Raw genomic sequence first — 46,800 nt, 5'->3', positions numbered from 1 at the left:
GACAACCTCAGACAACCTCAGACAACCTCAGACAACCTCAGACAACCTCAGACAACCTCAGACAACCTCAGACAACCTCAGACAACCATATGAAAGGCTTTTAAAAAAAATTTCCTCATCGAAAATTTTTACAAGGTATTTTTTTAGATTATACTCTGTTTTCCACCTAAAATGTTGACTTTATCACCTGATAATCAAAGAAAAATGTTTGATCACCTTGCATGCTGTGTCAACCTTTCCCCAAAGGACAAAGCCCACACCGGTCTTTAAATAATGCCAATCAATAAACAATGGTTTGTAAACAATCTGGCTTCTTATCTAACAGATTTAACTTGGCTTTCCCCTTCAAATGCCTCTTTGTAATGCGTCCCTATTTAGAGTTACTCTACAAAAAGCACTGCTTTAGGAATACTCACAGACGAAAAACACCCTATGCATAAAATTTTAACCGCATCTCAAACAATGGTATTTTACAACACAACGGAACAAACTATTGTCTTACAGATTTTCTCGTATCACTCTCATCCTGTTTCAAGAAGTTTCCTGATAAGCACAAAATGCCATCTCAGAGAGTTCAATGCCTCACCATACGTTACAACGCATCACCAACCTGCTGCTTCTAGCCAACAGTACACCCATTTTGAAAGCAAAGAGGAGCCTTTTTTCCTACATGCTTTGCCAAAAAAGGGAGTGCTTCATTTTGCCTTTTCTCGCTTTAAATAAACATATCTGTTGACCTCTTCCCACCACCCTCAAAGGACAAAGGTTTTAGCCCCACATCGGTTTGTAAACAATCCAACTCCTCTGAAGGAGCTCCATATCTGCTCATTATTTATATGATTCACTTGCATAATACTTAACCAAGCAAATCCTCCCCAGAACAGTTACTAATGTATTAAATACTTTAAGCTATCTTACTGATATCACCAGCTTCAATAATAGTGTTTTAATGACGGTACTTTAAGCTATAATAGGATAAAATTATCTAGGGGCTTTTTGTCATCGCACAGCAGCGGTTTAAACCCAGCACTTGAAATAATGGATCACGATACCACAAGAGAGAGGCATTTGGGATAAAATCTTTATTCCTCAGCAAAAAACGCCATGAATAAAGAAAGTTTTTTGTTCTCCCCCCTACCTTCAATAATCACTGTCTTGATCCTCTAAAGAACAATAGGCAAACTTACCTTTAGACATCCAACAAAGGCAGCACAAAAAATAAAAGAATAAAGAGAGTTGAGTTTTTTTTCTAAAGCGCCTCAAAACTTTCTGCACAATATATTCTATAAGACTTTTTTCATAACAAACATTTTGCAAGCATTTTTATCTTTCTCTCACACAGCTTTCATTCTCAGGCTTTGACAGCATAAACCACCGCCACATTGACAGGGCGTGTTTCATCTCCCCCTGTTTTTTGCAACAAGACCTTATGTTCATGCTCTCCCGCAGGACCTGTCAACAAATTTTTATTGTAAATTTGAGCCAGATTTCTATAATATTCACCGTGATTCATATCCCAAACTACCTTTTCAACCTTTGGATAACTATGCTGGTGGTTACCTGTTGAATCTGTTTTTCCTTCATGGGTATGAGATTTAAAAGACTCTTCTTGTCGACTTCCCAAGCGACGTCCTTTATCAATTTCTTTTCCACTATCGAGCCCCCGTAAAAACATTCCACGCAAATCGGGAACATTGAATGTTGTTCTCCCATCTCCTTTTCCCCATGTTTCTCCCAAAACAGCAAAAAGATTGGCATAGCTCCTTCGCGAATATTCTTTACCATCACAGAGTAACCATCCAGAGGGTATTTTTTCTGTAGCAAAAGTCCCAATAAATCCAGAAGAAAAAGTTTCAGGCAAAGGAGGAAAGGGAGGGATTTCAGGAAGTTTTATAGTAGGATTGGTTAAAAACCAGCCATCAGCATTTTTTCCGGCAATATCACGCGTATAGACGACTTCATAAAGCCCCCCCTTTTGAATTTCTCCGCCCTTTAAAGGCATAATACCCTCTGGCGTTGCCATATAAGTTGGTCGTGGTAGCAATTGATTTAAAGAAATATTTGTTATTCCTCTGTTGACGCCTTGTGCTTTAAAGCGCACAACAATGCCATCCATATAAGTCTCAAAAAAAGACTTTGTTGCCAAACGAAGTGACGTTCTCTCGTTTTCCACATCGACAGTAAACTGTGTTTCAATCCCGCCCCCATTATCCAACAAATATTCTTTGATGCGTTGCATCATAGCGCGAGCACTATCATTGACTGTGCTTGGCGGTTGCCCTTCTGCCCAGTTTATACTTTCATCGGCATAAGCATTTTCTGATGCAACAATTGACCAATCATAAATCGAACTCATAGAAGATACTCTTTTTTCAAAAAGGGAAAACGAGCAAAAAATGAAGAAAAGAAAGCCGCAACTTTATTTTTAGATGCCGGTATTTTTTCCATTTTCACTTTTTCCATTTTCAAACCTATTTTGTCATAATCAACATGCAATAACTTTGTTTTTGCATTGACATAAACAGCTTCAGGCTTCACACGCAACACATCTTGCGCCATAACGCCCTGATAACGTTGTGGATTTCCTTTATAATTAAAGGTATAAAGTGGATATCCCTTTTTCTGCCCCACAGGGATAATATTTTCTTTTGCTCTCACGTCACAAAGCCCTAAAATTCCTCCGACCAATCCAAGCACTTGCTGCGCATCACGCAACGGATCTTTTGTCACAGAAGGTATTGTTGTAGATTTTCCTGAAGTTGTGCCGTAATTTCCAGCGGCCTGTGTTCCTACCTGTAACAAGCGTTCTAAGCGATTCCAATCTTGATTATCTTTTTCTGACCATTTTTGGCGCTCCGCATCTAAGACATTTTGACGATTCATATCTTGAATCATTCCTCCTTTCAAAGCATTGCTTTGCGCATTACTCTGTCCTTGATAATAGCTATTTGCTGCATTAACCTGATCCTGCTGAGAGCGATCAATCATCTGGTTCGCGTTCATCATATTATTAATATCTTGATTATATTGCTGTACCGCAGCATTTGTTGCCAAAGCGCCTAACTCATCGGCCAGCACACCAGTATGAGCGCCAGAACCATAACGTCCTGCCCCAGACATAGATTGATTAATCGCATCAGAAGTTTTATTCAAAGCATTTTGCAATGCAGTATTAAATTTACTATTGCTTCCAATCCAGCTTCCCTTAGCCATACCGGAAAGATTTGTAGCGCTGTTGGTTGGTGCATTCAACCATTGCGTTACCGTTGGATTATTATAGAGCCCAGCTGCTTGTTGTAAACCAGTTAGCGCATTTTTTGTCATATCGCTAAGACCGGCAACTCTCTCTCCCTGATAAACGTTTCCGCCAATTCCTTTATTATAAAGTCCAAGCGCGTTAGCACTGGCTTGTTTAAGAATATCAGCCGCCCAAGCGGGTGGTGCATTTGTTTGTGTTGTTGTCTGTACTTGAGGTGTTTTTTTTCTACTCATGAACCCAGAACCTTTCTATATTGAATAAGATTACGAGAATATCCGTGATGAGCGAGCTTTTTCGCCCATCCAGTTCTTCCAAACATGTGCATTTCGTCCGCATTGATTGTTCGCGCCCATTTTTCGACTTCATCAATCAACTTGACCAATTTCAGCCCTCCCTCTCCCGCAAGATCTGAGAGAACGACGCATTTTTTTCCCGTATGGGTTATTTCAACTTTGGTAATTGCAAAAGCACTAAATTGGATTTTATTTTTTAAGACCAGCCACAATTGTGCTTGTCCTGTAGCGATTTCTTCAGCAATTTTTTCCAGACAAACATCATCCGGAAAGCGCTGCGCATATTTTTTCAATGCAGCATTGAGTGCCTCTTGATAGGGAGCTATTTTTTCCCATGGCCACTGCTCTGTCAGATGAGCAGAATATAAATCTTGACTCTCAAGCATCATAATTTGGGCTCTTTTAGCTTTGTCATTTCCCTCATTTGAGCAATACGCGTCCCCACACGTACTTCACGCGTTCGTGCTTACCGCACAACTTTCAAAAAGAAGAAGAGAGACACCACAACAAAAAAGAATTCCCCATCATCCCTTGTAACAAGAAATAGGGAATACGCCATTCCTACTTTATAGAAACCATGGTGCAGCCTATTTTTCCTTTATTGCAGAAAAGCATGAAACATAACGCACCACATTGCTCTTCATACTATAAAGACACAGCTTATCGCATTGTGCCTTTGTTTATAAAGGCTTGGGAAGCCTATGGGGCATTTGTTCTTTAATAATAGAGGCTTTGAACCTATCGCATGGTATTACAAAAGGTATGCCTATCGCATGCCGGCAGACGTCAATTCCACATCAAATCCGGTGACATGAGTCCAATTCACCCCTTCAGGAATACGCAATTTAAAGCGATAAAACCGTGCCCTTGCGCGACAATGAATTTGTCCAGTATTATAAGAGGGTTGTTTTTCTGGCAACCAAACAGTTTTCTCTTCAAGAGATTGTCGAAAGCGCATTCCCACAGATAAATAAAACTTTCCACTATTGACTTGAGGCATAATATTTTTCACGCGTGTTATCATGCCATTTGTCTGTCCCATTTCTTGTGATATCACCACACAAGCCATAGGACACCCAGAAAACGACCCCAGTCTGCCCTGTTGATCAAATGCCCCCAGCATAGGTGATTCATTTCTCCACACTTTACTATCAAGAGAAAAGGACAAATCGTCAATATTCTTAGTCACAAAATCAAGACCTTCTAGGGTTGTTCCGGCTAAGAAAATAGGCAATATCATTTTGATATCGACGAGAGCTTTTGTCCATTTTTGCAATCCCCAATCATAAATGAGCAAGATCCGTTTATGAATGTTCTCATCAGAATCAACCATCCAATAAACACGATTATACACCCCATCGATAGCAGCAGACAGGGTGTACAGATTATCCTTCCTTGATTTTGCTGTCATCGTTCGATCCACTTTTTCGAACCCAATAGGGATAATCTGTCCCTCATTTGTTATTTGATAAAAACCGCCCTCATCGGCAAAGAATGCTAAATCGCCCCGACAAACGATTGATTCAGCATTTTTAGCGCCTCGTTTATCGTGGATTTTTTGGAAACTAAAAATAATCTTTGATCCAGGGATAAAAGAACCGGCATAGATTGCAGAACGCATAAAGATAATTGGATTTGTTGTCTCGGTTGCCCCTTGGACGAATCCGCCATCAGGAAAATCTTGATAATCACAACTTTTTTTCCCCACGGTCCAAAATTCAGCATCATTCAATCCAGACCAATGAACCCGTCTTGGATTTTCGGTTAATTTCATCAAACAAACGAAATCTCCCCAGATTCGAACAATCCCCGCTTGTGGCGGATTACCTCCTAAATTTCTAAATGTTTTATCATGGTTAATATCGATCACTTGTGGTCTATCATTGGCATTAACAGCAATGATCAAATCACCAAACAAAGCAAAAGACCACGGAGCATCGATATTAGCAAGATAAGATTTTCCTTTTTGGCTAATATCCCTCCACTTCATTGTTGTATTATCAAGCAAGTAGATTTTTTCTCTTGTCCCAGCAATAATAGAAACCCCATTTTTTGTTTTAACCGCAAGAGCGCCTAAAATTGGCTCCGGACAAGGCTCTGATAAAGGTTCAAAACTTGGCATAGGAATATAGGAGCCATCAGCTGGAAGCACATTAACAAGTTCATCAGTAAAAATTCCATTGATATCCGCCACATCGGGTCGATAATCAGCGATTGGGAAAAAAGCCATCAAGACCCCCATAAAATCTTTGAAGAGCCCAGTGCCATTCAAGACACCAAGGCTTATTAATAATAAAAAAAACTACAAAAGCCCTTAGAACAAAACTCTAAAGGCATAAAATTTAAGAAAATAAACAACCTTAGGTTGTTTAATGCATCAAAAAAACGATACCATCAATAATAGCCACCCCAACGCCATCCACCAGCGCCTAACCAAAATCAACTGCCCGCAATCACCCACAATGACGGGGGAAAAAGCCATTAAGACCCCCATAAAATCTCTAAAGAGCCCAGTGCCATTCAAAACACCAAGGCTTATTGATAATAACTAACCATAAAAGCCCTTAGAACAAAACTCTAAAGGCATAAAATGCAAGAAAATAAACAACCTCAAGTTGTTTAATTCATCGAGCAAAATGTGACCATAAAGAATGGTGGAGCCCAACGCCAAACACCAGCGCTTCACCATCAACACCCAACGCGCATCCAACCATAAAGGACAAACTAACCTTCAACACCCGCCATAAACGATTTCGAAAAAAGCCTTTTAAAAACGCATTGGACGAATTTTTGAAGAACCTTTTCGACGCGATGTTTCAATACGCAAAGCTTGAAGCTGTTCTTGAAAATCTCTGAAAGAAACGGCGGCATATTCAGGATCTTTAAGGATATTTTTATACAATTCATATTTTGCCCGCGCTTTAATAAGATCAAAAGCATGAAGCAACCAAGGATTATCATCTTCTCTCAGCTGTTCATCCGCAATATGAATAGGAGCATACGAGAGCTTTACGGTTTCCACATGTTCTGGTGTTGGAAAGAGACCTATTTTTTGATCAAGGTACGTATAAAAGAATGGCGTTCCCAGTACAGGATGCGCGCCATATTGTTGATGCAACACTTCCAAGGGCTTAAAGAACAATTTTGTTGGTGTTTCATCGTTTGTTGCTAAAAAGACGCTCTCTAAAACCTTTTCTGATTTAATACAAATTCCCTCTTCTTGCCCATACCATGTTTTACCACTTTGTGTTTTAAACGTCCTTTCTCTTTTTTCATTAAAGAAAAAGGGTTCGCGTTCACACAAACGCAAAGCCGTAAAAATTGAATCTTGAATTTGCAGGGAATATTCCGCTGTTGTATCGTCAATTTCATCTTGAATAAGCGCGACCATATAAGCAAAAGTTTTAGAATGGTCTGAATGTGTAAGGTTTAGATTTTGGGGATCAGTGGATAAAGTGGTCATAAGCCTGTCCTTGTTTCTGGAAGCATTTTAAATTTTTCCCCCAACAGATCCCTCTTGTTGGGGGAAGAGAGCAAACATTCGCTTTAAGCGGGCGCTCCATAAGTTGGGATGACGATAGTGCCAAAATCCTGAGCCCCTTGCGTACTTCCTGGCAAGGTAAAGCAAGTTTTTTTCATACCGATAATGGTTTTTGCCGCGACCCCGAATTCTCTTTCATAGTCGAAGAGTTCTTCCACCAATTTATAGCGTGTTGCTCCTCGATCTTTACCAAAAGCAATCACAGCACTCTGCGCACCAAGTAGAACAGCCCGCCGCACATTTGGTACAGCTTTATTTGCCATCCCAGATTCAACCCCTTCGGTAATATGTTCAGCTTCGCGTAAAACCACACCATTATACATGCCCAAAGACCCATCATAGAGCGGATTTTTGATACGACTTCCACTATAGATTGCCTTAGTAATGTCGAGCCATTGCCCTGCATCTGTATTGGTTCGCAATTGCGTCACTTGGGTTGGATGGAGATAAAGCACATAGACATTTTCACCATCAATCCGCACAGGTCTAATTTTAGGATTTGCCAATTTAGCCCGTTCGACAGCTTTATCAATGAGCTTAAGATCAAAAACATCGCCTTCTTTTAAGTCCTCATCCTTTGCTTTATCGTTAGGACGTACCACGCGTTTATTGGTTGGTGCCGTTGGCGCATTAAACCCATAATGGACAGGTTTAAGAGTAATCGTACGTCCCTCAAAGTTAATAGCTTTTGCGGTATAACCACACACTTGAATGAAGAACATCATACTCAGACGATCTGCATACCAATCAACCAAACCATTTTTTGCCTCGGTGCGCAAATCATGGAGAATTCGTTGCTGATCAATTGTTCCCTCATTTTTGACACGCACAGCATGAACGAGTTCATTAATTGCCAAGCGATCATTGAGAAACTGTAAAGCTTCTTCATTGCCTTCCAATGTCTGCCCTTCACTCACCCCATCGCCTAGCAACTGCACACGCAAATTAAAGCTAATGGCATCCCCACTTGCTTTCGTGGTTTCATCCTTTAATTGTACGATACTGTTTGAATCATTTCCAATCAACGGTGCAATTGGAATTGCTTTTGAGACTTCTTGGTTTAATAATTTAGACCATGTGCGCACTGCCATTGGGTCATTAAGTCCGATATAAGTTACGGTCATTTTATCCTCTAAAAGTTTTCTTGACATAAAAAAACCCGGCAAAGCGCCGGGCGCTCAAAACACCACATTTCATTTCAGATGGTGAATAGGTTGTTCGTGAGTTTTATCTAATTTCTGTTAGCGTCTTCCTCCTCCTTATAAGAGCTCTCCTCACCGCATCCGTTCTTTGAAACATCTTCTCTCCCCACTCCCCCCGCCCCCGTTCCCTCAAAAAACACCTGCCACCTTCACGCACCAAAAGCCGCTCCACGTTCCCGCAAAAGACCCTGCCACATTTTTGTTTTTAAAATTCTCTTCCCCCCATTAAACGATTAAAAGAAGCTTTATTTTTAGGATCAGCAACCCAAGCGCTAAATTCTGCTTCTGACATTTTATCAAGCATATCCAAAGAAATCGGCCCATTTGGCGTTAAACCGTTATAAGCAGCAAGAGTACGCGCAGAATTGTGTCTTTCCTGTAAATTTTCATCCATGTTATTGGGAACATTTGTGTAGCCAATTTTTTGTGCAATCGTGTAAATCACTTCAGCGGGGTTTTGATTTTTTTGCGCACAATCGCGCAAGATCTGCTTCAACTCATCACCAATTATCGCATCAATATTTTGGGGATCTGCCATCTCAGGATAGAGCGAAGCACAAGCAGCCAACTGTTTAGCCCGCGTTTCATAAATAAAATCGGCCGCTTGATCAAAATCATGATGTTTTTGTTTAACACTGGCAACAGACTGTTGATAGAATGCGTGCAACTGTTCTGCTTCACAAACAGTCGGCTTATCTTGGGGTTTTTCATGTAAAAGCCCTTGTTTTTGGAGTGTTTTTCCCAACCATTGCATATAGCCCATGAAGTCTTTTTGTGGATCTGGTGGAACATCTTCTCCCCCTTGAACCTCTTTTCCAGCCTTTTGCGAAGAGGACTGTTGTTGATGCACTTGCCCTTGGAAATTATCTTCAAGAGTTTTTTCTTCTCTTGCAATTTCACCATCTTCTCCCTCTTGTGTTGAGACCAGAAAATCTTGTTTCAATTGGTTTTGTTCTGCCGGCGTTAAGTGTTCTTGATCCATGACATTAGCCTTTTCTTTTTTTAAACAATAAAATCAAATTTTTCAGATAAAACAGCCTGTGAGCATTTATTCCCTCAATGCTCTCCCATCACTTGGGCTCCACCATTCCCCCAAAGCTCTCCACCCCATATAACGGAAAGACTCCCCCTCTCCACCTTGCTTTTCCCAACAATCCAGCCCTATAAAACAGTTCTTTTGAGAAAAGGGAGCCCATGCACTATGGAAATCGATAAGCCCATTTTGCGCCCACCATGCCCCACCAAGTTCACCCCATATAACGGCAAGACTCCCTCTCTCCACCTTGCTTTTTCCCCAACAATCCTGCCCTATAAAACAGTTCCTTTAAGAAAAGGGAGCCCATGCACAACTATGGAAATCGATAAGCCCATTTTGCGCCCACCATTCCCCACCATGTTCACCCCACATAACGGCAAGACTCCCTCTCCACCCTGTTTTCCCCAACAGGAATAGTCCCATAAAACAGCTCTTCGAAGATAAAGGAAGACGACATTATGCTATGGAAATTGTATCGATAAGCAATTTCTGGTAGATGGAATTTATCAGAAGTCGCGCATGACAAAGCGTCCTATTGTTGAGCCTTTACTGTCTGCAACATCTGCATTATCTGCTCTGTTCCCACATTACCCCCCATCTGTGCTGAGGCATTTTGCTCTTCTTGAAAAGAGTTTTGCGCCTTTATCGCGATTTTATGAATGAGTGAAGCCGGTAAAGGCGAATAGCGTAAAAGATCGAGCATAATCTCTGGCGTTGCAAAATTTTGCATCAAAGGAAGCAATTGCATGATTAATGCAAAAGTACGCTCTTTTTCATTAAGACTTGTTGGCGCATCATCCACGACAATATCATATTCCAAACTAGTCACCATTTCGCGTGTCAGTGGAACATATTGAGCATTTTCATCCCCGGCAATACGGACCAACCGCCCATCGGAGAGATAATTTTGAATAAGATAGAGAATAATTTTTCCCTGTCGTTGCCGATATCGACGCAACCCATCAAAAAAGGAAGCCAAAAGATTAAGTGACGATTGTCGCCGTTGTTGTTCAAGAATGCCAGGCTGATTGACAGCTCGCGTCCCAATAAATTCAGAAGACAATCCCGTCACCTGTTCGAGAGCGCTCTTTGCTTCATTAAACAATTGAAAAAATCCTTGCGGAAATTGCGCCACGGGTTTAGGCTGGATTCTTCCCCCAGAGACAGCCCCACTTTTCAACCAAGTAATGCTATCGGCTCTAGCCCAACTCTCGACGGCTTGTCGATCATCATCAAAAGCATCGCGTTCTGCCATAATGCCGCCTTTTGATTGGCTATTGAGCAAATGCATTACTTGACTAAAATATTTGTTTGCCCACCGTTGCGGATCTTTTGTAGGGCGCACAATTCCGTAAAATTGCCGACTTAACTTATCAAAAGTACCGGTAATACACTCCCATCCCAATTGATTGGGTGGAACCAAGGGCTTATCAGGCGCTTCAAGCAGCTTTCTACCTAAAAATACCCGTTTGACAATTTTTCTGTTCAACCTTGTTGCTTGAACATGAGGAAAGGTTTTGCTTAAATTTTGGAAATCCTGCTCTGAATAATCGACAAACCTTCCACTTTGAGGCTCGAGAACTTTATAAACCACCTCGCGTTCAAACCAGCGACATTCTGCCAATGTCACCATTTTAGGACGTTGATAGCCGCTCCCCTCTTCTCCTTGATACCCCCTCTCGGACTGATAACTTTGTGTCATCCCATCGCTGGTTGAATGTAAAAAACTCTGATGTTTAACCCAATCCGCATTAAGGTCACTCCAATGAACATTTGGAAACATTTCCTGCGCTACGGCAAGAGGTTTTTCATCGATATACCATAAGCGTTGAGCATCAATGAGATTAGACTTAACAGCACTTGCATCCCACACCATTTTCATAGGATCCAACCGCGCAATGATTGGTTTTCCTTGGGGATCTTGTTCATAATCAAGGCGTGTATCTGTCCAGCCCATACCGCAAATAATTGCATCTTGAAAGGCATCGGAATCTTCGTATTCGCCGTCGGCTTCATCGCGAAACCATTCGGCTGCTCCTGTTAGAATCTGATTAGCAAAGGCTGCACCTTCTTGTCGTGGAATAAATTGGACTTGTCTTTTATTATTGCGCTCAGCACCGATCACAGCATTAATTAAAGGTGCAATACGGTTAAAAGTCATCACCGGTCTGTTTTGTTCGTGCAAGACGGCAAGGTCTTGCTCATTCCATTGCCGCCCATTATAAAAATCGTAATCTTCTTGGGCATTTTTTCGCCATTTTTCGACATGGGTAATATCATCCTGATACCATCCCACGAGTTTTTTAAAGAGAGCTTGATTTTCAAGCGTTTCGGTTTGATCAAAAGAAGAAAAAGAAGAATTTGTAGACATATTCATTAAAAAGCCATCCATGAAGTTTGAGAATGGTGAGAAGAGCGATAAGTTTTTTTTCGCACTCTAGCATTTGGTTGTTCATAAGCCACACACATCAGTCCAAAGGCATCGGCCCCATGGCTAGCCCAATCATGTTCAGCCCCTAGACCAATATTGCGCTGTTCATCACGCTTTTCATGATACCAGGCGAGCGCTTTTCTCCCCGCAGATGTTGTTTCACGATTAAACCATAGTGCAGGAAACAACCGCCTTACGGCTTCGATACGCATTTTAACAGCGCCTGTTCCTTGATTAGGAATTATTTTGGTTTGAAAACCAGCTTGTTGAAGAGCACTTTCAAAACTCACATTATAGACACGATCTTTTGTTGCGCCATCATGAGGCAAGACCATAAGAGCCTTATCATATCCCTTTTGAAAGACCCACCCCACATGCTCTGAGAGAGGTTGTCCTTGGGCTTCATAATAATCGAGCACTCGGATTTCCCTTCCAACAAACTGCGCCACCCACAATGCGGTAGCATCGGCCTTTGCGCCTGTTCCCCCGATATCCCAAAAGATTCTCACCTGCATCAAAGGGTCCCGTGGAACAGTGGTAATCCGCCCTTCCATCTCGGCTTCGAGCAGACATTTTTGATAATAAGCCCCTTGGACAGCTTGGAGATATTCGCCTTCCCAAATATGGTTATACTGCTCTGGTCTTTGCTGCAAATCGTCCATTCGATCACGATTGAGTTTTTCAGGAAATTGCGGATTATCGCGCCAATTGATTTCCACCCCTTTGATATGAGGATTATCGACATTTCGGAAACGTTTTTCCACGGCTGCATTTTCATGGCATGGGTTCCATGTCACCCATAATTCTGCATTCCAATCTTTTCCTTCTTCGCGCAAAGTTGGAATAAGTGTTTGCCAAGCAGTTTCTGTCACGGGCTCGGCTTCATCGACCCAACAAAGGAAAACGCGTCCCATTGATTTAATACTTGCGATATTGCGATCAAGCCCAGCAAACACATAGACGATCCGTCCATCTTTTGATTTAATATATTTATCGCCGATTTCATAATAGTCTTGTAAAAAAGGATAAGCTTCGATAGCGCGTTTAATTTCCTCCAAAGAACTTTCATTGAGAGAATTTTGAAATTGCCGTGCACAAAGAATAATCCCGCGTTCTCCAGCCATTCCATGGCGATATCCCACCACGGCCGACATCAAAGCAAAAGAACGTGTTTTTCCAGAACCGCGTCCTCCCCAAGCGGCTCGCACATCGGCATTTCCAGTAAAAACAGGAATAAGCTTTGGAATAAGAGCTACTTGAGCCGTTTTCTGCTCAATTTTTTGAGAAATTTTCTGAACCGTTGTCATTATAAATTTTCATACTTTAGCAATAATTGCGCTGCACCCTTTTGCTTATCCCAAGTTTCATTATCCCAGAGCAATTGAATGAAAAGAGCAATTGAACGAAAAACGCCCTTCTCAAAAGCAGCGCTTTATCTTTTCTTCATCACACATATTCAATAAATTTCACTTTTTTGCATGAGATCCCCTTGACCCCACCTATGCGCCCCAAGCCCTCAAGGCACAAAAGCCCCACCCCCTCAAACACCGCGCCTGTCATCCCCCAACCACAAGCAAGGTATCCCCCAACCACAAGCAAGGTATCCCCCAACCAAATCATAGCCTCAGCACATGGCTCTCAGGCATATCCAAAGCCCAACATCCTCCAAGATCATGCCTCTCAAGCATCACCAATCCTCACACTTTATCCCCCAAGATACCCCCCCAAAACACATGCATCAGGCAAGCATAACACTTCTCTCAAGTTTCATGCCCCTCACCCATCAAAACACTGTTCCATATCCACCACACAAATACCCTGCACCAAATTCCCTCCAGCACACGGGCCCTTACGGCATCATTCACCAAAGCCCCTTCCCAATATCACGAGCGCCCACAAACACGATAGCCTCCGCTTCAATCCCCTCAAGATAGGCAATCACCAAAGCATCCCCCTTCCAAGACATCACCCCACATCATCCACCTCAACCTAACATTTTTCAATATCACAAACCTCAGTTATCGAGGTATCACACTTCTCCGGTTCAGTATTTTTGGGCTTCACTGGTACAATCTCAATACGCGAAACTGCTTTAACATCTCCCCCATTTCAATAACGAGAAAAGACCAAACCTTCACCAGAAATACAAAACAGCAAATATCATCAAGCACTCCCCAACATCTTTCAGGTATCGCGCCCCTCACACATCGCCATAAAAGCATCTTGCCCTCGCCGCTTCACACAGACCACCCCAGACACCATGCCCCCCAAAAACACCATATGCACCGAAGTCTCCTCCAGTCCACGTCCTCATGCATCCCCCCAACCAAAGCCCAACAACTTCACAGCTCACATGCCTAAAGCACTCAGCCCCTCACTGCAATTTCAATCATAAGCTTTCAGACAAACACCTAGCATTCCCGTTCAAAGACAATATCCCTTAAACATCATATGCCCAACCCAATATTTTCTCGTAGCTTCAAGCCTCAGTAACCAAAGCATCAGGCTTCTCCGGTTCAGTATTTTTGGGCTTCACTGGCACAATCTCAATACGCGAAACTGTTTTAACATCTCCCCCATTTCAATAACGAGAAAAGACCAAACCTTCACCAGAGGTCCAAAACAACAAATATCATCAAGCACTCCCCAACATCTTTCAGGTATCGCGCCCCTCACGCATCGCCATAAAAGCATCTTGCCCGCCCTTCACACAGACCACCCCAGACACCATGTACCCCCCAAAAAACACCATATGCACCGAAGTCTCCTCCAGTCCACGTCCTCATGCATCCCCCACCAAAGCCCAACAACTTCACAGCTCACACGCCTAAAGCACTCAGCCCCTCACTGCAATTTCAATCATAAGCTTTCAGACAAACACCTAGCATTCCCGTTCAAAGACAATATCCCTTAAACATCATATGCCCAACCCAATATTTTCTCGTAGCTTCAAGCCTCAGTAACCAAAGCATCAGGCTTCTCCGGTTCAGTATTTTTGGGCTTCACTGGCACAATCTCAATACGCGAAACTGTTTTAACATCTCCCCCTGCTTCTCCCGTAACCTGAAGAGGCAAGACTTTTGCCAGCAGCGAAAAAAAAGGAACAGGATTATTCAACGCATGATATTGAAGATAAGACACCAGCCCATCCTCACCATAGTGATATCCAGCCTGCTCAGCGGCTGTCAAAAGAGCTTCATTAAATCGCTTTGTTGTTTTATTCAAAGTTGTTTTTTTCCGCCCTTTTCGACGTAAGGGAAGACAATGTTCATCTACCATCATCATGTTCCTTCCAACTAAAGAAAAACCAATACTTCAAACACAAAAAATGACATGAAAATCAGCAACAAAATTTAACAAGCCATCAACAATAAAAAATGAGACCACACCCTAAAAGACAAGAACCCACATAAAGCCCAAACCCTCCGCATAATTTTACAGATACACGTTTTTACGCTTTTCCATCTTTACAGAAAAAAACCAAATGAAACGCCCACATCACCACCCCACGCAGCTCTGTAAACACGGATTTGTCAACAACTCAGCTTCTCACTCTAACGGATTCCCCTGCTGATTATTTCATATGGCTATCTCACACTTCAAAGAATGGTGTTTCATCAAACACGCCAGATAAACTCTGATCTAAAATTCGACTTCAAAAAGCAAATTTTCCTCTGCTAAATAAAGCTTCCACCCCGCACCGGTTTTAAACTATAATCCAACCTCTTACCCAATAAATTCCCCTACTAACATCAGATTACCGCCCCCAAACATCCCTATTTTACAGTATAACCGTACAGCAAACATTTTAATTGTTCTTGCCAATCTTCCGAAACTACTTTACTGATAGGCTTGTGTTTTTGATCGTCCACGCAACGGTCAAATAGGGAGTTGAAAACCCGAACGCTCGGTACATAAATTTATCCCGCTTTGCGGATATCCCGGAATTCCGGGAGTTTTTGCTATGTCCAAGTGCTTTTCAGCACTAAAAGCAAAAAGCTGATCCGAGTGTCAGTATTTTCAACCTCCCGGAATACTCATGCGAGGGCGCTCGCAACCGGAGGGGAGCTTGAAGTGCAAACTAAAAATTCACATTTCAATGATATTTCAATAGGCAAAAGAATCCGTCACAGACGCATTTCAATGGGGCTTTCTCAAAAGGAATTAGGAAGCCATTTAGGTGTCAGTTTCCAACAAATCCAGAAATACGAAAAAGGTTTAAATCGTGTAAGCGCGGGGTGTTTGCTCGAAATTGCCAAAAAACTAGAGGTTCCTATGAACTTTTTTTATGCGGACCTTTTAACAGCAGATATTCCCACAAAGGAAAATCTCTCACACCACGATCAAGACACATATAGCGAAAAAGAACACGCCCTTTTAAAAAACTTTAGAGAACTCGAAGCGAAAAAACAAAAAGCAATTTTGTGGTTAATTTCTGATTAGACAAAAGCACACCCATCAACATCCCTCGCCAATATATCCGACATCCTTAAAATATAAGCTTCAGATCACGACACCTCAAAGAAGGCAATTTTATCAGGCAAGACAGATAAGCGCTGCCCTAAAATATTCCCTCACACACTTTTCTCCAGTCAACGCGATTTATACCCCTCTTCATCCCAGCTTTCCCCGCTCCATTCACAAATGCGTCCCCTAGTTCTCCGACCACATTCCATGTCAAGACAAAAGCATACAACGCATAAATTCTTCACTTCACTTTTACAGATTCACGTTTTTACGCTTTTACATCTTTACAGAAAGCAACCAAATGAAACTTTTCCCCCAGCATCTTACACTGCGTTGTCAAGAATCCAACATCTTGTAGCAGTTTCCTCTTACCAAGCACTTAGACAGATCAGCACACCATACCCCTCAAACAACGGATTCAACAAGCAAGCCTTTTCTGAATATTCTTACACCCATCCCTCTCCAACACAAAGAGCGAAAGCTCCTACAAATACCGATCAATTCCGCTTCGAAGCAAAGACCCCACCCAAAAGACAAAGCTTCACACACACACACCAAAAAGCTTCTCCCACAGCGCCAATTTTCACATGCTCCATCCTAGCTTTCCACTTCATTTGCAGACTCGTTCCCCAGTCCTTTCCCCCCATTCCATGCCAAGACAAAAGCATACAACGCATAAATTCTTCACTTCACTTTTACGGATTCACGTTTTTACGCTCTTCTATCTTTACAAAAGGCAGCCAAACAAAATTTCCAAACTAACCCACCACTCAATAAACAAGAGTCTGTTAACAATCCCACTTTTTATCGAGCACATTGCATTTGGGCAACCACCTCTCACCACCCCTCAAAGAATACTGTTTCACCAGACACGGATAGATAACCCCTACCCTCCAATATCCAGACACTCTCACAAAAAGCACCGTATAAATTGATATGCTTGAAGGTCCCTCGACGGCATATCCTTGCCTCTAATGCCTCCATCTCACCCTACCTCAAATGACAATATTTTACAGCATAAGGCATAAGAATATAATGAGATAATTTTTAAGATACAAAAAAATGCTCTCATTTTCCAAATCTTTTAATTGTTCTTGCCAATCCCTTGAAATTACTTTATCACTCAAAAGGTGCCTTGATCGTCTACGCAGCGATCAATAGGGAGTTGAAGCCCGAAAACTCAAACGTTAATTTACCCCACTTTGTGGGTATCCCGGAGTTCCGGGAGTTTTTGCTATGTCCAAGTGCTTGTCAGCACTAAAAGCAAAAAGCTGATTTGAGTTCAGTGCTTTCAACCTCCCGGAATACTCATGCGAGGGCGCTCGCAACTGGAGGGGAGCTTGAAGTGCAAACTAAAAATCCAGATTTCGCACTTTTTTAAAAAGTACCCAATCTTATAGTCTTTGAAATTATTTTGATTTTTCTTGCCAATCTTCTGAAATTGCCTTATGAATTGATCTGTGTTTTTGATCGTCCACGCAACGGTCAAATAGGGATTTGAAAGCCCGAACGCTCAGTACATAAATTTATCCCGCTTTGCGGGTATCCCGGAATTCCGGGAGCTTTTGCTATGTCCAAGTGCTTGTCAGCACTAAAAGCAAAAGGCTGGCTGAGCTCAGTGCTTTCAAACTCCCGGAATACTCATGCGAGGGCGCTCGCAACCGGAGGGGAGCTTGAAGTGCAAACTAAAAATTCACATTTTAATGACATTTCAATAGGTAAAAGAATCCGTCACAGACGCATTTCAATGGGACTTTCTCAAAAGGAATTAGGAAGCTATTTAGGTGTCAGTTTTCAACAAATCCAGAAATATGAAAAAGGTTTAAATCGTGTAAGCGCGGGGTGTTTACTAGAAATTGCTAAAAAACTAGAGGTTCCTATGAACTTTTTTTATGCGGACCTTTTAACAGCAGATATTCCCACAAAAGAACATGCCTTACACCACGATCAAGATACCACCAGCGAAAAAGAACACGCCCTTTTAAAAAACTTTAGAGAGCTCGAAGCGAAAAAACAAAAAGCAATTTTGTGGTTAATTTCTGATTAGGCAAAAGCGCATCAATCGACATCCGTTGCCAATATCCCCCTCTGCCTAAAGCCTTGCCTGCCTGATATCACCACATCTCAAAAAACGGTTTACGGCACCGGTTTACGACATCATAGGATCAAACTTCAAAATAGGATAACAAACACCAAAACCTTGGAAAAACATCCCCACCCCTCTCACAGAATCTTATCAAAAGATCTCATCTGATTTAAACGCACAATTCCGATTGTATCATTATGATACCTTTTTACATTTACCTTGTCAAGTTTTTATATTTTTCTTTTGATATTTTTGTGTTTTTCTTTAAGGGGAGCCACATCCCTCAAAACACCTTTCCTGCAAAATGCCCCTCATACAAAACACAATGTCTAAAACAACAAGAGCTAAAATAGGATTTTTCCTAAATAGGCATCCCTCTAAATAGGCATCCCTCTAAATAGGCATCCCTCTAAATAGGCATTCCTCTAAATAGGCATTCCTCTAAATAGGCATCCCTCTAAATGGGCTTCCCCTCTAAATAGGATTTCCCCTCTAAATAGGCTTTCATTGTATTGCTCATTCACCCACTTATTAAAAAAAACACCTCTCAATGCTTCTCACACCCATTTCACGGATATCCCCATACAAATATAGATGCAACTATAATTGTTAAGCTCCGCATAGAATATAAACGCCAACCACAATTTTTCTCTCTTCACATCTCTTTACACATCAGCTCTGCAATCTGTTTACAGCTATTCCCCACACACTCTTCTCCAGAAAACGCACTTCAACAACACTCTTCATCCCAACTTTCTCCTCCATTCACAAATACATCCCCCAATCCTCGCACCACATTCCATGCCATAATAAAAGCTCTCACAAAGCACAAATCCTCCGCTTCATTTTACAGATTAACATTTCTACGCTTCTCCACATTTACAAAACGCAGCCAAGGAACGGTTCACCACCCCGCACCGCTCTATAAACAATAGTCTATAAACGAACCCAGCTTTTTGCCTAGTACCCCTTACAGTCTTCAGACGCCCCCCTCAAACGACAACACTTCATCAGGCTCAACAAATCAAGCCCTATCTCCTTAAAAATCGCCATCCTTCACGCATCTCTTTGCACCAACGCCTTACCCACACTCTCCCCCCTATCCATGCGCACACTCTCTTCATCCTCCATTCCCCCTTTTTCTCTCCCATCACACACTCACAACTTAACAGCACTCTTCATCCCAGCGTTCCCCGCTCCATTCACAAATACATCCCCCAATCCTCGCACCACATTCCATGCCATGATAAAAGCCCACACAAAGCACAAATCCTCCGCTTCATTTTACAGATTCACATTTTTACGCTTTTACATCTTTACAGAACGCCGCCAAAGGAAACTCCCAAACTACCACGCGACAATTTGATAAAAACAAAACACCTTTCCAACAATCTCAAACAACAGATTTCTGTAAAGAGTTCATATGAATTTGATTGTTTAGATCTGACTATTAGATTGGCATATAGAGCCGTAGAACAGAAAGTAATTTTCTATAAGACAGAAACGATAAAAGCGCTATATAACTGAGACAGAACATGAAGAATTGCAAACAGATAAAACGACATCTTTCTTCGTTACAACACTGAAATTGTAAACGAGACGACGAATAACTGTCATCTGAATATGTAATTTTCACGTCTGCAAATTTTTATTGATTAATTCAATCCCAACACTTCCCCTGAAACACATTTCTTCATTATCTACTTCTTTGAGACAAACCGGTAAAGGGGTTTCATCGATTATAAGTGCGGATATAATAACGCGTTACTCCAACCTCATCATAAGAAACCATAGACATGATACCTGTCTTTATTGGCGTTATTTGATAAGTCAAGATTACACCATTTTGCTGTTTGTTTGGTTGATCTGTATAGATTACGTTATATCCATTCCGTCGCAAGAGATCAATAAATACAGGAGTAAAGTTGTCTTCTGTTTTATTTTTTTTCACAATAAGTGTTGTTGTAGCGGGCGGTAAAGGTTTTTTAAGATTACGAACAAAATCGTTAGCAATTAATTTTACATCATCTTTCGTAATATTTGGACTGACATAACTTGATGAATAATTACTGATAGATGCACAACCAGCCACCAATACAAGCGGTAACGGAAATAAATATTTTGACATCTTAACTCCCCTATTAATTGCATTCTCTTCTGAGAAGCTCCTACACCAGAAATAAGAGCCTCCTTTCAAAGAATAGCCTTAACAACATACTGCTTTACTATCAAGCATTAGTTAATCACTTTCTCGCTTGTTAAAAAAACGACCACCATCTCTCATAGTACTCAAAGCTTATGTTTAAGACACAAAATATATATGTTAAAAGTACGAAAAAACACATGTAAAGCATGTAGTATACATATAGTATATGTATACTTACTTTCATGGTGTGTTGCATTACATAAACCAACGCACAGCACCCTTCATTTCCCCTCCATTCACGAAGACACTTCCCCCCAATCCTCGCACCACATTCCACGCCCCCAAAAGCCCAAAGTGACAAAAAACACGCACAATATATGAACCCATAAGTCCTTCATTTTACTTTTACGGATATACATTTTTACGCTTTTACATCTTTACAGAACGAAGCCAAGGAAAGGTTCACCACTTCGCACCACTCTATAAACAACGGTCTGTAAAGAATTCAAATGCTTGCCTAGTAAGTTTCCACCACTGACCACTCATTCGTTTCAGATCACCACCCTTCAAAGAGCTGTGTTTTACCTCATGAATAAGATAATTAGCGAACCGTCTTTAGAAAAAAGAAACGGCATGGAGATATCAAATATATCAATGGTCGTCATCGACTGTCGTGTTAAGAGGTGTTAACTCTTTATTTTTCTTAATTTTTACAACGCCAATAATTCCCGTGGAAATAATTAATGCGGACATCGCTAAAAAAGAGCTTAACAATCCCACGAGTGCCAAAAGTCCAGCAATAAAGCCAGACATTGCTTCCGCAGAGTTTGCTAACGTTGAAAAGGTTCCAAAACTCTTACCAAAATCTTCACGACGAGAATATAATTGAATAGCTGAGACTAAACCAATATCCACAAAGGCACCAATAAATCCTAAAACAAATGCTAACACGAGAAGAAATTTTAAATAAAGTCCTGCTGCTAAAGGCATAACAAACAGAATAACCCCATAAAGAAGCCAAAATATCATGAGCTTCAACGATGTAATATTTAATATAATTTTACTATATAACAAACCACCAACAATAGTTCCAACAGCCATGAGAGAAAAAATATAACTCACAAAGCTTTCCTCTCCCCCCACAAAAAGAACAAAAGCTGGAATTAAAAATCTTAAAATTGCACCCGTAAAGAGAATAGCAAACGACGATCCAACGAGCGTAATAAATAAATTATTATTTTCTGTAGAAATATATTTAAGATATGAAGCTGTTTCTCTATAAATTTTTATAAAATTGAATGATTTATTCTCGCTTGAATTTAAATTCATGAGATTAAATAACACGATAATAGATATAAAATAGGTAAAAAAATCAAAAATGAGTACTGCCGATTTATTTGCTAAAAAAAGCAGTATGGAACAAACCAAAGGGCCAATGACGGCTGCCGTTTCCATGATAATTTGAGCAATGCTATTGGCCTTTGTAAGATCTTTTATTGAAAACATTCTGGGAATAGCAGCTTGAAAACTTGGTTGGAAAATACTTCTTCCTATCGTTGTACATATTGCTGCAAAAATAAGAACAATGATATGTGCCGTACCTGTTATATAAGTTATAAAAACAAACAATGAAGCTAATAATCTAACAACTTCACTTAAGATCATATTTTTCTTCAAAGAAAAATTATCCGCTAACCAACCTCCTATAGGACCAAAAAAGAGAAAAGGGATAAATCGAAAAAAATACACAAGACCTGTAAAAAAGGTGTTATCTGTTAATTCTAAGACCAGTAAAATAAAAACAACTTCATAAGCATAATCACCAACTTTGGAAATAAAGAGAGAGCAAAAAAGAGCTAATGGACTCTTTTTTAAAAACAAATTCATATCAACCATCCGATGTTAAACTTTGCTACACTTAAAGTTACACTTCCTTCGCTACAATTGGTGATATGAACTTCAGAAGAGTCTTTTATTCTAATAAATCGCTTAATAAGTTAAGTGAAAACTTTTAAAGAAATACTCCTCTTGATATAAGCATTTACTCTAATATCAAGTAATATCTTTAAAAAAAGAAAGAATGTAAAAACTATGAGATCACAATCTTCCATATTATTACATTGACCTCCACCCCACGTCTCAAAGAATGAAAATTCCCAACCAGCACTAGTCTACAATCCCACAATAAAAAGCAACTTTCCCCACAAAATAAAGCTTACACCCAACCACTTCTCAAACGACAGCACGTCATCAGGCTCGACAAATCAAGCCCTATCTCCTTAAAAACCGCCATCCTTCACGCATCTCTTTGCAACACCCGCCTTACCCATACTCTCCTCCTATCCATGCGCACTCTCTTCATCCTCCATTCCCCCTTTTTCTCTCCCATCACACACTTAACAACTTAACAGCACTCTTCCTCTAAACTTCCATTCACGAAAACACGTCCCCCCAATTCTCGCACCACATTCCACGCCCCCAAAAGCCCAAAGTGACCAAAAACACGCACAATATATAATCCACAAATCCCCCCACTTCACTTTTACAGATTCACATTTTTACGCTTTTACATCTTTACAGAACAAAGCCAACGAAAGGTTCACCACCCCACACAGCTCTATAAACAATAGTCTATAAACGAACCCAGCTTTTTGCCTAGTACCCCTTACAGTCTTCAGACGCCCCCCTCAAACGACAGCACTTCGTCAGGCTCGACAAATCAAGCCCTATCTCCAAAACCGCCATCCTTCACGCATCTCTTTGCACCACCGCCTTACCCACACTCTCCCCCTATCCATGCGCACTCTCTTCATCCTCCATTCCCCCCTTTTTCTCTCCCATCACACACTTAACAACTTAACAGCACTCTTCCTCCCAACTTCCATTCACGAAGACACTTCCCCCAATCCTCGCACCACATTCCACGCCCCCAAAAGCCCAAAGTGACCAAAAACACGCACAATATATAAATCCACAAATCCCCCCACTTCACTTTTACAGATTCACATTTTTACGCTTTTACATCTTTACAGAATAAAGCTAAAGGAAAGGTTCACCACCCCGCACAGCTCTATAAACAATAGTCTATAAACGAACTCAGCTTTTTGCCTAGTACCCTTACAGTCTTCAGACCCCCCCCCTCAAAAGAAAATGTTTCATCAAACCAGACAAGATAAGCCCAGCCAAAAATATTCACCACACACTCTAAAAAACACCTAAATGTGGAAATTGATATACTTGATATCATCCCCCCTCCAAATAACGCCGTTTTATGGCACATTGATTTTTCTTGCCAATCTTCTGAAATTACTTTATCACTTAAAGTGTAATTTTGATCGTCTACGCAACGATCAATAGGGATTAAAAACCCGAAGACTTGACACATAAATTTATCCCGCTTTGCGGGTATCCCGGAATTCCGGGAGATTTTGCTATGTCCAGGTGCTTTGGCACTAAAAGCAAAAAGCTGAGTCAAGTCAGTGTTTTTAACTCCCGGAATACCAAAGCGAGGGCGCTCGCAACCGGAGGGGGGCTTGAAGTGCCAACTAAAAATCCACATTTTATCGACATTTTGATAGGCAAAAGAATCCGTCACAGACGCATTTCAATAGGACTTTCCCAAAAAGAATTAGGAAGCCATTTAGGTGTCAGTTTCCAACAAATCCAAAAATACGAAAAAGGCTTAAACCGTGTAAGTGCCAAATGTTTACTAGAAATCGCTCAAAAACTAGAAGTTCCTATGAACTTTTTTTATGCAGACATTGCCACAAAAGAAGATCTTTCAACAAAAGAAACCCTCTTACACCACAATCAAGAAACCTATAGCGAAAAAGAACACACTCTGTTGAGAAACTTTAGAGAGCTCGAAGCGAAAAAACAAAAAGCAATCTTGTGGCTAATCTCTGATTAAGCAACAGCACAACGATCAACATTATTCCATTCATATCCCCCTTAAGTCAAATTCAAACCAACACACCACCCCCCTTCAAAGAGCAGTGTTTTATGGCATAAATAGAATAGAAAATTTTTGATTTTTCTTGCTAATCTTCTGAAATTACTTTATCACTTAAAGTGTGATTTTGATCGTCTACGCACCGATCAAGAGGGATTAAAGGTCCTAAATCCGAGCGTAAAAATGAACCCGCTTTGCGGGGATTCCGGGAGATTTTGCTATGTCCAGGTGCTTCTCAGCACTAAAAGCAAAAAGCTGACTCGGATTCAGTACCTTTAACTCCCGGAATACCAATGCGAGGGCGCTCGCAACCGGAGGGGGGCTTGAAGTGCCAACTAAAAATCCACATTTTATCGACATTTTGATAGGCAAAAGAATCCGTCATAGACGCATTTCCATGGGGCTTTCCCAAAAAGAATTAGGAAACTATTTAGGTGTCAGTTTCCAACAAATCCAAAAATACGAAAAAGGCTTAAATCGTGTAAGCGCAAAATGTTTACTGGAAATCGCTCAAAAACTAGAAGTTCCTATGAACTTTTTTTATGCAGACATTGCCACAAAAGAAGATCTCTCAACAAAAGAAACCCTCTTACACCACAATCAAGAAATCTATAGCGAAAAAGAACACGCCCTTTTGAGAAACTTTAGAGAGCTCGAAGCGAAAAAACAAAAAGCAATCTTGTGGCTAATCTCTGATTAGGCAAAAGCACAACGATCAACGTTATTTGTTAATATATCAAACAACAAAACATCCTTAAATCAAATTCAGATCAAGACACCACACCCCTTCAGAGAGCAGTGTTTTACGGCAAATAGGATAATCAGCTGCATTTTTGTTGTCACTTATAATTTTCCAATGACTTTTGAATGCCTCAATTAATCTTTTTTATAGCACTTTCACTCTTTTTAAAGCTACTCTTTTTTAAGCTTCTTTCTCTGCTTCTTCTTTTAACTTCATGCCATTGGCGCCTTCGTACCTTTTTATTGTTTTTTCAATCTGATCATCAGTCCCTGCTTTAAAGACAATCATTGTTTCAAACGGACGAAATAATGACGATTGCGAAATATGAAAAAAGATATTCGTGCTCAAATTGCTTGGATCAAACTCGCTATACCCTGTACTTTTTAAGTCATGGATAGATATCGCTTTTTTTGACATAGCAAGACCAATAACATCGCTATTTTTCTCACCAAAATTTTGTACTTTTAAAAGGTTATTTTTAGCGTCATAAACTGTCGACATATCCATGACTTCGTTAAGAACGTGATCATTTATGTCAAATTGAGCATCTATGCCAAAAATGAATACAAGATCACGCAAAGAACAAGCTTTTTGAAAAAAACAAGCATTGTACAAACGTGAGGGAACCCCAAGACAGTTGACTGCTCGTCGAATGATTTTTATAGCAAGCTCATATGATTTTTCATCTAAACGATGATCACGAATGTCTGGAATGTAGATTTCTTGTGTTTCTTGTAACGGTGCATTTTCACTATTTAATGCACTATCAATAAGCTTTTCTAACCAATTGTAACTCTCAATATTATCCTGCTCTCGGACAGACGATCTGATCTCTTTTAAAAGATTGTCCAGCCCATACTCTTCTCTAAAAGCATGCTCTATTCGATCACACGTCATTAGAAATGTATAGTGATCTTCTCGTTTGTCCGGTATAGATGATGCTTCAATTTCTGGATCATTCACTTTAAATTGATCAACGCTTTCTCCACTTTTAACAGATATCGAATGCTCACCTCTAATAGTATCAAAAACTCTCGCCCCTTGCTCCTCCCTAAAAGAAAAGCCTTGTTCAAGAAACAACTTTAATGGATTGGAATCATCCGATGTTAACGACACATCTTGTATTAAAGAGTCCAAAATTTTCTTTTGAAGCTCAGCATCCCTTATTAACGAATCTTTCCTATCCTCATGAAATCCTTTAAGCTTTCTGGAATACGCCGATTATAACTCTTAACATCCTCTGCAAACCAGCTGTTAATTAATTCCTTGTTTGTGGCTAAGTTTGTAGCTAACTTCATGAGATTACACCCCCGCTTAAATTTCAAATGACCCTTTTTATCAATAAACTCCAATACAGTTCTTATTAAAGTTCTTGAAAAAAGTTCATTATCTGTTTCTTTTACTTAATATTTACCATATTATAGTTTATTGGTAAATGTTAAGTAAAATCAATTAAGATATAGATATTTTTAATATACACCTTCCACTTAAACTTGCCTTTGTAACACGAATAGCAAAAATTTTAACCAAAACAAGTTAGAGGTCTTGTTTTTCAAGTCTTTATCTTGATTAAAAAACTGCAAAATAACAAACTTGATTGTGCAGATAATCATGCTCCATCATCTATTAGCCACCGACAAGAGTGCAATCAATCAAACAGTTTAAAAAAACTTTTAGCAAAATTTTAAAGCAGAAAAACGCACATCACCGAAAAAATGAGAGAGCAGCGCGTTTTACGCATCCTCCACCTTTTGCTTAAACAGCAAAACTCCAATCCATCGTCAAAATATCTTCGTCTAAAATTCCCATGCCACAGATCAGCCCCCTCAAAAAGCAATGTTTTACGGTTGATAAACGGCATTTTTCTTTAACGCTTCTACACACAAAGCAATAAAGCAACAAAGCAATCCTGCTTGTGACTTCACTTATAACATTGCAAGAAAATAGTTTTCACGACAAACAGAAGGAAAAGAATCCTACGATATTCGAGAACGCTGATTTAACATGCAAAAACACCAGCCACTCCCTTTGCTTTGCAATAAAATACCGCTGTCTCATCGTGAATTTTTCTAAATCAGCACGCTTCAAAGAGCGGTGTTTATCACATAATAGGATTATCACCGCCCTTTATACCATGAATTTTTCTAAACTTAATCTTCAGGCAAAAATTCCAACCGATCTCCTTGTTTTGTAATTTTCACCGTTGTCTCGTCGTGAATTTCTCCAAACAAGATTTTCTCTGCGAGAGGATCTTGAATTTCTTTTTGAATAATCCGTTTAAGCGGACGAGCACCATAAAGAGGATCATAGCCCTTATCGGCAAGAAATTTTCTCACCTCTGGCTCGATTTGCAAAGTTATTTTGCGTTCATTGAGTAGATTTTGCAAATGTTCTATCTGAATATCGACGATAGCTTCCATATCGTGACGTTGCAGCCTTTGAAAGAGAATAATCTCATCAATACGGTTTAAAAATTCAGGACGGAAAGCGGCTTTGACGACATTCATAACATCATTTTTTGCCTGATCTGTTGTTTGCCCTTCAGGCAAAGCAGTTAAAAACTCAGCACCAAGATTAGAAGTCATAATCAGCAAGGTATTTCGAAAGTCAACGGTACGTCCTTGACTATCCGTCAAGCGTCCCTCATCCAACACTTGCAACAAGAGATTAAAAATATCAGGGTGTGCTTTTTCAATTTCGTCAAACAGAATGACCTGGTAAGGTCTTCTACGTACGGCCTCTGTCAGCACTCCCCCTTCTTCATATCCGACATATCCGGGTGGAGCCCCAATCAGCCGCGCCCCGGCATGCTTTTCCATATATTCCGACATATCAATACGCAACATGGCATTTGGGTCTTGAAAGAGAAAAGCGGCCAGAGCTTTGGTTAACTCGGTTTTTCCCACACCGGTAGGACCCAAAAACATGAAAGAGCCAAGCGGACGATTGGGATCTTGCAACCCTGCACGCGCACGACGTACAGCACGAGAAACAGCTTGAACAGCCTCTCCCTGACCAATCACACGTTTGCTAATTTCATCTTCCATCCGCAACAGCGCCTCCCGTTCTGCCTCCAGCATTCGATCAACAGGAATACCGGTCCAGCGTGAAACGATGCGTGCTACATGTTCAGCCGTCACCGTTTCTTCAACGAGATGATTTTGTTGGTCATCATTTTCCGCGATACTCAATTGTTTTTCGAGTTCAGGGATAACGCTATAAGCGAGCTCTCCAGCGCGTTGGAATTGACCATCACGTTGTGCAATAGCCAAAGCATTACGAGCTTCTTCGAGTTGTTTTTTCAAATCAGCAGCATGCCCTAATTTTTGTTTCTCAGCCTGCCAAGCACTTGTCATCTCAGCGGACTGTTGTTCCAATGTTTTGAGTTCCTCCTGCACATTTTTCAAACGTTCTTTTGCTGTTGGCTCGACATCTGTTTTCAAAGCTTCCCGTTCGATCTTCAACTGTAAAATACGCCGATCAACAGCATCGAGTTCTTCCGGCTTTGAATCGACCTGCATGCGCAACCGCGCCGCCGCTTCATCGATAAGATCAATAGCTTTATCCGGCAAGAAGCGATCCGTAATATAGCGGTTAGACAAACGCGCCGCCGCAATTAAAGCACTATCAGCCAAGCGCACTTTGTGATGTTGTTCATATTTTTCCTTAATACCGCGCAAGATAGAAATAGTATCTTCCAAAGAGGGTTCAGGTACAAAGACAGGCTGGAAGCGGCGTGCCAAAGCAGCATCTTTTTCGACATATTTTCGATATTCATCGAGCGTAGTAGCGCCCACACAATGGAGTTCTCCGCGTGCAAGAGCAGGTTTTAACAAGTTAGACGCATCCATAGGACCATCAGATTTTCCAGCCCCAACAAGATTGTGCAATTCATCAATAAAGAGGATAATTTGTCCATTTTCAGCTTGCACCTCTGCCAGCACCGCTTTAAGGCGCTCTTCGAATTCCCCACGATATTTTGCACCAGCGATAAGCGCTCCCATATCCAACGCATAAAGCTGTTTATCCCGCAAAGTTTCAGGGACATCGCCATTGATAATGCGCAGAGCTAACCCTTCCACAATAGCTGTTTTCCCCACCCCAGGCTCACCAATCAACACGGGATTATTTTTGGTCCGCCGTGAAAGCACCTGAATAGTGCGGCGGATTTCCTCTTCTCGTCCAATAACAGGGTCGAGTTTTCCTTCACGGGCATCTTTTGTGAGATCCCGGGCATATTTTTGCAAGGCATCATATTGTCCTTCGGCATGGGGGCTTGTTGCTGTTTTTCCTTTCCGCAGCGCATTAATTGCCCGATTAAGCGCTTGCGGGGTCAATCCTCCACTTGTTAAAATATCGGCTGTTTTTGCGGTCTTTTCCATGATCAGCGCTTGCAACATGCGCTCCACGGTCACAAACTGATCACCGGCTTTTTTCGCAATATCCTCAGCCAGCGCGAAAACTTTTGCCAATGGCTGCGAAAGATAGAGCTGTCCATTTCCCCCTTGCACTTTAGGCAAAGCATCAAGTGCTTCTTTTAGCGCCTTTTGAATAAGAGTAAGATCACCACCAGCGTTTTGGATAAGCGATGCAGCCAATCCTTGAGAATCGTCTAACAACACTTTCAGGAAATGCTCCGGCAAAAACTGCTGATGATCAGAAGCAAGAGCGCTATTTTGTGCTGATTGTAAAAAACCCTGCACGCGTTCGCTATATTTTTCCAAGTTCATTTTTTTTCCTTAAATCTCAAGCCATCACCACACTTTAACCTCTCCAATATTCCACAAAAGAAACATCCAGAAAGGATTATCCAGCCTCTAAAAAACACCGCGAAAAAAGCAGCAAGAAGAAGAACCATAGTGCTAAAAAGAATATGGGTTTCTACAAGCCTCATAGCAAGAGGGAGAAAAAAATACGCTATCATTTTAAATAAAAACCGCAACTTTTCTTATACCCCCATCATCACTCCCCCTTTTAAACCATCACCCCTAAATTCCACCATTAAACTTAAATTTGAACAGCAGAAAAGGAGCATGCAAAAACACTTTAAACAAAGTAGTCTTTACAGCATATAGTTTAGAGTAAACATTAAAGTATTTTCTCTAATTTTACTTAACAAATCATTGAATATATGATTTAATACTTATAAAGTTACACTATTTTTATTAAGATAGAGGATTTGAGTATGTACCATACTGTAAAAAAGGTTATTTTAATACTTTTATTCCTTCTAATAAGTAAACCAAGCTATGCCGTTTTTGCCGGCAAAGTTATTACAATAGAGCATGAATGGCCTGAAAATGCATTATTTGATCTATTTGTGTTCACCCAGCAAGTAAATTACGATGGTGGGCCTAACTCCATCTATTTCTGGGGAAATAAATTTGAATTCCAAAACGGAAAAAGTGGACAAATTGGTTTTTTCAACAGGAGCGGCCGTACCATTCATTTTTCTATCTGGAATGCAACGGGATGGAAGGGTAATACATGTAAGCATTTTACTCAGGAAGGTTCAGGAGTACGATGTGAAATTAACTTTCCATGGGAGATGGGACGCAGATATCGATTATATGTTGAAAAAAATGGAAATCTAGTTACAGCGACAGTAGTCGATTTTATAACGGGTAAAAAAGTGAATATTGGGACCATAGAAGTACCAAATACATTTGGACAACTCCGTAAATCTTCAAGTTTTGTTGAAGACCATTCTCGTTGGAAGAGACATCTTTCCTCCTGTTATGATTTAAGTCCGCAAAGTTCGATTTTTTTTGAGCCTCAAGGCATAAAACAAAACAAGCTACACGAAGGGAGTCTGAAAGCTTCTAATCAAGGAAAGTGTCAAGATTCTGACTTCATCCAAACATCATGTACATCCAACTTTTGCATGACAAGTATAAGCGACTTTGGAGGTTTAGCCTCGCCTACTACTAAACCAGAAATACAAATTTCCAATGAGAAAGATCTGTCTGCAGAAACAATTTCTAACGTTTTGAAACAAAAAGAGCTTGTCGTTATTCGTTCAAAAAATCGTTCTTGGGCACCCAATATCTTTTTGCCATCTCCTGATTCATTTAAGTGGAAATCAATCTTTATAGATCATCTAGCGGCTTTCAGTTCTACGCTTCACACCACTCACGGCACACAAAAGATAACCACAGGTCAAAAGATTATGTATATGTCTGATGGAAAAACTTGGAAAATTATGAAAAGAAACTAACTTTTTTCTTCTTGATAAGCCCCTCACTCCCCTTTGAAAACAACTGGGGGTGAGGAAGTTTTTTTTCATTTCCCCACCACGGCTCCCTTTCCCAGTTATTTTTTCGAGCCCTGCTCTCATCCCGTCGTCCCCTTTAACTTCCCTCATCACCATACTTTCAGGGCATTTTTCCCACCTTCACCTTCTCTCAAAACCCCACACCCTTTCCTCTCTATCTCCTCACCTCCCTCTTCTATCACCCTCACACCATCCCTTCACGCATCCCTTTGCACTACCCCGCCTCTTATCCACACCCTCCCCCTTGTCCATAGGCACTCTCCCATTCCACGCACTCCTTTTTCTCTCCCATCACACACTTACAACTTACAGCACTCTTCATTCCAGCTTCCCTCCTCAATTCACAAGCTCGTTCTCTCCCCATTTATCTCACCCCATCCATGCAAAAACCCAACGTGACCCTAAAACACGCACAACACATAAATCCATAAATCCTCCTCTTCACTTTTACAGATTCACATTTTTACGCTTTTACACATTCACAGAAAACAGCCAACGAAAGATTCACCACCCCACACCGCTCGATAAACACTGGTCCGTAAACAATCCAGCTTCTTATCCAGGGAAGGACTACTGATCACTTCATATAATTATCACCACCCCTCAAAAGAGGCGTTATCAGACAAGACAAATAAGCCCTTCCTCCCAATATTCTCCACATACTCTTCTCCAGAAAACGCACTTAACACCCCTTTTCATCCCAGCTTCCCCGCTCCATTCACAAATGCATCCCCCTAGTTCTCTGACCACATTCCACGCCATGATAAAAGCATACACACAGTACAAATCCTCCGCATTATTTTACGGATATACGTTTCACGCTTTTACGTTATTACAGAAGTCAGACAAATAAAATTTCCACATCACCACCCCGCACCGCTCTGTAAACACTGTTCTGAAAATGAATCCAGCTTTTTGCCTAGTCCCCTTACAATCTTCAGACTACCCTCCTCAAACGACAGCACTTCATCAGGCTCAACAAATCAAAGCCCTATCATGAATATTCAAGCTCTTCACTCCCCCTTCAAATAGCGCCGTTTTACGGTATAACAGAATAGAAAATTTTTCATTTTTCTTGCCAATCTTCTGAAATTACTTTATCACTTAAAGTGTAATTTTGGTCGTCTACGCAGCGATCAAGCTCTTTGCACCAAAACACGTGCCCCTCTTTTTTCCTTAGCAATACTGATTGGACTATCAATTTTTCCCTCACACCCTAAAGGCACCAATAACCTTCCTGCAACAAAGCAATTTATAATTATCCATGGTAAACAAAACCTCTGGAGATAAGTCTTAGATATGTATTAAAACTTCCATCGTTGATTGAACTTAATCTGCGTCTTTGCGAATGACGATAATAAGCAAGCCGTTAATCCAGCCCTTAAATACATTGATATAGGATAATCGCGCGCACCTCCCCTTCAGTTCCCACACAAAAACGCTTTAGCGTTCTTTTCTCAAGAGGAATACCCCTTTTATTCTTCTTCATCACTTACTTGTGGAGGAGGTGGTAAGATATAAGCACCCGAAAGCCACCGATTTAGATCAATGGCTCGGCACCGTGTGGAACAAAAAGGATAAGAAGATTTTTGTGACATCTGACCACAAATAGGACAAGGATGCGGAGGACGGGTCTCTTTTTGTAAATTAGGCTCTTTTTGTTCTTGACACACCTTTGTCATTGGCTTCTTTATTAACTTTTCTTCTGTTGCTTTTTTTTCATTTTTGCTTTTCTCTTTTTGTTGCTTTTCACCTTGCATTGATCTTACCTTAAAGTTTTTCTAATGCGTTTGTTCAGCCCAGTGAGTGAAAAGTGGATAGTGATAAGCGGTCAAGAGATCGGCTGTTTCAGCCAAAGGCAATCCCACAACATTAGAATAAGAACCCGTGATATGGACAACAAAAGCCCCTGCTTTTCCTTGGATAGCGTAGCCACCTGCTTTCCCTTGCCATTCTCCTGAAGCAAGGTAAGCCTTCATCATGGCAGAGGTTAAGCGTCTAAAGCGAACACGACTTTCAACCAATTTTACGGTTATTTTTCCACGTTCATTGAGCGCACAAATGGCACCATAGACCTTATGCGAACGCCCAGAAAGGTATCGTAAACATTCATAAGCCTCATCCTCGCTTTCTGGTTTGGGGAAAATGGTCCGCCCAACAGCCACCACCGTATCAGCCGCCAAGATAATCATTTTCTGTCCAGGTAATTTTTCTTGACCATTCTGCAACTCGTCTTGACCATTCTGACTGTACCAGCGCAAAATTTTTTGGGCTTTCAGTGCTTTTTCTTTTGCCAAACGTTTGGCAAGGTTTGCAGGATGTTCTTTTAATTTTGGCGTTTCATCAATATCGCTTGCATAAACCTGCTGCGGATCAATCCCTATTTGTGCCAAGAGCGCTAAACGCCTTGGTGAGGCGGAGGCAAGCACCAAATAAATTTCTTCTGTAAGAGTATCTGCCAAACGTTTTTCCCCCCACTCTCTTATATTTCTCATTTCCACCCCTTCACAATTGACTTCCCTCTTCACCCCCTTTAGCGCCCCCTTTTAAGCACCCCTTTAGCGCTCCCTTTTAAGCGCTATTGATCTCCTTATCCTTTTTCCGCATCGATTTTACAGTTTTTCAAGGCTCTTCAAACACTCCCCTTTTTTCACTCATGAAAAGCAAACTAAAAAACTGTTAAAAAATAATAGAAATAATATGATAGCTTTTAGAAAAAAGTGCAAGCCACCCACGAGGCTACTTATAGCGATATGTAATACGCCCTTTTGTCAAATCATAAGGTGTCATTTCCACCATGATTTTATCACCGGCCAACACCCGTATACGATTTTTCCGCATTCTACCAGCGGTATGGGCAATAATTTCATGATCATTTTCCAGTTTCACACGAAACATCGCGTTAGGTAAGAGTTCAGTAACGATACCAGAAAATTCTAAAACTTCTTCTTTTGACATAAACAAACATTTCCTTTACAGTGCACATATTTTGTTAAGCTGCGCGTTATTTCCAGCGTTCATATCCTATTTTCTTAAGTTTGTGAATAAAAATTCCACAAAAAGGGAAAGGTTTTTCAAGTTTACTCTTCCATACTCTCAAAAAAACGGCCCCCCACCCCTTAAGAATCAAAACTTTTTTCCACCAGTTTTACCCGCTAATTTCCTTCAGTTTTTATGATGATTTTGGTTTCAGTGTGACAAGAAATTATGCTAATTTTTTCCCCTAAAGCATTTTCCCAACACCTCTGACTAATCCCTCCACAACTTACTCACAATCATCCTCTCTCCAACTTTTCCTCACCTTCCACACTTTAAACATGCGCCCTTCAGATAAACACCACTCCCCCACGCCAGAAGCCCCTCCTTTTCTCAAAAACCTTCTCCATTCTTCACACACCATTCACAACATGCTTCACTGCCCCACACTTCATACTCTACGCATTTCCCATACAGCCTTCCCCATTTTCCCTCTCTTCACACGCTTCCTCTAAGCCACTCTTTCCATTTATGTTGTTCTTCCTACCTTCGAAAACACGATCCCTATACATTGCGTATCATTAACCACAACGCCTCTAACGACATAAAGCCTTTTCCTTTTTTACACATTTCCGTTTTCACGCTTTTACGTATTTACAGAATAAAGCCAAATGAAACTTCCACACCGCACCACTCTATAAACAATAGTATTACCCCAGCTTCTTGCCTAGCCAATCTCCCCAAGCACTTCAGATCACCCACCCACGGACTTCAGATTCCCCTCAAATGACACCACTTCATCAAGTACCATAAAAACAAAGCGCTATCTCCTCACACCATCCTTTACGCATCCCTTCGCACCACCGCCTCTTCCCTCTCTAGTCTGTTCATTCCTATTCCGCCCCCACACTCTCTTCTCCCTTCAATCTCCCGCAGGCTTCATCCCAGCTTACCACTCCATTCACAAAAACTCTTTCCCCCATTTATCTCACCACATTCCATGCCATGCCAAAAGCATACACAATGCACAAATCCTCTACTCCTTTTTCACGAATATACGTTTTTAAGCTCCCCTTCTAATCATGATTTCGGAGCCGCGTGAGAGGGACAAAACAAGCCGTTAAGTTCTGGGGGTCAAGGACGCCGTTAGGCGCCATGTAATGGTCTCCTTGACCTTAAGAACCTAGGATTGTTAGTCCCCTCATTAAACGCGGGTCTGATCTCATGATTTTGGTGAGCGTTCCGGAGAGTTTGAGAGGCGGAAAGCCTCTCATTAAAAAATAAAGTTTATAAATAAAAACTATTTTCATTTGCCAATCTTCTGAAATTACTTTATCACTTAAAAGATATTTTGATCGTCTACGCAGCGATCAAGAGGGATTCAAAAACCCTAAGCTCTAGCGTAAAATGAGCCCACTCTTGTGGGTATCCCGGAATTCCGGGAGTTTTTGCCATGTCCAGGTGCGTTTCCGCACTAAAAGCAAAAAAACTGACTAGAGCTCAGTATTTTGACTCCCGGAATACTAATGCGAGGGCGCTCGCAACCGGAGGGGGGCTTGAAGTGCAAACCAAAAATCCAAATTTTATCGACATTCTGATAGGCAAAAGAATTCGTCAAAGAAGAATTGCCATGGGACTTTCCCAAAAAGAATTAGGAAACTATTTAGGTGTCAGTTTCCAACAAATCCAAAAATATGAAAAAGGCTTCAATCGTGTAAGCGTAGGGTGTTTACTCAAAATCGCCCAAAAACTGGAAGTTCCCATAAGCTTTTTTTATGCAGACATTGCCACAAAAGAAAATCTTCCCACAAAAGACACTCTCTTACACCACAATCAAGAAACATACAGCGAAAAAGAACACACTCTTTTGAAAAATTTTAGAGAGCTCCAGCCGAAAAAACAAAAAGCAATCTTGTGGCTGATTTCTGATTAAGCAAAAGAGTAACAATTAATATTATTCCATTCATATACCCCCTTAAGTCAAATTCAAACCAGCACTCCATACCCCTCCAAATCACGCCATTTTATGGGATATTGATTTTTCTTGCCAATCTCCTGAAATTACTTTATTGATAAGCACGTGTTTTTGATCGTCCACGCAACGATCAAATAGGGAGCTAAAAGCCCGAAAGCTTAATACATAAATTTATCCCGCATTGCGGGTATCCCGGAAATTCCGGGGGCTTTTGTTATGTCCAAGTGCTTTAAGCACTAAAAACAAGAGAATGTTTAAGTTCAGTGAATCCAACCTCCCGGAATACCAATGCGAGGGCGCTCGCAACCGGAGGGGGCTTGAAGTGCCAACTAAAAATCCATATTTTATCGACATTCTGATAGGTAAAAGCGCAATTTATAATCCATATTTCGCACTTTTTTAAAAAGTATCCAATCTTATAGTCTTTGAGATTATTTTGATTTTTCTTGCCAATCTTCTGAAATTACTTTATCACTTAAAGTGTAATTTTGATCGTCCACGCAACGATCAACAGGGAACTAAAAGCCCTAAACCCTAGCGTACAATTGAACCCACTCTTGTGGGTATCCCGGAATTCCGGGAGTTTTTGCTATGTCCAGGTGCGATGAGCACTAAAAGCAAAAAAGCTGACTAGGGTTCAGTACTTTTAGACTCCCGGAATACCAATGCGAGGGCGCTCGCAACCGGAGGGGGGCTTGAAGTGCCAACTAAAAATCCAAATTTTATCGACATTTTGATAGGTAAAAGAATCCGCCACAGACGCATTTCAATGAGCCTTTCGCAAAAAGAATTAGGAAGCTATTTAGGTGTCAGTTTCCAACAAATCCAAAAATATGAAAAAGGCTTCAATCGTGTAAGCGCAGGGTGTTTACTCAAAATCGCCCAAAAACTGGATGTTCCCATAAGCTTTTTTTATGCAGATATTGCCACAAAAGAAAATCTTTCAACACATACCGCACACTATGATCAAGAAACATACAGCGAAAAAGAACATTCCCTTTTGAAAAATTTTAGAGAGCTCCAGCCGAAAAAACAAAAAGCAATCTTATGGTTGATTTCTGATTAAGCAAAAGTGCACACAAAGCATAAATTCTCCGCATCATTTTACGGACATACGTTTTTATTTTACGGATCAACGTTTTGATGCTTCTCCACATTTACAGAAAGCAGCCAAACGAAACTTTCAAATTCCCCCCGCACCACTTTGTAAACATAGGTTTGTCAACAATACAGCTTCTTACTCTAGCCAATTCCCCTGCTGATTTCAGATCACGACACCACAAAGGATAATGTTGCATCAAACGCGACAGATACCTCCTATTTTAAAATATTCTTGCCCCTTCACCACCCTAAAGTAAGATCACGCAAAGCACCGGTCAATCCCACTTCAAAAACAACTTTCCCCACACCCTCTCTCCTCAACACCCCCACCTCTTCATCCCAACTCCCCCCTCCCTTCATAAACTCTTCACCCTCACCCCTCTCTCCTCAACACCCCCGCCTCTTCATCCCAACTCCCCCCTCGCTTCATAAACTCTTCACCCCCAACACCCTCTCTCCTCAACACCCCCGCCTCTTCATCCCCACACCCCAATCTTCTCTCCACATTCCATGCCATGATAAAATCATACACCCCACATAAAGTTCCAGCTTCCTTTTTTGCACATTTCCGTTTTTACGCTTTTACGTATTTACAGAAAGCAGAAAATCTGCAAAAAATGCATTACACAATAACGTTTTCAACAACTGTCATTAAAATCTCGCCTCCCTTTTCATCTAAATCCCCCTATTTTCACTTAAATCATAGATATAAACCGCCCTATTATTGTATTGAGCAGCATAAAATTTTTCGAAAAATTCTAACGATCAAAAGGGGTCATAAGAAGCATTTTACGACTTTTAAAAGAATTTTTATTTACACCCAGTGCTTTTTTGTAACGTAGAAGAGCACATTTAATTAATTGACTATAAGAAAGTTTGAAATGAGAGAAGCTCTTCGTTTTTCTCATTCAACATCCGCAACGATAACTTATCCTTATAAGTCAATATTTTTTCGTAATACAAAACGTGCCAAAAGGAATATACTTATGTTGCATATTCACGCGCTTGTTTTAAAGAAAGATCTCTCAACGCTCCATCACACCCATTTTGCAAAACGCTACCCGTAAAGGAATGGTAAGCTCCCATGAAGGATATAAAATCCATTCAGCTCCCCCTATCTTTACGCTTATGGAAAAACAAGTTTACGCTTATAGAAGAACAAGCCGGCATCATCACAAAACTCTGCCAGCTCCCAATGTTGCAGACAGCCTTCGGTTCAAGAGATAATTCATTAAAGGCATGCCTTTCTTGTACAGTTTTGACCCACATGCACGCCCCACCACTTATGATGTATAAGCCAAGTAATTTTAATTGATTCAATATAAGAGAACTGGTGATGAGCAATTTTATTATATTCAGCAACTTTATTATATTCAGCAACGCGCTTCACGTTAAAATGGTTATTTATCATTATAAATCAATATATTAATAAAGAAGAGAGTCATCATCAAGCCGCTTACCTTTTTCTAAAAAAAGGCTTCACACTGAAAGAAAACATCTAAAACTTAGATAAAAAAAAAGGTTTGCCTCTAATAAACAAACCTCTACAGAAAATTATTCACATAACTTTCAAAATTTTAAATTAATCCCTCTAGAAGCAATAAAAACGCTTTAGAAGCACCAAAATGAATACAAAGATCAATTTAACACAATGTTAAGAAAAATCAAGAACAAAAAATTTTTATCGTTAATACACCTTTAAAAAACGAGGCTTCTTAACCTACGCGGTTCAAAAGTCCGGGGCTTCTTCTACAAACGCCTCCAAGCCAATCAATCCCTTCATCTCTCTCAAAAGACAGCATAAAAGGTTCACAGTACAAGTCTTCGCTAAAAAAATATCAATCGCCAGCGCTCATAAAAGCCAGCGTTGGTATAAAAGATCAGATTATCGAACAATCTTGCTAAAATGTCTTCCCAATAAATAAAAAAGAAGCGGATTCTTAAATATTTCCGCCTCTTTAACAATAAAAATTATGATGAGGGATTATTAAAAAATTTCAAGACTGTGAAGGGAACCAATTTGATAACAATTCATACCTTACAGGATCATCGGCACATTGCCCACCACCACATTCCAGTATGGTAGAAATCAAATTTGCCGCAATCAAAAACACAAATAAGAAACTTGCCGTTTTACTCAAGGCTGGAAAAGGAGAAAATTCTTTGAACTTGTGTGCCAATTCGCCTAAAATCATGACAAATGAGACAGCAAAGATACAAAGGACAGAAATAATGAAAGCCCAAGTATAAAAATGCAATCCAAAGAACGTTGAACCATATCCTAAATCATCGGGTGTGATATGCAAAAACACTTGCCGTGCTGCCACAGCACTGGTTACCATACAACCAAGAATAACCATACCATAATGGGTATTTTTCACCTTATGGTGAATATTGAGTAAGAACCCACAACCTGCCAGCATCAATCCAACGCGCTGCAGCAAACAAAGGGGACAAGGTAACTCAAACTTTACCAATTGATAATAAAAAGCCACCACCAAGACAATAGATAACCCAAAGAGTCCTAGCGTATTCATAAAGATGACGAAGTGAGGATTTTTTTGTTCAACATGTTCCATGGCTATTCTCTCAAAAAGATAAATTTAAAGTAGAAGTTGCGTGATGATTGAAAGTGAGAAGAATGACAACGAATAAAATTGCCCACAAAGCATAACTTATATTTTTTTTACCACACATAGTCGTTACTGCAGTACCTAAAGCGATTAAAAATGGAAGAAACATAGCTTTTAAATCTCCTTTACATCCGTTGTTTAACTCTTATTTATTTCAGCGTTCACCATATTACAAAATTGGGCAAAAAAGAGACCATGGATTTATTATTCACAATTCGTCACTCGCGATTGATATTGCCATTATATTTAAGTGAAAAAACGATATAATCGCTCAGAAGCACATCTCAACAAAAGCGTTAAAAGCACAAAAGCGTTGATTATTCGCTTCCCCTTATATCAGCCATTGTTAAAGATATATCGACAATTATAAAGATTATATCCCCTATAAAGATTATATCCCCCACTCACAAAAGAATCACTTGAACAACAAAATAAATAGGCTTTGAAATCGAGAGATATACATCTCTTTTTTTCTCAAAAGAATATCCTCATTTTGCAACACATTTTTGACATAAAAATCTCTTTTTCTCATAAGTAATGTTTCAAATTGCAACAGATTTTATATCATATGGTGATCTTGTTTATTTTAGCAAATAAAAAATAAGACATTTTTTTAAAAAAACTTATAATCAATGGCTTTTCCCCAATACAGTTTTCCCTCTTATCTTAAATAAAAGACAATACCGCAAGCTCAACAGCCTCATGGGTCCCACACCACCCCGTGGCATTCCCCTCCCCCCTCACAAGAAGTGCTTCATGCCTTCAATACTTTAGTTTTTCATCTCTCGAGATCCCCTTTAAATTTTTAGCTTTCCGCCTTATTTGAAAAATAACTGTTTCTCTGTCATCAATTGGCTTTGCAAAAAGAATATAAAACTTTAAAAAAATAATGATAAAGAATCGCATTGAACCTTTGAAAAGGATAGAGAATGATGAAAAAATCATGTGATGTCGCGATTTTAATGGGGAGCCAATCGGATTGGCAAACGATGTGCCATAGTGCAGATATTTTGACGAATCTTGGTATTTCTCATAGTTCGCATATTGTCTCAGCACACCGAACTCCTGAACGCCTTTATCAATTTGCCAAAGAAGCAAAAGAAGCAGGGTTTAAAGTTTTAATTGCCGGTGCGGGGGGTGCAGCGCATCTTCCAGGTATGTTAGCAGCCCTTACTCCTCTTCCTGTTTTTGGCGTTCCAGTGCATTCTCACTCTCTTTCTGGTCAAGATTCTTTGCTTTCAATCGTGCAAATGCCAGCAGGGATACCCGTCGGCACATTAGCAATTGGCAAAGCAGGCGCAATTAATGCAGCCCTTTTAGCCGCGGCCGTTATGGCCGTTTATGACCATGATCTCGCCCAACGATTAGAAGATTGGCGTCAACAACAAACAGCCAATGTCGCCCAAACGCCTGTAACGGAGGTTTAAAATGGCACCGTTTTCCACCCCCCCCTCAGCCAACACCACCTTAGCCAACACCACCTCGTCCAACACCACTTCGTCCAACACCACTTCGTCCAACACCACCTTAGCCAACACCACTCCCTTCACCATGTTACCTCCAGGCAGCGTCATTGGTTTAATCGGGGGGGGACAATTAGCGCGGATGCTCGCCATAGCTGCTGCAGAATTAGGATTTCGAACCGTTATTTTTTGCCCTGAAGCCGATTGCCCAGCCGCTCAAACAGCAAACAACCATATTGTTTCCTCCTATGACGATATATCAGCTTTAGATCATTTTATTTCTCAGTGTGATGTTGTCAGCTATGAATTTGAAAATCTTTCGCTTCAAACGGTTCAATATGTAGAAAAGAGTAAGCCTGTTTATCCTTCTTCCAAAGCATTAGAGATCACGCAAGATCGACTTTTTGAGAAGCAATTTTTGCGTGATCAAGGGATTGGCACCGCGTTATGGCACGCTGTTGACAATTCTTCTTCTCTTCTTTCCGCTCTTGATACCTTAGGCGGACGTGGTCTTTTAAAGACGCGTCGTTTTGGTTATGACGGAAAAAATCAGATCAAGCTTGATCACCCAGATGAACAAACCCTTGACGAAGCCTTAAGGACTTTTCAGGAACAGCCTTGTATTTTAGAAGAAATAGTCCCTTTTTTATCGGAAATTTCGGTTCTTTCGGCACGTACAAAACAAGGAGAACATATTTTTTATGACTGCCCTGAAAATCAACACAAAAATGGTATTCTTCATAAATCCTTTGTTCCATCACATATTCCACTTGACGTGCAAAAAGCAGCTCAAGAAATCAGTGTAACAGTCATGGATGCCCTCGATTATGTTGGTGTTCTTTGTATTGAACTTTTTGTCTTAACGAATGGTCATCTTTTAGTGAATGAATTAGCACCGCGTGTCCATAATTCTGGTCATTGGACACAAAAGGCATGCATAACTTCACAATTTGAACAGCATATACGTGCTATTTGCGGACTTCCCTTAGGCAGTCCCTATCGCCATAGCGATTGCCAAATGACCAATCTTCTTGGTAACAATTTTAGCACGTTAAAATATTTTCTCACACAAGAGCGCACCTCGATCCATTTATATGGCAAAAGCACTGTTCACCCCAACCGCAAAATGGGGCATATCATCCAATTACTGGGACCAGCCAACAAATCTTAAGCCCACATATATACAAATACTTTTTCACACTTTTCCCCTAAATGAACTGAAAAAACAACCTCTCCCCCCACACCGATATCCATCGGCTTCAAAAGCGCCCCTAACCTTTTAATTCTCCCCTGAAAGGGCGTGAAGCCCTCCTACAAGCTCCTTCTCTCTTAAAAACATCACCTCTTCCCCCTCCAAACCGCTTCATCCTACACGAACATCTCATCCGCCCTCAAAAACAAAGCTTCACTCCACACCAATATCCAAGCAGCACAACAAGCGCTCCCAACCCTTCAACTCCACCCCCTAGCTCTTCTCCCCTTCCTTTTCTCAAAAATATCCCCCGGCTAAAAATAATCCACCAGCCCCCAACTTCACTACCCCTCCACCTTCCACAGCATAAATATTCCCCTATAACATACGCAGCCCCTTCATTTTTCTTTTAATGCCAACCTTTAAGAAATAGACTGATTTATTGCACCCCCATAGATACCAATCCCCATGATTGCGTTTTTATTGTCTCTAGCTTCTCTTCTTATGCTCATTTTTTCACAAAAGCATCGTTTTGTTTTCCATAAAATTGCTGCAAAGAGGTAAAACGTATTACTCTCCCAAAACAACTCTCGAGAATTCGGCCCAATATCGGCCAGACGATAGCCCTCTCCAGCATAGCAACTTTCTTCTTTTTCTCCTCTCTCTTTTTCCTTCAACGGATAGAAGATTTTCTTCTTTCATTAATTCCCCCAACACATTCCTCGAAAAGGTTTCCTGAACTTCTCCCCAAAGGCTTAAGTTTCTTCTTTTCAGATCAATTTTTCTTCTCTCACAAAACCCTCCCTTTTTTAGTGCATCAATTTTTCCACCTTTTAATCCTGTTAAGACAATGAATTATAAGGCACATCATCACCGTATAATGCGCATTGATTTTATTGCATCTCGCACAATTCTTTATGAACTCCCCTTATCGTAAACGCACTTTGTTTACGCATATTCTTAACCACCCATAAGAGATTGTCTGTAACTCTCTAATCCTGCTCAGCAATGACATTCGTCCCCCCCAACAGACCAGCGCTTCATGAAGTTCCCACAATTTTTCTCAATCCAAGCTTCTTTCAAGAGCACCTAATAATTTATAAATATAAATGTTTATTTTATTATCCTGATAAAGCTAAACTATACTTTTTAATACGATCATTTTAACACTATCATTGCCTTTAAAACGCTTATTGTGGCAAAAAACACTTCATTTCTAACAATAATAAAACTTTAAATGAGGTACAGTCTGTTCTTCCCCAAAAACGTAAAGGGGGTCCATTTAGACATATGTTGTTCCTTTTTCTTTTAACTTTTCGTAAACCCATTGTTTTCGTAACGAAAATCCTGTCGATAGGCTTTTTATTAATGACAGGAATTCTTTGTCTAATATACCTCACAGGAGGAAGAGAAACACTGCCCCTATTGATCGGGATACCAATGATCATTACGTCAGCTCTCTTTGGCATTTGCAACATGTATATAAATTGGTATTATGACATACTTTTATTACGTCTATCGCCAGACGATGTGAAGCTTTCACTCTTTCAATAAACATCATCATAGACCACCCTTGGGAAGGTCAATTTTTTTCTGCAACATGGATATTAAAAAGGATTCAAACTATCCACATTCAAGAGCCAAAGTGTATTCTCAGTATACTGGCTCCCTTATTGGATAATTTGAATTCCCCATCTGCTCGACAATATCCAGCACTCCACCCACGTAGAAATAATTGGGTTGCAAAGAATCATAAACTATTGCCTTAAAAGAGAAATTTATGCATAATCTTTCACTCTAACCACACAGATTTAATCCCTCATTAAAAGTACCGAGCGCTCCGCTCCGTCCCTGATCTCCACATCAAAGATATAATTACAGGATATGATTACAGCACTAAGCTTATCCATTCCCAAACCAAATATCCTCTCACCCCTCACGTAAAATAAAAAGCCTCAAACAGAAGACACTTGTGTTGCCAATTTACGCACTTGTTTTAACACGCGCTTATTTTAAAGAAACATTTTGCCAATGCACATTGCCCCACCACTTCACAACAGCAGCCCCCGTCATAGAGCATAAAAACTCTCGATAATAGCTTAAACATTCATAGTGCACCACCCTCTTTAAACTTATGAAGCGTAAACACCAACGCCATCACACCGCTTTGCCACCCCCCAATGTTACAACACTCTTAGCATTTGAAAGCATTCATAAAAGACCGTTTTATTCCTTATCTTCAAGTATCTTTACCATAGATCAATCCCGCTTGTGATATGCAAGAAGCGAATGCTATGCTTAAAGCTACACAAATTTGCAATGAGAAAACCTTAAGACTATGCAAAACTCTTATTTTACTATGTTTTCTCTGAACAATAGAAATTTATCCTTATCAATTCATCATCTTTGTCATCATCATGCGGTTTATTTTTTAGGTTTTAAGAATAAGCCTTAAGAATATCCTCACACACGAACAAAAAAAACCTCATGTTATAAATTTTACATGAGCCTTACTTAACGATGATATTTTACGAAAAAACAGGATTATTTTCTCACAAATAGGAAGCTTTTACTTTTTTCCACTCTTTGTGCTTTTTGGTGTCCTTCTTTTTACGAGAAAATTTTTACCTTCAAGGCCAACCGTTAACACACTATAGGAATTTGTAAGGGATATACCCTTGACAAGAATAAGACTTCTTGTTAAATCTCTCCTACTTTTTTTGCAATTTTCACTTATCGTTGTGCTAATGAAGTGGTTAATGCGTACCTTAAGAGTGCGCTTTTCTTTTTGTGATCACAGTGAAAAAGTGTATCGTGTGATGTTATCATGCAAGTACGATATCGCAATGCAATGCTCATAGAGTAAGCAGTCTATTGGGGTTGTAATATTGTATTTTCGTGTTTTAATATTGTATTATAGTATTGTGTTACGTAAACTATTTAAACGGTGAATATGATGAAAATTAAAAATTCGCTTAAAGCACTAAAAGAGCGCCACCGTAACAATCGTTTGGTGCGTCGTAAGGGTCGTGTTTATATTCTTAATAAAACGAATCCACGTTTTAGAGCACGTCAGGGCTAATTCTTTTAGGGATAATTTCTTTAGGATCAATGTTTTTATGCCTACTTTAATTGTAGGCTTAAAATTTTTTTCTTGAGTTTTTTTGTTATAAGTCCGTTGATTACAAGTCTAGTATTTGATAATATTTGGTGATTTATCTTTTGGGGGCTTGTTTTTATGGATTCTTCTATTTTTTTAAAAGCCTTTCGATTTTTCCAGTTGCGTTTTTTCTGTATTTTCCAGCGCGCGTTTTTTCTTTCTTTTGTTGGCGTTTTTTGTTTTGTTCCCTCGAGCTATGGGCAAAATCCTCCTTCTCTTCCTGAAGATCGGCCTTCTCCACAATCGCTTTTACCGTTAGATGATCTTATTCCCAATTCTCCTCCCCCTTCCTCAACACCCTCCGATTCTGATTCCTCGGCGGTTATTCTTGAAGATCTTGACAAAGAGCAGCTTTCCCATGTTGACAGAGTTAAGCAGCGCAAAGAAGCAGAAATTTCACGTTTACTCAAAGAATTGAAATATTGTGCTGATGTTGCTAAAGCGAAAAAGATCAGTCAACAACTTCAACATTTATGGTCCCAATCGGGGAGTGAGACGATTGATCTTTTAATGTCATGGGCTGAAAATGCACTCAACAGCGATGATTATGGACTTGCGCTTGATTATATTGATAATGCTCTTGCACTTTTGCCTACTCATGCTGAAGCTTGGATAAGACGCGCTTGGATTCACATTCAACTGAACGATTTCAAGCTTGCCATGCTTGATCTCAACCACGCTCTTGAACTTGAGCCGCGCAATTATAGTGCTTTTTTTGAACTTGGCGTTGTCATGGAAGCAACGGAGCGTCCCAAACTTGCTCTTAAAGCTTATAAAACAGCATTGGTTTACTATCCACAAATGCGCAGGATTCAAAAGCGCGTGCAAGCTCTGTTAGACGAACAATCACCACAAGCTCTTTGAAACCATT

The 46,800-nt window shown here is 40.3% G+C and carries 37 protein-coding genes; 11 read left to right on the top strand and 26 right to left on the bottom strand.

Annotation, left to right across the window (positions count from 1 at the left end; genetic code table 11):
- Positions 1–1,351: 1,351 nt before the first annotated feature.
- From ACFILZ_RS03950 to ACFILZ_RS03895, 12 genes are all read right to left on the bottom strand, one after another.
- Positions 1,352–2,356 (bottom strand): phage tail protein, encoded by a 1,005-nt coding sequence (locus ACFILZ_RS03950; protein WP_375610678.1) that lies wholly within the window; start codon positions 2,354–2,356, stop codon positions 1,352–1,354.
- Positions 2,353–3,492, bottom strand: a complete 1,140-nt coding sequence (locus tag ACFILZ_RS03945) for a tail fiber domain-containing protein (protein ID WP_375609349.1) — start codon at positions 3,490–3,492, stop codon at positions 2,353–2,355. The genes ACFILZ_RS03950 and ACFILZ_RS03945 overlap by 4 nt, the downstream gene beginning before the upstream one ends.
- A complete protein-coding gene (locus tag ACFILZ_RS03940) occupies positions 3,489–3,941 on the bottom strand; it encodes a hypothetical protein (RefSeq protein ID WP_375607088.1) in 453 nt (150 codons plus the stop codon). The genes ACFILZ_RS03945 and ACFILZ_RS03940 overlap by 4 nt, the downstream gene beginning before the upstream one ends.
- Before the next feature lie 377 nt (positions 3,942–4,318).
- A complete protein-coding gene (locus ACFILZ_RS03935; RefSeq protein WP_375610677.1) occupies positions 4,319–5,782 on the bottom strand; it encodes a hypothetical protein in 1,464 nt (487 codons plus the stop codon).
- Between the two features lie 537 nt (positions 5,783–6,319).
- Positions 6,320–7,015 carry a hypothetical protein gene (locus ACFILZ_RS03930; RefSeq protein ID WP_375607023.1) on the bottom strand — a complete coding sequence of 232 codons (696 nt, stop codon included), beginning with the start codon at positions 7,013–7,015 and terminating at the stop codon, positions 6,320–6,322.
- A gap of 83 nt (positions 7,016–7,098) precedes the next feature.
- Positions 7,099–8,217: a N4-gp56 family major capsid protein gene (locus ACFILZ_RS03925; protein WP_375610676.1), complete on the bottom strand. Its 1,119-nt coding sequence runs from the start codon at positions 8,215–8,217 to the stop codon at positions 7,099–7,101.
- A gap of 283 nt (positions 8,218–8,500) precedes the next feature.
- The gene (locus tag ACFILZ_RS03920) at positions 8,501–9,277 is read right to left on the bottom strand and encodes a hypothetical protein (RefSeq protein ID WP_375610675.1); all 777 of its coding nucleotides are present in this window, start codon (positions 9,275–9,277) and stop codon (positions 8,501–8,503) included.
- 66 nt (positions 9,278–9,343) lie between these two features.
- Positions 9,344–9,577, bottom strand: a complete 234-nt coding sequence (locus ACFILZ_RS03915) for a hypothetical protein (protein ID WP_375610674.1) — start codon at positions 9,575–9,577, stop codon at positions 9,344–9,346.
- Positions 9,578–9,619: 42 nt separating this feature from the next.
- The gene (locus tag ACFILZ_RS03910; RefSeq protein WP_375610673.1) at positions 9,620–9,754 is read right to left on the bottom strand and encodes a hypothetical protein; all 135 of its coding nucleotides are present in this window, start codon (positions 9,752–9,754) and stop codon (positions 9,620–9,622) included.
- A 109-nt stretch (positions 9,755–9,863) separates the two neighbouring features.
- Positions 9,864–11,708: a portal protein gene (locus ACFILZ_RS03905; RefSeq protein ID WP_375610672.1), complete on the bottom strand. Its 1,845-nt coding sequence runs from the start codon at positions 11,706–11,708 to the stop codon at positions 9,864–9,866.
- Entirely contained in the window at positions 11,708–13,069 is a 1,362-nt protein-coding gene (locus tag ACFILZ_RS03900; RefSeq protein ID WP_375610671.1) for a PBSX family phage terminase large subunit, read from the bottom strand. The genes ACFILZ_RS03905 and ACFILZ_RS03900 overlap by 1 nt, the downstream gene beginning before the upstream one ends.
- A 1,642-nt stretch (positions 13,070–14,711) precedes the next feature.
- Positions 14,712–15,041, bottom strand: coding sequence for a hypothetical protein (locus ACFILZ_RS03895; RefSeq protein ID WP_375610690.1), 330 nt, complete (start codon positions 15,039–15,041; stop codon positions 14,712–14,714).
- 795 nt (positions 15,042–15,836) lie between these two features.
- Between ACFILZ_RS03895 and ACFILZ_RS03890 the strand changes: the two genes are divergently transcribed.
- Both ACFILZ_RS03890 and ACFILZ_RS03885 read left to right on the top strand, forming a co-directional pair.
- On the top strand, positions 15,837–16,205 hold the full coding sequence (locus ACFILZ_RS03890; protein WP_375610670.1) for a helix-turn-helix domain-containing protein: 369 nt from the start codon (positions 15,837–15,839) through the stop codon (positions 16,203–16,205).
- Positions 16,206–17,907: 1,702 nt separating this feature from the next.
- Entirely contained in the window at positions 17,908–18,276 is a 369-nt protein-coding gene (locus ACFILZ_RS03885) for a helix-turn-helix domain-containing protein (protein WP_375610689.1), read from the top strand.
- A gap of 1,771 nt (positions 18,277–20,047) precedes the next feature.
- Here ACFILZ_RS03885 and ACFILZ_RS03880 read toward each other — a convergent pair.
- From ACFILZ_RS03880 to ACFILZ_RS03870, 3 genes are all read right to left on the bottom strand, one after another.
- Entirely contained in the window at positions 20,048–20,443 is a 396-nt protein-coding gene (locus ACFILZ_RS03880; RefSeq protein ID WP_375610669.1) for a hypothetical protein, read from the bottom strand.
- A gap of 273 nt (positions 20,444–20,716) precedes the next feature.
- Positions 20,717–20,848, bottom strand: coding sequence for a hypothetical protein (locus tag ACFILZ_RS03875; protein WP_375610668.1), 132 nt, complete (start codon positions 20,846–20,848; stop codon positions 20,717–20,719).
- Positions 20,849–21,112: 264 nt separating this feature from the next.
- Positions 21,113–22,348, bottom strand: a complete 1,236-nt coding sequence (locus ACFILZ_RS03870; protein ID WP_375610688.1) for an MFS transporter — start codon at positions 22,346–22,348, stop codon at positions 21,113–21,115.
- Positions 22,349–23,999: 1,651 nt separating this feature from the next.
- On the opposite strand from ACFILZ_RS03870, the gene ACFILZ_RS03865 reads away from it, so the two are divergent.
- Together ACFILZ_RS03865 and ACFILZ_RS03860 are read left to right on the top strand one after the other, a co-directional pair.
- Complete coding sequence (locus tag ACFILZ_RS03865; RefSeq protein WP_375610687.1) at positions 24,000–24,371, top strand: helix-turn-helix domain-containing protein; 372 nt, start codon at positions 24,000–24,002, stop codon at positions 24,369–24,371.
- A 370-nt stretch (positions 24,372–24,741) separates the two neighbouring features.
- Positions 24,742–25,113 (top strand): helix-turn-helix domain-containing protein, encoded by a 372-nt coding sequence (locus ACFILZ_RS03860; RefSeq protein ID WP_375610667.1) that lies wholly within the window; start codon positions 24,742–24,744, stop codon positions 25,111–25,113.
- A gap of 222 nt (positions 25,114–25,335) precedes the next feature.
- Here ACFILZ_RS03860 and ACFILZ_RS03855 read toward each other — a convergent pair whose 3' ends face one another.
- The 3 genes from ACFILZ_RS03855 to clpB all read right to left on the bottom strand — a co-directional run bounded on the left by ACFILZ_RS03855 (position 25,336) and on the right by clpB (position 29,885).
- Positions 25,336–26,292 carry a hypothetical protein gene (locus ACFILZ_RS03855; protein ID WP_375610666.1) on the bottom strand — a complete coding sequence of 319 codons (957 nt, stop codon included), beginning with the start codon at positions 26,290–26,292 and terminating at the stop codon, positions 25,336–25,338.
- 29 nt (positions 26,293–26,321) lie between these two features.
- On the bottom strand, positions 26,322–26,453 hold the full coding sequence (locus ACFILZ_RS03850) for a hypothetical protein (protein WP_375610665.1): 132 nt from the start codon (positions 26,451–26,453) through the stop codon (positions 26,322–26,324).
- An 852-nt stretch (positions 26,454–27,305) separates the two neighbouring features.
- A complete protein-coding gene (gene clpB, locus ACFILZ_RS03845; protein WP_375610664.1) occupies positions 27,306–29,885 on the bottom strand; it encodes an ATP-dependent chaperone ClpB in 2,580 nt (859 codons plus the stop codon).
- Positions 29,886–30,340: 455 nt separating this feature from the next.
- Here clpB and ACFILZ_RS03840 point away from each other — a divergent pair, with 455 nt between their 5' ends.
- Complete coding sequence (locus tag ACFILZ_RS03840) at positions 30,341–31,372, top strand: DUF3472 domain-containing protein (protein WP_375610663.1); 1,032 nt, start codon at positions 30,341–30,343, stop codon at positions 31,370–31,372.
- 283 nt (positions 31,373–31,655) lie between these two features.
- Here ACFILZ_RS03840 and ACFILZ_RS03835 read toward each other — a convergent pair whose 3' ends face one another.
- The 4 genes from ACFILZ_RS03835 to infA all read right to left on the bottom strand — a co-directional run bounded on the left by ACFILZ_RS03835 (position 31,656) and on the right by infA (position 34,387).
- On the bottom strand, positions 31,656–31,793 hold the full coding sequence (locus ACFILZ_RS03835; protein ID WP_375610662.1) for a hypothetical protein: 138 nt from the start codon (positions 31,791–31,793) through the stop codon (positions 31,656–31,658).
- 1,111 nt (positions 31,794–32,904) lie between these two features.
- Positions 32,905–33,189: a DNA gyrase inhibitor YacG gene (gene yacG, locus ACFILZ_RS03830; RefSeq protein WP_375610661.1), complete on the bottom strand. Its 285-nt coding sequence runs from the start codon at positions 33,187–33,189 to the stop codon at positions 32,905–32,907.
- A 21-nt stretch (positions 33,190–33,210) separates the two neighbouring features.
- Positions 33,211–33,924 carry a Maf family nucleotide pyrophosphatase gene (locus ACFILZ_RS03825; RefSeq protein WP_375610660.1) on the bottom strand — a complete coding sequence of 238 codons (714 nt, stop codon included), beginning with the start codon at positions 33,922–33,924 and terminating at the stop codon, positions 33,211–33,213.
- 244 nt (positions 33,925–34,168) lie between these two features.
- On the bottom strand, positions 34,169–34,387 hold the full coding sequence (gene infA, locus ACFILZ_RS03820) for a translation initiation factor IF-1 (protein ID WP_004857577.1): 219 nt from the start codon (positions 34,385–34,387) through the stop codon (positions 34,169–34,171).
- Positions 34,388–35,966: 1,579 nt separating this feature from the next.
- Between infA and ACFILZ_RS03815 the strand changes: the two genes are divergently transcribed.
- Positions 35,967–36,338 carry a helix-turn-helix domain-containing protein gene (locus ACFILZ_RS03815; RefSeq protein WP_375610686.1) on the top strand — a complete coding sequence of 124 codons (372 nt, stop codon included), beginning with the start codon at positions 35,967–35,969 and terminating at the stop codon, positions 36,336–36,338.
- Positions 36,339–37,080: 742 nt separating this feature from the next.
- Entirely contained in the window at positions 37,081–37,446 is a 366-nt protein-coding gene (locus tag ACFILZ_RS03810; protein ID WP_375610659.1) for a helix-turn-helix domain-containing protein, read from the top strand.
- Positions 37,447–37,854: 408 nt separating this feature from the next.
- On the opposite strand, the gene ACFILZ_RS03805 is transcribed toward ACFILZ_RS03810, so the two are convergent.
- The 3 genes from ACFILZ_RS03805 to ACFILZ_RS03795 form a co-directional block, all read right to left on the bottom strand.
- Entirely contained in the window at positions 37,855–37,998 is a 144-nt protein-coding gene (locus ACFILZ_RS03805) for a hypothetical protein (protein ID WP_375610658.1), read from the bottom strand.
- Positions 37,999–39,478: 1,480 nt separating this feature from the next.
- Positions 39,479–40,060: a disulfide bond formation protein B gene (locus ACFILZ_RS03800; protein WP_375610657.1), complete on the bottom strand. Its 582-nt coding sequence runs from the start codon at positions 40,058–40,060 to the stop codon at positions 39,479–39,481.
- A gap of 10 nt (positions 40,061–40,070) precedes the next feature.
- On the bottom strand, positions 40,071–40,223 hold the full coding sequence (locus ACFILZ_RS03795) for a DUF5993 family protein (protein WP_273790835.1): 153 nt from the start codon (positions 40,221–40,223) through the stop codon (positions 40,071–40,073).
- 820 nt (positions 40,224–41,043) lie between these two features.
- Between ACFILZ_RS03795 and purE the strand changes: the two genes are divergently transcribed.
- A complete protein-coding gene (purE, locus tag ACFILZ_RS03790; RefSeq protein WP_375610656.1) occupies positions 41,044–41,541 on the top strand; it encodes a 5-(carboxyamino)imidazole ribonucleotide mutase in 498 nt (165 codons plus the stop codon).
- Between the two features lies 1 nt (position 41,542).
- Complete coding sequence (locus ACFILZ_RS03785; protein WP_375610655.1) at positions 41,543–42,748, top strand: 5-(carboxyamino)imidazole ribonucleotide synthase; 1,206 nt, start codon at positions 41,543–41,545, stop codon at positions 42,746–42,748.
- A 443-nt stretch (positions 42,749–43,191) separates the two neighbouring features.
- On the opposite strand, the gene ACFILZ_RS03780 is transcribed toward ACFILZ_RS03785, so the two are convergent.
- Positions 43,192–43,446, bottom strand: a complete 255-nt coding sequence (locus ACFILZ_RS03780) for a hypothetical protein (RefSeq protein ID WP_375610654.1) — start codon at positions 43,444–43,446, stop codon at positions 43,192–43,194.
- A gap of 2,279 nt (positions 43,447–45,725) precedes the next feature.
- Here ACFILZ_RS03780 and ykgO point away from each other — a divergent pair.
- Both ykgO and ACFILZ_RS03770 read left to right on the top strand, forming a co-directional pair.
- On the top strand, positions 45,726–45,851 hold the full coding sequence (ykgO, locus tag ACFILZ_RS03775) for a type B 50S ribosomal protein L36 (RefSeq protein WP_004863016.1): 126 nt from the start codon (positions 45,726–45,728) through the stop codon (positions 45,849–45,851).
- 156 nt (positions 45,852–46,007) lie between these two features.
- Positions 46,008–46,793 (top strand): tetratricopeptide repeat protein, encoded by a 786-nt coding sequence (locus ACFILZ_RS03770; protein WP_375607045.1) that lies wholly within the window; start codon positions 46,008–46,010, stop codon positions 46,791–46,793.
- Positions 46,794–46,800 lie beyond the last annotated feature (7 nt).

The organism is Bartonella sp. AP40SXNS, assembly GCF_042195825.1.
GTDB lineage: Bacteria > Pseudomonadota > Alphaproteobacteria > Rhizobiales > Rhizobiaceae > Bartonella.
The sequence above is the reverse complement of the archived record's forward strand: the minus strand, read 5'-3'. Positions and strand labels throughout refer to the sequence as shown.

Excerpts from the sequence above, each read along its gene's own strand:
- ACFILZ_RS03875 (WP_375610668.1), bottom strand. The coding sequence starts at position 20,848 with ATGGGTTCATATATTGTGCGTGTTTTTTGTCACTTTGGGCTTTTGGGG.
- ACFILZ_RS03910 (WP_375610673.1), bottom strand. The coding sequence starts at position 9,754 with ATGGGACTATTCCTGTTGGGGAAAACAGGGTGGAGAGGGAGTCTTGCC.
- ACFILZ_RS03770 (WP_375607045.1), top strand. The coding sequence starts at position 46,008 with ATGGATTCTTCTATTTTTTTAAAAGCCTTTCGATTTTTCCAGTTGCGT.
- ACFILZ_RS03880 (WP_375610669.1), bottom strand. The coding sequence starts at position 20,443 with ATGTCAAAATATTTATTTCCGTTACCGCTTGTATTGGTGGCTGGTTGT.
- ACFILZ_RS03785 (WP_375610655.1), top strand. The coding sequence starts at position 41,543 with ATGGCACCGTTTTCCACCCCCCCCTCAGCCAACACCACCTTAGCCAAC.
- ykgO (WP_004863016.1), top strand. The coding sequence starts at position 45,726 with ATGAAAATTAAAAATTCGCTTAAAGCACTAAAAGAGCGCCACCGTAAC.
- ACFILZ_RS03800 (WP_375610657.1), bottom strand. The coding sequence starts at position 40,060 with ATGGAACATGTTGAACAAAAAAATCCTCACTTCGTCATCTTTATGAAT.
- ACFILZ_RS03840 (WP_375610663.1), top strand. The coding sequence starts at position 30,341 with ATGTACCATACTGTAAAAAAGGTTATTTTAATACTTTTATTCCTTCTA.
- yacG (WP_375610661.1), bottom strand. The coding sequence starts at position 33,189 with ATGCAAGGTGAAAAGCAACAAAAAGAGAAAAGCAAAAATGAAAAAAAA.
- ACFILZ_RS03950 (WP_375610678.1), bottom strand. The coding sequence starts at position 2,356 with ATGAGTTCGATTTATGATTGGTCAATTGTTGCATCAGAAAATGCTTAT.
- infA (WP_004857577.1), bottom strand. The coding sequence starts at position 34,387 with ATGTCAAAAGAAGAAGTTTTAGAATTTTCTGGTATCGTTACTGAACTC.
- ACFILZ_RS03925 (WP_375610676.1), bottom strand. The coding sequence starts at position 8,217 with ATGACCGTAACTTATATCGGACTTAATGACCCAATGGCAGTGCGCACA.
- ACFILZ_RS03945 (WP_375609349.1), bottom strand. The coding sequence starts at position 3,492 with ATGAGTAGAAAAAAAACACCTCAAGTACAGACAACAACACAAACAAAT.
- ACFILZ_RS03920 (WP_375610675.1), bottom strand. The coding sequence starts at position 9,277 with ATGGATCAAGAACACTTAACGCCGGCAGAACAAAACCAATTGAAACAA.
- ACFILZ_RS03795 (WP_273790835.1), bottom strand. The coding sequence starts at position 40,223 with ATGTTTCTTCCATTTTTAATCGCTTTAGGTACTGCAGTAACGACTATG.
- clpB (WP_375610664.1), bottom strand. The coding sequence starts at position 29,885 with ATGAACTTGGAAAAATATAGCGAACGCGTGCAGGGTTTTTTACAATCA.
- ACFILZ_RS03900 (WP_375610671.1), bottom strand. The coding sequence starts at position 13,069 with ATGACAACGGTTCAGAAAATTTCTCAAAAAATTGAGCAGAAAACGGCT.
- purE (WP_375610656.1), top strand. The coding sequence starts at position 41,044 with ATGATGAAAAAATCATGTGATGTCGCGATTTTAATGGGGAGCCAATCG.
- ACFILZ_RS03895 (WP_375610690.1), bottom strand. The coding sequence starts at position 15,041 with ATGGTAGATGAACATTGTCTTCCCTTACGTCGAAAAGGGCGGAAAAAA.
- ACFILZ_RS03825 (WP_375610660.1), bottom strand. The coding sequence starts at position 33,924 with ATGAGAAATATAAGAGAGTGGGGGGAAAAACGTTTGGCAGATACTCTT.
- ACFILZ_RS03805 (WP_375610658.1), bottom strand. The coding sequence starts at position 37,998 with ATGGCATGGAATGTGGAGAGAAGATTGGGGTGTGGGGATGAAGAGGCG.
- ACFILZ_RS03935 (WP_375610677.1), bottom strand. The coding sequence starts at position 5,782 with ATGGCTTTTTTCCCAATCGCTGATTATCGACCCGATGTGGCGGATATC.
- ACFILZ_RS03870 (WP_375610688.1), bottom strand. The coding sequence starts at position 22,348 with ATGAATTTGTTTTTAAAAAAGAGTCCATTAGCTCTTTTTTGCTCTCTC.
- ACFILZ_RS03930 (WP_375607023.1), bottom strand. The coding sequence starts at position 7,015 with ATGACCACTTTATCCACTGATCCCCAAAATCTAAACCTTACACATTCA.
- ACFILZ_RS03940 (WP_375607088.1), bottom strand. The coding sequence starts at position 3,941 with ATGATGCTTGAGAGTCAAGATTTATATTCTGCTCATCTGACAGAGCAG.
- ACFILZ_RS03850 (WP_375610665.1), bottom strand. The coding sequence starts at position 26,453 with ATGAAGTTAGCTACAAACTTAGCCACAAACAAGGAATTAATTAACAGC.
- ACFILZ_RS03835 (WP_375610662.1), bottom strand. The coding sequence starts at position 31,793 with ATGGGGAGAGAACGAGCTTGTGAATTGAGGAGGGAAGCTGGAATGAAG.
- ACFILZ_RS03905 (WP_375610672.1), bottom strand. The coding sequence starts at position 11,708 with ATGAATATGTCTACAAATTCTTCTTTTTCTTCTTTTGATCAAACCGAA.